Source organism: Enterobacter sp. RHBSTW-00593 (genome assembly GCF_013784105.1).
Classification (GTDB): Bacteria; Pseudomonadota; Gammaproteobacteria; order Enterobacterales; family Enterobacteriaceae; genus Enterobacter; species Enterobacter ludwigii.
Genome location: NZ_CP056393.1, coordinates 4,417,263 through 4,469,388, shown reverse-complemented (window position 1 = coordinate 4,469,388; position 52,126 = coordinate 4,417,263). Strand labels below are relative to the sequence as shown.

The window sequence follows — 52,126 nt, the reverse complement described above, 5'->3', positions numbered from 1 at the left end:
ATGAGCAGTCCCGATTTCTGGAAACGGTGGCCACCCTGGCTTATGAATCAGGGATGGGTCCGCGGGTCACGGCCAGCCATACCACGGCGATGCACTCCTATAACGGGGCATACACCTCGCGGCTTTTCCGCCTGCTGAAGATGTCAGGCATCAACTTTGTCGCCAATCCACTGGTGAATATCCATTTACAGGGACGCTTTGACGATTATCCCAAACGACGCGGGATTACCCGAGTGAAGGAGCTGCTGGAGGCGGGGATCAACGTCTGTTTCGGGCATGATGATGTCTTCGACCCGTGGTACCCGCTTGGCACCGGCAATATGCTGCAGGTACTGCATATGGGGCTGCATGTGTGTCAGATGATGGGGTATTCGCAAATCGACAACGGTTTGAACCTGATAACCCACAACAGCGCCCGAACCTTCGGCCTGACGGATTACGGTATCGAAACGGGAAATCTGGCTAACCTGATCGTGCTGCCTGCGGAGAGCGGGTTTGAGGCGGTGCGCTGCCAGGTGCCGGCGCGCTGGTCGATTCGGGAGGGGCGAGTGATTGCCACGACGCAGCTTGCGCAGACGTGGATCAAAATGGACGACGTTGCGGAAGAGCACATCTTCACGAAAAACAGCCCCTTCGCTGAGCGCAAAGGGGCGTAGGGGATCAGTGGGACGCCGCTGCCGTATTATGCTGGCGGTGGCGGGTCACAAAGCCCAGAACCAGGCACATCACAAACACCACCGCGTACAAACCGTTAGCGGTATGCAGCGCGGCCAGTGGGCCGCTGTGGGCGACGATCGGGCCGGTGACCACGAAGGTCAACATGGTGCCGATGGTGCCGCAGGTCAGCACGAAGTTCACCAGTTTCGGTGACGCCACTTTGGTCTGCAGAGAGCCCAGCGTAATGATAGAGGTGTAAATCGCGCTGGAGAAGAAGCCCAGGGTCAGGATGAACCACGGCATATGCTCCGGTGAACCGTTAATGAACAGGTACATCAGCACGGTTGCCATGCCCGCCAGCACGGTCAGAATGCGCTGCAGGTCGAAGAAGCGCAGGATGAAGCTAAACGCCCACATGCCGAACATGTAAGACATCCAGAAATCGCTCACCAGTTTACCCGCGTCGTTCAGGCTCATGCCCAGGCCTTTGGCGTATTCCGGTACCCAGGAGATAAAGCCCAGCTGACCGAGGATGTAGCACAGTGCGGCAACGGAGAGGAACAGTACGCCGATACCCCATTTCTCTTTCGCGACCGGCTCGTCCGTGGATTGCGCTTTTTTGCCCAGAACCGGGAATTCACAGCCGAAGGTCAGAATAAAGATTGCCACGTAGACCAGACCGATACAGGCATAAACCCAGTACCACTCAATGCTGCGTGCCAGCAGAACGGCCGCTACCATCGGGAAAATCATCCCCGCCATGCTGAAGAAGGAGTCGGTAAACAGCAGACGTGCGCCACGCTGACGACCTTCATACATATGGGTAATCAGGAACGTACCGATGGACATCGTGATACCGCTCACCAGACCCAGCACAAACATGGCGGCAGAGAACAGGGCGATGCTGTGGCTCACCATTAAACCCGCTACCGCGGCGACCATCAGCACGAAACCAAAACGCAGCTGCGTTTTCAGTGGAACAATTTCCATCAGCCAGGCATTCAGGAAAATGGAGATCAGGATCCCGGCGTTGAGGAAGGTAAAGGTGTTACTCATGCTGGAAACGGGCAGCTGGAAGTAGTCTGCGATATTACCCATCACCATCCCGGTGACGATCACCAACGCGCCGGTCAGGGCGTAGGAGAAGAAGCTGATCCATGTGAGCTTGATACGATTGCTGTTAGTCATGTCTGGCCTGTTCAGGAAAAGAAAAGCGCCCGAGGGGCGCTGAGAGCGGGCAGATTTTAGACATTAAAGTGATCCATTCATATCTTTTAAGAGAAATTCGATCGCTATTGCAGGTTTTTATGTGATTCAGATCACATTAATAGGCGTCATAACCAATCGTTTGCGTGGTTACAACTGTTTCAATTTCGTAAAATTAGGTAAAAGGCTGGTCTCCGTTCATACTGCTCTTTAGAATCAAGCCATTCGCTTTTTATACTGCGCTTTGTTAAGGAATTCTCATGCTCAAATCAACGCTGGCGGCTGTCGCAGCTGTGTTTGCTCTTTCTGCCGTTTCCCCTGCTGCGCTGGCAGCCAAAGGAGACCCTCACGTTCTGCTGACCACCTCCGCCGGGAATATTGAGCTGGAACTGAATAGCCAGAAAGCTCCGGTTTCTGTGAAAAACTTCCTCGACTACGTGAATAACGGTTTCTATAACGGCACCACATTCCACCGTGTGATCCCGGGCTTTATGGTGCAGGGCGGTGGTTTTAACGAGCAAATGCAGCAAAAGCAGCCTAACGCACCGATTAAAAACGAAGCGGATAACGGCCTGCGCAACACCCGCGGTACCATCTCTATGGCGCGTACGGCAGATAAAGACAGCGCCACCAGCCAGTTCTTTATCAACGTGGCGGATAACGCCTTCCTCGACCACGGCCAGCGCGACTTCGGTTACGCGGTCTTCGGTAAAGTGGTGAAAGGGATGGATGTGGCTGACAAGATTTCTCAGGTGCAGTCCCATGACGTTGGCCCATACCAGAATGTGCCGACAAAACCGGTTGTGATCCTCTCTGCAAAAGTTCTGCCGTAACCTTCTTTGACACGGGCGCTTCTCGCCCGTGTTTCGCTCCCCTCCCTGCGAAAGCGCGTTTTGCTGCTTATACTTGTGGCACACGGACATCTTCAGGGAGGCGTTAAGTGAAAAAACTCACCGATAAGCAAAAATCCCGTCTCTGGGAGCAGCAGCGAAACAGTAATTTCCAGGCCAGCCGCCGCCTTGAGGGGGTTGATAGCCCGCTCGTTACGCTAAACGCCCAGGATGCGCAAAGCCGTCTTGAAGAACTCAGGAGGCACTATGAGCGATAAAATCGGTGACGATCGTGACCCGTATCTCTACCCGGGTCTGAATGTGATGCGTAACCGTCTGAATATCCGTCAGGCTGACCGTCTTGCAAAGGCATCCTATGAGATCACCGCGCTGCGGGTGGCGACGCTCGGCTTAGGCCCGTCGGCGCCGGGGTTGCCGCATCTCTGTGCAATCCACCGCCACCTTTATCAGGATATTTTTGACTGGGCGGGCGATATCCGCGAAATCGATATTTATCAGGGCGACACCCGCTTCTGCCACTTCGCCTACATCGAGAAAGAGGGCAATGTCCTGATGCAGGATCTCGAGGAAGAGGGGTATCTCAACGGTCTGCAGAAAGAGGAGTTTGTGGCCCGCCTGAGTCACTACTACTGTGAGATCAACGTGCTCCATCCCTTCCGGATTGGCAACGGTATCGCTCAGCGGATCTTCTTCGAACAGCTCGCCATCCATGCAGGCTATCAGCTGAGCTGGAAAGATATCGACCCGGGCAAATGGGCAGCGGCCAACCAGAGTGGCGCAATGGGCGATTTAACGGCCCTGAACGCCATCTTTGCCAAAGTAGTGAGCGAAGCGCGGGAAACTGAGTAGAATAGGGCGGCACGTTTTTCTGGAGCCGCCATGATTCTGCTGATTGATAACTACGATTCCTTCACCTGGAACCTTTACCAGTATTTTTGTGAACTGGGTGCAGAGGTGGTGGTCCGCCGCAACGACGACATCAGCCTGGCCGAAATCGACGCGCTTGCCCCGCAGAAAATCGTTATCTCGCCGGGGCCCTGCACGCCGTCGGAATCGGGCATTTCGCTGGATGTCATTCATCACTACGCCGGTAAGTTGCCCATTCTTGGCGTCTGCCTGGGCCATCAGGCTATTGGGCAGGTGTTTGGTGCCACCATTGTGCGCGCCGCCAAAGTGATGCATGGCAAAACCGCGCCGGTGACCCATACCGGCACGGGCGTGTTTACGGGACTTAATAATCCGCTTACCGTGACGCGCTACCATTCGCTGGTCATTGACCCGTCAACGCTGCCGGAATGCTTTGAGATTACCGCCTGGAGCGATACCCGGGAGATCATGGGGATCCGACATCGTGAATGGGACCTCGAAGGGGTGCAATTCCACCCGGAGAGTATCCTCAGCGAGCAGGGACACCAGCTGCTGGCAAATTTCCTCAATCGTTGAATAGTGGTTGCCTTGCTGTGATTTTTTATGCATATTTTGTGATTATATTTTCACAATCACTGTGACATAAAATGGATGGTCATGACATGGCAACTGAACAATCTGCAATTACCCGCGCGACATTCGATGAAGTCATTCTGCCGATTTATGCACCGGCTGAGTTTATCCCGGTAAAAGGGAAAGGCAGCCGAGTCTGGGATCAGCAGGGGAAAGAGTATGTTGATTTCGCCGGTGGGATTGCGGTGACGGCGCTGGGTCATTGCCATCCTGCGCTGGTGGAGGCGCTGAAAACCCAGGGGGAAACCCTGTGGCATACCAGCAACGTCTTTACCAACGAACCGGCGCTGCGTCTGGGCCGCAAGTTAATCAGCGCGACTTTCGCCGAACGCGTGCTGTTTATGAACTCCGGTACCGAAGCGAACGAAACCGCCTTCAAACTGGCGCGCTACTATGCCTCCACGCGCCACAGCCCGTACAAAACCAAAATCATTGCTTTCCACAACGCCTTCCACGGTCGCTCGCTGTTTACCGTTTCCGTCGGCGGACAGCCAAAGTATTCCGACGGTTTTGGACCAAAACCGGCCGATATTATCCATGTGCCGTTTAACGATCTCCATGCGGTAAAAGCGGTAATGGATGATCACACCTGTGCGGTGGTGGTGGAGCCGATCCAGGGAGAAGGCGGCGTAACGGCTGCCACGCCTGAGTTCCTGAAAGGGCTGCGCGACCTGTGCGATGAGCATCAGGCGCTGCTGGTATTTGATGAAGTGCAGTGCGGGATGGGCCGTACCGGCTCCCTGTTTGCCTACATGCATTACGGCGTGACGCCGGATATTCTGACCAGCGCCAAAGCGCTCGGCGGCGGCTTCCCGGTCAGTGCGGTATTAACGACGCAGGAGATTGCCTCCGCGTTCCACGTGGGTTCCCACGGCTCCACATACGGCGGCAACCCGCTGGCGAGTGCCGTCGCGGGTGCCGCGTTCGACATTATCAACACCCCTGAGGTTCTGAGCGGCGTCAACGCGAAGCGTGAGCTTTTCGTGAAGCATTTGCAGCAGATTGATGACCAGTATGACGTCTTCAGCGAGATCCGCGGGATGGGGTTACTGATCGGCGCGGAGCTGAAGCCACAGTACAAAGGCCGCGCGCGCGATTTCCTGCACGCCGCCGCCCATGAAGGGGTGATGGTGCTCAATGCCGGACCGGACGTGATGCGCTTTGCGCCGTCGCTGGTGGTCGAAAATCAGAACATTGAAGACGGGTTAAACCGTTTTGCCGCGGCGGTCGCGAAGATCGTAAACGCTTAAGACTCCGTTCGCGTTAAGCGACGGGTTAACCATATCCCGTGGTGAGGGCGCTGACGCCATGCTACCGACGAAATGGTGTGCATGGTGTTCAGATGCCCGAGAACGCGCTGCAGATGCTGCTCCAGGGTGCTCATTGGCCCGTGGGTGAGCGTCTCTGGCGCCTCCAGAATGTTCGAATCCCCTGACTCGCCAGGCGCGTCATACTCGAGTCGCTGCTGACACCGCTGCAGGGCAATCTCACACGACTGCAGGTAGCGCTGCGCCAGATCGGGCGTCAGCATCGTATGTTCCCGCGCCAGCGTGGTCATGGCGTTGATATGCTCAACGATAAACTGGCTGTGCGTCACCCAGAGCTTCATGTCCGCCAGATAGTGCGAGTTAAAGCCGGGCTCCTGCATGGCCTGATTCAGCGAGTTAAACAGGGCGTTATGCGCCTGGTTGACCTTCATCCGCTGATACGCCAGCGGAGAGGGCTGCGGGTCGTCACTCAGGATCAGGCGAATGGCCTGCTGGTCGGCCTCCAGCGCATCATGGGCGTTCTGTCTGAGCAGCCCGCTTTGCCACTGAGGCCACAGCCAGACCATGCCGCCAAAGGCAATCAGGCAGCCGATCAGGGTATCGACCAGCCTGGCGATAATAAACTGCTCGCCGTTGAGCGTGAGCAACTGCAGGGTATACACCGCCGTTACCGTAAAGCCCACCATCGCCCAGCCGTAGTTTTTGCGGATGATCAGGTAGCTCACCATCGTGATCACCAGCATCCCTGCCAGCGTATAGCCTTCCGGCACGTGAAAGTGCAGCGTAACGCCCGCAATGATCAGCCCCGCCATCGTTCCGCCTGCCCGGTGCAGAATGCGCACCCGCGTCGCGCCATAGCCGTTCTGGGTGACAAACAGGATGGTCATTAAAATCCAGTACGGTTTGGGCAGATGCAGCGCCATGCCCATCAGGCTGGCAATGCTCAGCATCACGCTAATTCGCGCGGCGTTGCGCAGGGCAGATGATTTAAGGGAGAGGTAGCTTCTGAGCGCCGGCAGCAGCGGCAGGCGTTTTTGTTTGTCGGCCATCAGGTCGCGCGGATAAAGCGGACGCTGGGTTCGTAACACGCGGGCGATACGGCTGAAGTGCCAGGCGGCAAACTGACCCACTGGGTTGTCTTCATGCTGACGGGCAATCTTCTCCAGCGCGCCGAGCTGTTTGTCCATGTTAAAGCGCGTGGGGTAGCGGTGATACAGAATATCGTCAGCCAGCACCCGAAGGCGCGCGGAGACGGTTTGCGCGTTCCAGCGGATCACCGCTTCGGCATGGCTGCGCTCGACCAGTTTTTGCACCTCCTGCGGCTGGTGCAGGCTCACGGAGATATGCTCCTGTAAGTCCAGCCCCACCTGGAAGACGCGCAGCAGCCGCTTATATTCGTGGTTCTTATTGGCGGCGAGCATATGCAGCTGTTGATAACACTGGCTTATCAGGTCCACCACCTTTTGCTGACGCGTCAGCAGCGGCGGCAGTGATTTTTCTGGATCGGTATGCTGGGTGAGCAAGGTGTATTTGGCTTCACAGTAATCCGCCAGCTGCACGTAGAGCAGGCTCAGGGATTCCCGCAGCGGCTGTTCCCGCCACAGCCAGAACCAAAACCAGTTAAACAGCCCGTACCACAGCGTACCGAGGGCGTAGATCAGCAGCGGCTCCCACACCGGCATGTTGCCCGCAAGGCTCAGCGTGAAGATGGCGGCAATCAGCGACGCGGGAAGCAAACGCGCGTGCAGTGAGCTGATTTCAGCGGTTACGCCCAGGGTCATCGCCAGGACGGTGAGGATCAGCGGCAGCGGGATATCGCGGGCCAGCAAAAGCTGCACGGCGAGGCTACAACCCGCAAACAGCGAGCCGCCCACGATCAGCCGTTTGAAAAAGCGCTTATGCGGTGTATCCAGACCGGCAATGTTGCAGCAGGCGGGAACGAGAGAGAAGAGCAGACCTTGCTGAAGATGGCCCAGAATCAGGCCCACGGCCACAGGAAGGCACAACACCAGCGTTTGTCGCAGTGCGTAGTTAACTTCCGGGTGATAAATCAGCCTGCGCCACATGGGGAATAGAGACAAAAACGGCGTGACACCTTGCGATGGCACGCCGTTTTAGCGGAATTAACGCGTTCCGTAAACCACGATGGTTTTACCGTGTGCGGAGATCAGGTTCTGATCTTCCAGCATTTTCAGAATACGGCCCACTGTTTCACGGGAGCAACCGACAATCTGACCGATTTCCTGACGGGTAATTTTAATTTGCATGCCATCAGGGTGAGTCATCGCATCGGGTTGTTTCGCCAGATTCAGCAGGGTCTGAGCGATACGGCCGGTCACGTCCAGGAAGGCGAGGTTACCCACTTTCTCAGATGTCACCTGCAGACGGCGCGCCATCTGCGAAGAAAGACGCATCAGGATGTCAGGGTTAACCTGAATCAACTGACGGAATTTCTTGTAGGAAATTTCAGCCACTTCACATGCTGTCTTTGCACGAACCCAGGCGCTACGTTCCTGGCCTTCTTCAAACAGGCCCAGTTCACCGATGAAATCGCCCTGGTTCAGATAAGAAAGGATCATCTCTTTCCCTTCTTCATCTTTGATCAGCACTGCCACCGAGCCTTTGACGATGTAATACAACGTTTCCGCTTTTTCACCCTGGTGAATCAGCGTGCTCTTCGATGGGTACTTATGAATGTGGCAATGAGACAAGAACCATTCGAGAGTCGGGTCTGTTTGCGGTTTGCCAAGCACCATGCGCTGTTATCCTCTGTTATAAGCTGTCACCAGAGTCATAAGATGCATCCGGACTCTGGGGTTGCAATCGAATTCTTACCCATACCCTGGGAAGTCGGCTATCGTAACGTTTCGCAGCCAGTAAAGTTTGATGTCCTCTGCATACATGTGTAACGTCAATGTATTACTGTAGCATCCTGAGTGTTTTAGCATAGCTTTCGCCGCGTGTCTCCTGGTGTCTCGCTTCAGCATGACGCAGGTCGCCTTCCATTGCGAGAAATGTAACGCACGCGTAATCTGTCACCAAAAATGCAACGTTGGAGTGAGTGAATATGCAAGCGCGTGTGAAATGGGTTGAAGGTTTAACGTTCCTGGGCGAGTCCGCTTCAGGACACCAGATTTTGATGGATGGTAACTCCGGCGATAAAGCACCAAGCCCAATGGAAATGGTGCTGATGGCCGCAGGTGGATGCAGCGCAATTGATGTGGTGTCGATCCTGCAAAAAGGCCGGCACGATGTGACCGACTGCGAAGTAAAACTCACCTCAGAACGCCGCGAAGAGGCACCACGCCTGTTCACCCACATTAACCTGCATTTCATCGTCAGCGGGAAAGAACTGAAAGACGCGGCGGTCTCACGCGCGGTCGATCTTTCAGCGGAGAAATACTGCTCGGTCGCCTTAATGCTCGAGAAAGCGGTAAAAATTACGCATTCGTATGAAGTGATCGACGCCTGATATTGGGGGCATCGTTCACCCTGATGCCCTCACCGAAACCCTCTCCCACGCGGAGAGGGAAATCATCAGGCGATTTTCTTCCCTTCTATCAACCGCTGTACCAGCGGCATCATAATTAATTCCATTGCCAGCCCCATTTTTCCGCCCGGAACCACTAACGTATTCATGTGCGAAATAAACGAGCCCTGCAGCATCGCCAGCAGCCAGGGGTAATCAATGCCGTCGAGATTGCGGAAATGGATAACCACAAAGCTCTCATCCAGCGACGGGATACTTTTGGCCGCGAACGGGTTAGAGGTGTCCACTGTCGGTACGCGCTGGAAGTTGATATGCGTGCGGGAGAACTGCGGCGTCAGATAAGTTATGTAGTCTTCCATGGAGCGCACGACGGAATCCATCACCGCCTCGCGTGAATGGCCGCGCTCGCTGATGTCACGCGTCAGCTTCTGGATCCACTCAAGGTTCACGATGGGCACCACGCCAACCAGCAGATCCACGTGACGCGCCACGTCATGCTGCGGCGTCACCACGCCACCGTGCAACCCTTCGTAAAACAGGACGTCGGTCGGTTCCGGCAGCGGTTGCCAGGGGGTAAAGGTGCCGGGCACCTGGTTCCAGGGAACGGCTTCATCGTAGGTGTGCAGATATTTGCGTGACTGCCCCTTGCCGCTCTGGCCGTACTCCTGAAAGGTTTGCTCCAGCAGGCCGAAGTCATTGGCCTCCGGGCCGAAGTAGCTAATGTGTTTACCCAGATCGCGCGCCTTGCGGATAGCCATATCCATCTCCGGGCGCGTGTAGCGGTGAAAACTATCGCCTTCGACCTCCGCCGCACGGAGATTCAGTTGGGCGAAAATCTTACGAAAAGCGAGGCTGGTCGTGGTGGTTCCCGCACCACTCGAACCCGTAACGGCAATAACCGGATGTCTGGCAGACATAGCAACTCCCTGACTGGAAAGGTTTAAAGATCAGCCATGAAACGCGTTGCGGGGCATGATATTGACCGTCTCATGCAGTTCAGACCATACCAGCACCACGTCGCCGCTTTTGAGCTGGCGCTTCACATCGTTGACCTTTTGCTCAAGCGAACGTTCATGTTCACCATAATCGGTACCTTCGCGCAAGACAAAGCTTTCAATCAGATTATCGAGCGTTTCGGGGGAGAGGTCCTGCCACGGAATAATCATTTTGCACCGTCCAGATAAGGGGTAAGCCAGTCAGGAATACGCGACTCCAGCCACATTTTCGGGCGGCGCAACGTTCCACCGATGAACCCCACGTGACCACCATGCTCTGTCAGCTGGTAGTGAACGTTGGCAGGCAAAAATTCCTGCGCGGGGATAGAGTGATGATCCATAAACGGGTCATCTTTGGCATGAATGATAAGCGTCGGTTGCGTGATCTTGCTGAGCAGCGGCATGGCGCTGCACTGACGATAGTAATCAATCGCATCGGCAAAGCCGTGAATTTTGGCGGTGATCAGATCGTCGAATTCACGGATGCGACGGACCTTTTTCAACTGACGCAGGCTCACCGGCAGCGTATCCGGATAGGCCTTCAGCTTGCGCGCCGCGTTGGCTTTCAACAGGTTGAGCAGGTAACGCTGATAGACCCGGGAAAAGCCTTTCTCCATATGGTAGCTGCACTGCTCCAGCATAAAGGGCGCGGAGACAATGACGGCCGCATCCAGCGGCACGGTGTCGCCCTCTTTTGCCAGCAGGCACGCCAGCATATTGCCGCCCAGCGAGTAGCCCACGGCCGCTGTCGGGACGGTACCAAAGTTTTCCCGTAACCAGTGTAAAAACCAGGTGCCGTCTTCGGTTTCACCCGAGTGATAGATGCGCTTCTGGCGATTCGGTTCGCCGCTACAGCCGCGAAAGTGCATCACCACGCCGAGCCAGCCCCGCGCTTTGGCTGCCTGGATGAGCCCGTGTGCATAGGGGCTGTGCAGACTGCCTTCCAGACCGTGAAAGACCACCAGACGCGGCTTGTGGCGCGCCTGTTCTGGCTCTTCGCTCCATGCCAGGTCCAGAAAGTCACCGTCCGGTAAGTCCAGCCGTTGCCAGTGCGGCGTGAACTGAACCTTACGGCGGATGAGTCGCGGCAGCATGGTCTGCAGATGGCAATTGGCCACGCCGCGCATAGGCACGAACTCGGTGCTGTCTTCGGCGATGATGTCGAAGTCTGATGGAATGATTTGGCTCATAACGGCGATGCTAATTCTTGTCAGTTATTTTCTGTTCTTTCCGAATTGTACCCCGTTTAGCCTGGTTTTCCGAAACATGAACTGATCTCGATCACAAATATTTACCTTGATTATTACTCTCAGGCTAATGATTCCGCCCTGCGCTTAATTGATGACTTCCTCGCCACAGCGCACACTTTACTCAACGTTAAGCAAATCAGAATGATGTGCTGAATCAGGAGGTTAATAATGTTATCTGGGCAAACACCCACCCGGCAATGGAACACACGACGCACCGAGAAAGCGCGTCGTCTGGCCTCCGTACCGGTGCAGGGCAAGGTACTGCCAACCGGCGATCTTGTCGCCATGCTGGAAAAACTGATCGCGCCTGGCGACAAAGTCGTTCTGGAAGGTAATAACCAGAAGCAGGCCGATTTCCTTTCACGCTCGCTGGCTGAAGTGAACCCGCAAATCGTGCATGACCTGCACATGATTATGCCAAGCGTGGGCCGTAGCGAGCATCTGGATATCTTTGAGAAAGGTATCGCCCGCAAGCTGGACTTCTCCTTCTCCGGTACCCAGAGCCTGTGCATCTCGCAGCTGCTGGAAGATGGTCAGCTCGAAATTGGTGCTATCCATACCTACATAGAGCTCTATTCACGTCTGTACGTGGACCTCTCGCCAAACGTGGCGCTGATTGCCGGCTTTAAAGCAGACCGAAAAGGTAATCTTTATACCGGCGCAAGCACCGAAGATACCCCCGCGCTGGTGGAAGCGGCCGCGTTCCATGACGGCATTGTCATCGCACAGGTGAATGAGCTGGTGGACGACGAATGCGACCTTCCGCGCGTTGATATTCCCGGCTCCTGGATTGACTTCGTGGTGGTGGCCGACAAACCGTTCTTTATCGAACCGCTGTTTACCCGCGACCCGCGTCTCATCAAACAGGAACATATCCTGATGGCGATGATGGCCATTAAAGGCATTTATGCGGAACATCAGGTGCAATCCCTGAACCACGGGATTGGTTTTAATACCGCGGCGATTGAACTGCTGCTGCCGACCTACGGTGAACAGCTCGGCCTGAAAGGCAAAATCTGTAAACACTGGACCCTTAACCCGCACCCAACCCTGATCCCGGCGATTGAAAGCGGCTGGGTGGAAAGCGTGCACTGCTTCGGCGGCGAACTGGGGATGGAAGAGTACATTCGTGCACGTCCGGATATCTTCTTTACCGGTGCCGACGGCTCTATGCGTTCCAACCGCGCCTTCTGTCAGCTGGCAGGCCAGTACGCCGTTGATATGTTCATCGGCTCAACCCTGCAGGTTGACGGGTATGCCAACTCCTCAACCGTGACCCGTGGTCGTCTCTCTGGTTTCGGCGGTGCGCCAAACATGGGCCATGACCCGCATGGTCGTCGTCATGCCACCCCGGCTTGGCTGAACATGATCACCGAACCTGATCCGATGCAGCGCGGTAAAAAACTCGTCGTCCAGATGGTGGAAACCTTCCAGGCAGGCGTGAAACCGACCTTTGTGGAAAAACTCGATGCTGTTGACGTTGCGAAAGCGTCCGGGATGCCTCTGGCTCCGGTCATGATCTACGGCGACGACGTGACACATGTGCTGACGGAAGAGGGGATTGCTTACCTCTATCGCGCAGAAAGTCTTGAAGAGCGCCGGGCGATGGTTGCGGCCGTCGCGGGGATCACCGATATCGGTCTGGGCGTCGATGCCAGGCGTGTGGCGCAGTTGCGCCAGAGCGGCAAAGTGGTTTACCCGGAAGATATGGGGATTCGCCGCACCGATGCCACCCGTTCTCTGCTGGCAGCAGGCAGCGTGTCAGACCTGGTTGAATGGTCTGGCGGTCTTTACAACCCACCTGCGAAATTCCGGAGCTGGTAATGAAACTTCTGCCCCAGATTCAGGTTGAAGGCGGTGCCGAATGGCTGGCGCGAACCGCCACGCAGTGTCTGATTGACGAAGCACAGTTAAGCCCGAAACCCGGTCTGGTGGACAGTCGGGGGAACGGCGCGCACCACGATCTGTCGCTCGCGTTGATGGAGCGTTCCGCGCGCAGCCTGACCCCCACGTTTCAGGCGCTGGCGCAACACAGCTGGCAGCGTCCGGCGGATATTGCGCTCAGGCAAACCATAGGGCGACTCGGCCGTGAAGGTGAGCAGCAGATGATGGCGGCTACCGACGGTGTAAATACCCACCGCGGCGCGATTTGGGCGCTGGGGCTGCTGGTCAGTGCCGTGGCGATGCTCGGTGGCGATGCCAGCGCGCAGGCGGTAGCGAATACCGCGGCACAGCTGGCGAAACTGCCCGATGACGCGGCGCCGAAAGTGTTCAGCAAAGGGCTACGCGCCACGCGCCGCTACCGGGTTCCGGGCGCACGTGAAGAGGCTCAGCAGGCATTTCCACACGTGATGCAGCGTGCTCTGCCGCAGCTTCGTCTGAGCCGTCTTAACGGCAGCAGCGAAACGTACGCAAGGCTCGATGCGCTGATGGCCATCATGACGTCGCTTACCGACACCTGCGTGCTGTCGCGCGCCGGGATGGCGGGGCTGGAGGCCATGCAGAACGGTGCGCGTGCGGTGCTGAGCGCCGGAGGATGCGCGACATCCGCAGGCCAGATGGCGCTGGCGAGATTGGACCGTCACATGCTGGCACTCAATGCCTCACCGGGCGGAGCAGCCGACCTGCTTGCCGCCACGCTGTTTCTCGATCGCATCGAAACGCCTTATTCAAAGCATTAAGAGGATGTTATGGAAAAAATCACATTAACCATGCCAGCGAGCCGCGCGTTAAGCGGCAAAGCGCTCGCAGGGGTTGTTGGTTCCGGGGATATGGAGGTGCTGTTTGCCGCCGAACCGGGCCAGACGTTAACCATTGATATCACCACGTCCGTCGACAACAGCCGCGGTCGCTGGGAGGCGTTGTTCAACCGCCTGCACACCGTCAGCAGCCTGCCTGCAGGAAAACTGACGATCCACGACTTTGGCGCGACGCCGGGGGTGGCACGCATTCGTATCGAACAGGTTTTTGAAGGGGTGAGCCATGCGTGATGATCGGAGTTTTATTGAATTAAAAGCTCGCCAGCGTGCGCAGGCATTGCTGGACGACGGGAGCTATCGCGAACTGCTGGATCCTTTTGAAGGCATTATCTCCCCGTGGCTGGGGCCGCAGGGCATCGTTCCTCAGGCCGATGACGGCATGGTGGTCGCCAAAGGCACCCTCAACGGTCAGCCTGCGGTAGTGGTGGCGATCGAAGGTGCGTTCCAGGGCGGCAGCATGGGCGAAGTGTCCGGCGCCAAAATGGCGGCCGCGCTGGAGCTGGCGGCAGAAGATAACCGCAACGGGATCCCGACGCAGGCGGTACTGTGTCTCGAAACCGGCGGCGTGCGTCTGCAGGAAGCCAACCTGGGCCTGGCGGCCATTGCCGATATTCATGCGGCAATTGTTGACCTGCGCCGTTACACCCCGGTGGTCGGGATTGTGGCCGGGACCGTGGGCTGCTTCGGTGGGATGTCTATCGCTGCTGCACTGTGCAGTTACCTGATTGTCACCCGCGAAGCGCGTCTCGGTCTGAATGGTCCTCAGGTTATCGAGCAGGAAGCGGGGATTGACGAGTATGACTCCCGCGACCGTCCGTTTATCTGGAGCATGACCGGTGGCGAAGTCCGCTATGAAAGCGGCCTGGTGGATGCGCTGGTTGGCGATGGCGTGAACGCGGTGAAAGCGGCGATGAACGACGCGATAGCCAAAGGCGTGCCTGCGAAACATCGCACCGATAACTATGACGATTACCTGAACCGTCTGACGAATTTCGACACCCGCAAACAGGCCGATGCCGAACAGATTAAAGCGCTCTTTGCCCGGGAGGTGAAATGATGACTAACTCAGTAAGCCGTGGCGAACTCTGGCTGCAAACGCTCGCGCCGAACGCCAGACGCCTGGAAGGGTTATGCCCGTCCGTACAGGCGGCCGATGGTGAACTTAACGGTGAAACGGTACGTTTTGTTGCCGTGGTACCGGATGCCAACAACCACTTCCCGCGCGCGGCGAAAGGGGAAGTCGGTCTGCTGGAAGGCTGGACGCTGGCGAAAGTGGTGAGCGAAACCGTTGCCGCCGATGCCAACAGCGCCGTGAAGCGCCCGATCGTGGCGGTGATTGATGTGCCAAGTCAGGCCTATGGCCGTCGTGAAGAGGCATTTGGTATTCACCAGGCGTTGGCCGGCGCGGCGGCGGCCTATGCTAACGCGCGTCTGGCCGGTCATCCGGTGATTGGGCTTATCGTTGGTAAAGCGATGTCCGGCGCGTTTCTGGCGCACGGGTACCAGGCAAACCGCCTGATTGCCTTTAACGATAAAGGCGTGCTGATCCATGCCATGGGTAAAGAGTCTGCGGCGCGTATTACGCTACGTACCGTGGACGCGCTGGAAAAACTGGCGGCAACGATCCCGCCAATGGCCTATGACATCAGCAACTACGCCACACTGGGGCTGCTTTCCAACCTGCTGGATATCACCAACCCGGATGCCCCTTCTGAAAACGATCTGACGCAGGTGAAAACCACGCTGCAACAGGCCATCCATGACGCTCGTCAGGACAACACCCTGAAAAACCGTCTCGGTGCTGACAATCGCCGCAGCTCTGCCCTCGTACGCGAACGCATGCGGGCAAGCTGGTAAGTAAAAAGAGACCTGCCAGATGCACTCCCCGCGGACGTAACCGTTACGTCCGCGCGGGAACCTGCATCCTGAAAATAATAATCATCGCGCCAGTGCTTAAACTTTTTTACTACAGGTGAATTATGACTTACGTAATTGTTCATGCTCTTGCACCGATTTTCGTCATCATGCTGCTGGGATTCTGGGCCGGTAAGGCAAAGATGGTCGATAACAAAAATGTCTCCCTGCTCAATATTTTCGTCATGGATTTTGCTTTGCCTGCCGCGCTGTTCAGCGCTACGGTGCAAACCCCGTGGACTGGCATCGTAGCCCAGTCACCGCTGATTCTGGTGCTGACCCTGGCGATGTGGATAACCTACGCGGCCATTTACTTCCTCGCGACCAGCGTCTTTAAAAAATCCCCACAGGATGCCGCCGTGCTTACGCTGACGGTTGCGCTGCCAAACTATGCCGCGCTTGGCTTGCCGATTCTGGGCAGCGTGCTGGGTGAAAGCTCTTCAACCTCACTGTCCGTGGCGGTCTCTATCACCTGTGGTTCGGTACTGATGACGCCGTTCTGCCTGCTGATTCTGGAACGTGAAAAAGCGCGTGCCGAAGGCAATAACTCCGGTTCAACGCTCTCGATGCTGCCGGTGCTGATGTGGCGCTCGATTAAAAAACCGATTGTGATGGGACCCCTGCTGGGTGTGATTTTGTCTGCTATCGGCATCAAAATGCCTGAACTTGTTCTGGCCGCCATTAAGCCACTGGGGCTTTCTGCAACGGCTGCTGCGCTGTTCCTGACTGGGGTGATCCTCTCTGCGCGTAAGCTGCAGATCAACACCATGGTGATTACCTCAACCGTAGCCAAGCTGCTGATCCAGCCTGCGATTGCCTGGGGTATCGTTCTGATCTTCGGTCTGCACGGCTCCGTGGCGATCACCGCTATCCTGATGATTGCGCTCTCAGCCGGTTTCTTCGGCGTGGTGTTCGGTAACCGCTTTGGCGTGCAGTCTCCGGATGCGGAAGCGGTGCTGCTGTTAAGCTCGGTACTGTGTATCCTGTCGCTGCCACTGTTTATCTCGCTGACTTCAGGAATGTAATTATGACCACAACATTACGCCCTCACGACCTCATCTGGCTTAACGCGCGTGACGCGCTGGAAGGCATCACTGACGACTGGGTGGATGCGGTATGGCATACCGGTTTACCGGTGGTCGTGCGGCGTGATGTTGATAACGCTGGCCGTATTCCCGTTGGCGTACGCGGTTTACGCCGCGACCAGCGGGCGGCCGGTTGGGTGAAGCCAGACAACGTCGTGCGGGTGGTCTCACCCGAGGCGTTGAGTGTGACCGCCGATCTTCTGCGTTCACCGTTTGTGACTCAGCCACCGGTTCAGGTGGCATTGCAACTTTCTCAGCAGTCATGGCCGTGGACGTGGGGAATTACGGGCAGCACGGGCTACGCCCTGGCGACCGGTATCCCGGTCATTCATGCCGACAGCGATCTCGATCTGCTGGTGCGAGCCCCTCAGCCTCTGTCGGCTGACGCTTTGCGTGTCTGGGCGTCACAGCTCAGCCGCGCGTTATGTCGGGCAGACACCCAGGTCGACACCCCTGAAGGCGGCTTTGCGCTGACGGAGTGGCTGCGCGACGGCAAAACGTTGCTGAAGACCCGCCGTGGGCCACGTCTGGTGGCGGACCCGTGGCACAGGGAGGAGTGATGAAAATACTGTTTACCTTTCCAGGGCAGGGCACCCAGCATGTCGGTATGCTGCAAAACCTGCCTGGCACGACGCTGGAGCAGGCCCGCGAGGTATTGGGTGGCGAAGTCGATACGCTGGATACCGCGGCAGCGTTAACCCACACGCGAGCCGTTCAACTTTCGTTGTTAATTGCCGGTGTTGCCTGGGCGCGTGAGCTTGAACAACGCGGCGTGGCACCGGATATCGTCAGCGGTCTGTCTATTGGCGCGTATCCGGCCGCGGTCATTGCCGGTGCGCTGGAATTTTCCGACGCGCTGAAGCTGGTCGCGCTGCGTGGCGATCTCATGGAGCAAGCCTATCCGCACGGTTATGGCCTGACCGCGATAATGGGGCTGACCCTGCCTCAGGTTGAAGCGTTGCTGGAAGGCACCGGAACGTATATCGCCAATCTGAACGCGGAAACACAGATTGTGATCGCCGGCACCGATGAGGGGATGGCGCAGGTGGCGAAACGCGCGCTGGCAAAAGGGGCTAATAAGGCGCATCGGCTGACCGTCAGCGTGCCTTCCCATTGCGAACTGCTGGCGGAGCCGGCGCACAAGCTGGTGGAGGCGTTCACATCCGTCACGCTCACACGCCCGCGCTGTGCTTACCTGAGCGGCAGTACAGGACGCGTGCTCTGGACGCCTGAGAAAATCGCGGACGATCTGGCGATGAATATGGCGCGCACGGTGCGCTGGCAGGAAGCGGTGATTTCTGCCAACGAGCGTGAAGCTCGGCTGGCGATTGAAATGCCACCTGGCGGAGTACTGACCTGCCTGACGCGTCAGGCGGCCTGGGAAGGGGAGTCGGTTTCGCTGGAGCGCAGTGGTGTAGACGTGGCGGTACACCTCGCTAAGCGGCTACAGCGGTAGGGTCTGCGCAGGGTCGGTGGCGATACTGCGGGCATACATTCGCCCTTCGGCTGCCAGTGCCCGCAGGCTGGGGTCTTGCTCGCGGTTGCGGGCAAACACAATGGCAATCAACTGCTGCATTTGATACGGCTGGGCCAGCTTCAGTAGCTGTACTGAGTTCTCATACACTTTCTTCATTCTGCCGGGCATGAGCGTAAAGCCCACGCCCGCCTGCACCAGACTCAGCATCGAGAAAATGTCATTTACGCGGGTGACGATTTCCGGTTCGAAACCGGCAATATGAAACGCTTCCTGAAACCCGGCGTAGGTGGCAAACCCTTCCGACAGCGCGACAAACTTCTGGTCTTTGTAATCACGTAAGTCGGCAGGCCCGCTGGTGTTCAGCGTGGCAGAGGCTGGTGCGGCAAGAAAAATGTCGTCATGGAACAGGGGGAGCACTTCCAGACTGTTGCGGTCGATATCGCTTTCGGAAATAGAGATGAGGATGGCGTCGAGCAAACCGTCGTCCAGCATACGCAACAGGGTCTCGTTAGAGCCCATCGTCAGGTCCATCTCCAGGTCCGGACGGCGCAGTTTCATCCCCATAATCAGGCGTGGCACGGTTTCCAGCGTCAGCGAGTAGAGCGTGCCGACGCGCAGTCGTCCCTGGCCAACGCCGGCCGTTTTGCGCGCTTCTTCCAGCCCGCGCGCCATTACCTGCATCACTTCCTGACAATATTCCAGCAGCGTCCAGGCTGAAGGCAGCGCAATGAGATTGCGACCTTTGTGCGTAAAGAGCGGGCAGCGCACATTTTCTTCGAGAGTATGCAGCGCGCGGTGCACGCTAACGCCGCTCAGGCCAAGCGCTTCGGCGGTACGGGCGATATTGCCCTTCTCCATAAAGGTCATGAAGATGCTGAGTTTACGAAATGTAATGTCGCTCGTGATATCGAAACTCATAACCCTCCCGGGGATTTAGTCGGCCTGCAGCATGGCTTCCAGCTGTTCCTGGGCGTCCAGCCACGCCATCTCGCACGCTTCGAGGCTGGATTTCGTCTTCGCCTGTGTCTGCAGGCAGTCGGTCAGTTCCGCCTTACGGCTCTGGTCATACAGACCGCTGTCGCCCAGCTTCTCTTCAACGGTAGCCAGCAGAGCGTTAAGTTTCTCCATCTCCTTTTCGAGACGGGCAATCTCTTTACGCAGCGGCTGGGTCTGAGTACGCAGTTCCGCTTCACGGCGCTTCTGGTCTTTACGCGCCTGGGCGCTGTTGGCGTTATCTTTCGACGAGTCGTCCGGCTGGTTTTCCTGCTTCTGCACGTCCGTCAGCCACTGCTGGTAGTCTTCCAGATCGCCATCGAACGGCTCGACTTTGCCATCGTGCACTAAATAGAGATCGTCCGTTGTGGAGCGGATCAGGTGACGATCGTGCGAGACGACAACCAGCGCGCCTTCAAACTCAATTAACGCTTCGGTCAGCGCCTGACGCATGTCGAGATCGAGGTGGTTTGTAGGTTCATCGAGCAGCAGCAGGTTCGGACGCTGCCAGACGATAAGCGCCAGCACCAGACGCGCTTTCTCGCCGCCGGAGAAACGTTCGGTGTTTTCGGTGACTTTATCGCCCTGGAAGCCAAAGCCGCCAAGGTAATCGCGCAGCTTCTGCTCCATCTCCTGCGGCGCCAGTCGCGCGAGGTGCTGGATGGGCGATTCATCCGCGCGTAAGAATTCCAGCTGATGCTGGGCGAAGTAGCCAAGCTTAATGCCTTTTGCCAGGCCGATCTCGCCGCTGACCGGGTTAAGCTCGCCCGCCAGCAGTTTAATCAGCGTCGATTTACCGGCGCCGTTACGCCCCAGCAGACCAATACGTGAACCCGGCACCAGGTTGAGCTTGATGGAGTCGAGAATAATGCGATCGCCGTAGCCAGCGCTCACCTTTTCCATCTTCAGCAGTGGGTTCGGCAGGCTCTCGGGCTCGCGAAAACTGAAGTGGAACGGGTTATCGACGTGCGCCGGGGCGATCATCTCCATGCGTTCCAGCATCTTGATGCGGCTCTGGGCCTGCTTGGCTTTAGAGGCTTTTGCCTTGAAGCGGTCAACAAAGCTTTGCAGATGCGCCACGCGCTGCTGCTGGCTTTCGTACATCGCCTGCTGTTGAGCAAGGCGCGTCGCGCGCTGGCGCTCGAATGAGCTGTAGTTGCCAGTGTATTCAAACAGGCTTTGCTGTTCGATATGAATGATTTTATCCACCACCGGGTCGAGGAAGTCGCGGTCGTGGGAGATCAGAATCAGAGTGCCCTGATAGCTCTTGAGCCACTTCTCCAGCCAAATAACCGCATCGAGATCGAGGTGGTTAGTGGGTTCATCAAGCAGCAGCAGGTCGGAACGGCAAATCAGTGCCTGCGCCAGGTTAAGGCGCATACGCCAGCCGCCGGAGAAGTCGCTGACGGGGCGTTCAAGCTGTTCGTTGCTGAAACCCAGACCGTGCAGCAGGCTGGAGGCGCGGGAGCGAATGGTCCATGCGTCGATGGCGTCCAGCTTACCGTGGACGGTGGCGATAGCATGACCGTCATTACGCTCGTTGGCGGCGTTCAGTTCAGCTTCCAGCTTACGGTATTCACGATCGCCGTCGATAACATAGTCGAGAGCGGGTTCGCTCAGGGCAGGCGTCTCCTGATTTACCCAGGCAAGCTGCCAGTTGCCCGGATAGGTAAAGTTACCGCCGTCAGCGCTAATCTCGTTTTTCAGCAGCGCAAGCAGGGTCGATTTTCCGCAGCCGTTTTTGCCGACCAGACCCACTTTTTGACCGGGATTGATGGTGGCGGAGGCGTTATCCAGCAGGACGCGCACGCCGCGGCGAATTTGTAACGAGGAGAAAACAATCATAGAAGCGCCGTATGTTCCGACTATGTTAATTTGTCATTATGATAATGTAAGGTGTGGGCCATTTTCCGCACCGGGCCGCCATGGTAGCCCAAAACAACGACGATACACAAAAACAGAAACAGAACCGGGAGGGGAGTGATGTCTCAGACAGCGAAAGTGCTGCTGCTGTATGCCCATCCGGAATCTCAGGACTCGGTGGCAAACCGGGTTCTGCTTAAGCCGGCTACTCAGCTCAGCAATGTGACGGTGCACGATCTCTACGCGCACTATCCTGATTTCTTTATTGATATTCCTTACGAGCAGGAACTGCTGCGTCAGCATGACGTGATTGTGTTCCAGCATCCGCTTTATACCTATAGCTGTCCGGCACTGCTGAAAGAGTGGCTGGACCGTGTGCTGAGCCGGGGGTTCTCCAGCGGGGTGGGGGGCAACCAGCTGGCGGGAAAGTACTGGCGCAGTGTCATTACGACCGGTGAGCCAGAGAGCGCTTATCGCCACGACGGTCTTAACCGTTATCCCATGAGCGATATCCTGCGGCCGTTTGAGCTGACGGCCGCGATGTGCCGCATGCACTGGATGAGCCCGATTATTGTCTACTGGGCGCGTCGCCAGAAGCCTGAAGCGCTGGCGAGCCACGCCAGAGCGTATGGCGATTGGCTTGCATCACCGATATCGGCGGGAGGTCGCTAATGGAAGGATCGAATTTACTCCTGGCCGGCGTGCTGTTTTTATTTGCCGCAGTGGTGGCGGTTCCGCTGGCCGCCCGGCTGGGCATTGGCGCGGTGCTGGGCTACCTGCTGGCCGGGATCGCCATTGGCCCCTGGGGGCTGGGATTCATCAGCGATGTGGATGAAATTCTCCACTTCTCTGAACTGGGCGTAGTGTTCCTGATGTTCATCATTGGCCTCGAACTGAACCCGTCAAAACTGTGGCAGCTCCGGCGATCGATATTTGGCGTGGGGGCGGCGCAGGTCTTGTTCAGTGCCGCGATTCTGGCCGGGCTGTTAATGCTGACCAACTTCTCGTGGCAGGCGGCGGTGATCGGCGGAATAGGTCTTGCGATGTCGTCGACAGCGATGGCGCTGCAGTTAATGCGTGACAAAGGGATGAACCGCAACGAGGCAGGACAGCTGGGCTTTTCGGTACTGCTGTTTCAGGACCTGGCCGTGATCCCGGCGCTGGCACTGGTGCCGTTACTGGCAGGCTCTGGTGACGATCATTTTGACTGGGTCAAAATCTCCATGAAGGTGCTGGCCTTCGCCGGCATGCTGATTGGCGGACGTTTCCTGTTGCGGCCGGTGTTTCGTTTTATTGCCGCCTCTGGCGTGCGCGAGGTGTTTACTGCCGCGACGCTGCTGCTGGTGCTGGGCTCGGCATTGTTTATGGACGCGCTGGGGCTGTCGATGGCGCTCGGTACGTTTATCGCCGGGGTGCTCCTTGCTGAAAGCGAATATCGTCACGAACTGGAAACGGCTATCGATCCGTTTAAAGGGCTGTTGTTAGGGTTGTTCTTTATTTCGGTGGGAATGGCGCTCAATCTGGGCGTGCTCTATACCCATCTGCTATGGGTGGTGATGAGCGTTGTTGTGCTGGTGGCGGTAAAAACGCTGGTGCTGTATGTCATGGCACGGATATACGGGCTGCGCAGTTCCGAGCGCATGCAGTTTGCCAGTGTCTTAAGTCAGGGCGGAGAGTTCGCGTTCGTGCTGTTCTCCACCGCCTCCTCCCAGAAGCTGTTTAAAGACGATCAGATGGCGCTGTTACTGGTGACGGTCACGCTGTCGATGATGACCACCCCGCTGCTCATCAGGCTGGTGGATAAGCTGCTCTCACGGCGCTTAAATCCGACAGAGGATGAAGATGAGATGCCATGGGTGGAGGATGATAAGCCGCAGGTGATTGTGGTGGGCTTTGGCCGCTTTGGGCAGGTGATTGGACGTCTGCTGATGGCAAACAAAATGCGCATCACGGTGCTGGAGCGCGATATCAGCGCGGTGAACCTGATGCGTAAATACGGCTACAAGGTTTACTACGGCGACGCGACCCAGCTCGAACTGTTGCGTTCAGCGGGAGCAGAAGCGGCAGAATCCATCGTGATTACCTGCAACGATCCGGAAGATACGATGAAGCTGGTGGAACTGTGCCAGCAGCATTTCCCGCATCTGCATATTCTGGCGCGTGCGCGTGGACGTGTTGAAGCGCACGAACTGCTGCAGGCAGGTGTGAAACACTTCTCCCGAGAGACATTTTCCAGTGCGCTGGAGTTGGGGCGTAAAGCGCTGATTTCGCTGGGCATGCATCCCCATCAGGCTCAGCGGGCCCAGATGCATTTTCGCCGGCTGGACATGCGAATGCTGCGCGAATTAATGCCGGTACACTCTGATACGGCGCAGATCTCGCGCGTGCGGGAAGCGCGTCGCGAGCTGGAAGAGATTTTCCAGCGAGAGATGCAACAGGAACGACGCCAGCTCGATGGCTGGGATGAATTTGAATAAAGGGTAACGAAAGATGGCTGTACGTAAACGCTTTATTGCGGGCGCAAAATGCCCGAGCTGCCAGGCGCAAGATACGCTGGCGATGTGGCGGGAAAATAATATTGATGTCGTAGAGTGTGTTAAGTGCGGCCATCAGATGCGCGAGGCGGATAAAGAAGCCCGCGATCATGTTCGCAAAGAAGAGCAAGTTATCGGGATTTTTCATCCGGACTAGCGATATGCCCTGAGTTTTTTTAAGCTAAAGGGTACACGGGTGCAGATTTCCGCTACAATCTGCGCCAGCAATTTTCCCTTGCTCAGGAGATATCATGAAAGTAGCAAAAGACCTGGTGGTCAGCCTGGCCTATCAGGTACGTACAGAAGACGGTGTGTTGGTTGATGAGTCTCCGGTGAGTGCGCCGCTTGACTACCTGCATGGTCACGGTTCCCTGATTTCCGGCCTGGAAAACGCGCTGGAAGGTCACGACGTTGGCGACAAATTCGACGTTGCTGTTGGCGCGAACGACGCTTACGGTCAGTACGACGACAACCTGGTGCAGCGCGTTCCTAAAGACGTGTTCATGGGCGTTGACGAACTGCAGGTTGGCATGCGCTTCCTGGCTGAAACTGACCAGGGTCCGGTTCCTGTTGAAATCACTGAAGTGGAAGACGACCACGTTGTGGTTGACGGCAACCACATGCTGGCTGGCCAGAACCTGAAATTCAACGTAGAAGTTGTTGCGATCCGTGAAGCGACCGAAGAAGAGCTGGCTCATGGCCACGTTCACGGTGCGCACGGTCACGACCATGACCACGATCACGGCCACGACGGCTGCTGCGGTGGTCACGGCCACGATCACGACCATGGTCACGACCACGGTAAAGGTGGTTGCGGTAACGGCGGCTGCGGTTGCCACTAATTCCGTTATGCGGAAAATAAAAAAGCGGGATAATAATCCCGCTTTTTTTACGCCTCAATAATGAGGTGGTGGCGTCTCTTCTGACTGAGAGGCAATATGTGACGGCTGTGTGGCCTTCAGTTTGTCCGTCAGCAGGCGCATGAGATCCCGCAGTTTCGCCATTTCCAGTTCATGTGCGGTCACGGTCTGGTTTAGCTCTTCGATGGTGATGTCCTGAAAAGCCAGGCGGCTTTCCAGCTCAGCCATTCTCGCTTCTAACATTGTGTCCTTCATCATTCACCTCGTTGTATCTCATTAACCACAATCGGCCAGCGGCGGCGAAGTTTAACTGAGTTTATCCTTAAGTTCAGTATCTATCCCCTTGGCAAGAAACTTATTTAAACAAAAATAGTCTGAAAAGTGGCGAGAATCGGGAGAGTCTGTCTGTAGATTTCTTCCGCAACGTTTTATAGTACGTAACTCATTTACGTTTAACGCTGGGGTGAGAGTCCCCAGGCCCTGGAGATATGGATGAAATCACTGTTTAAAGTAACGCTGCTGGCGACGACGATGGCTGTTGCGCTGAACGCGCCGCTGTCCTTCGCTGCTGATACTGCTGCGAAGCCTGCTGCAACTGCAGACAGCAAAGCGGCGTTCAAAAATGACGACCAGAAATCCGCCTACGCACTTGGCGCATCTCTGGGTCGTTACATGGAAAACTCTCTGAAAGAACAAGAGAAACTGGGCATTAAACTGGACAAAGCTCAGCTGATCGCGGGCGTTCAGGACGCATTTGCAGATAAGAGCAAACTGTCTGACCAGGAAATTGAACAGACTCTGCAGGCGTTCGAAGCACGTGTGAAAGGTGCCGCTCAGACTAAGATGGAAGCGGATGCAAAAGACAACGAAGCGAAAGGCAAAGCCTACCGCGATACCTTTGCTAAAGAGAAGGGCGTGAAAACCTCCTCTACGGGTCTGGTGTACAAAGTTGAGAAAGAAGGTACCGGTGATGCCCCTAAAGACAGCGATACTGTCGTGGTTAACTACAAAGGTACGCTGATCGACGGTAAAGAGTTCGATAACTCTTACACCCGTGGTGAGCCTCTCTCCTTCCGTCTGGATGGTGTGATCCCAGGCTGGACTGAAGGTCTGAAAAACATCAAGAAAGGTGGCAAGATCAAACTGGTTATTCCACCGGATCTGGCATATGGCAAAACCGGCGTTCCAGGTATCCCTGCTAACTCTACCCTGGTCTTTGACGTAGAGCTGCTGGATATCAAGCCAGCGCCGAAAGCTGATGCGAAACCAGAAGCGCAGGCAGAACAGAAAGCTGCGACAGACGCGAAGAAGTAATGGAATGAAAACCGCCGCCTTTAAGGCGGCGGTTTTTTTTATTGTGGGGCAGATATAATTAACACTGGAAAGCGTTATGCACGCTGTATTAATTTAGTTGTCCGTGTAGATAATGAGCCTGCCCTGAAAACCTAACGACAGGCTCCTGAAAAGGAGTGTTTTTTTCATGTCCAGGTCGCTTTTAACCAACGAAACCAGTGAACTTGATTTACTGGATCAATGTCCTTTCGACCAGACCGATTTCGATATTCTGAAATCCTACGAGGCGGTAGTGGACGGGTTAGCGATGCTCATTGGGTCCCACTGCGAAATCGTATTGCACTCCCTGCAAGATCTTAAGTGTTCCGCCATCCGCATTGCTAATGGTGAGCATACTGGCCGTAAAATTGGTTCGCCAATCACCGACCTTGCATTGCGTATGCTGCATGACATGACCGGCGCGGACAGCAGCGTCTCCAAATGTTATTTCACCCGCGCCAAAAGCGGCGTACTGATGAAATCAGAAACCATCGCGATTCGTAATCGCGAGCATCGCGTGATCGGTCTGTTGTGCATCAACATGAACCTTGATGTGCCGTTCTCGCAAATCATGAGCACTTTCATACCGCCTGAAACGCCGGACGTTGGCTCCTCAGTTAACTTTGCCTCCTCGGTTGAAGATCTGGTGACGCAGACGCTTGAGTTCACTATCGAAGAGGTGAATGCCGATCGCAACGTATCGAACAACGCCAAGAATCGTCAGATCGTGCTGAATCTCTATGAGAAAGGGATTTTTGACATCAAAGACGCCATTAACCAGGTGGCCGATCGCCTGAACATTTCCAAGCATACGGTCTACCTCTACATCCGCCAGTTCAAAAGCGGTGATTTCCAGGGGCAAGACAAGTAATGCGTTTTTCGCTGATGGTGACAGGCCCGGCGTATGGTACTCAGCAGGCCAGCAGCGCGCTGCAGTTTGCGCATGCGTTACTGGCTGCCGGACATGAGCTGGTGAGCGTCTTCTTTTATCGGGAAGGGGTGTATAACGCCAACCAGTTTACCTCACCGGCCAGCGATGAATTTGATCTGGTGCGCGCCTGGCAGACGTTGAACGAGACAAGGGGGGTTGCCCTGCATATCTGCGTGGCGGCAGCCCTGCGTCGCGGCGTGACCGATGCCACCGAAGCTGAACGTCTTGGCTTGCCAGGGGCCAACCTGCAGCCGGGGTTTTCGTTGAGCGGTCTGGGCGCACTGGCACAGGCTGCGTTAACCTGCGACAGAGTGGTGCAATTCTGATGAAACGCGTGGCGTTTGTTTTTTCATCTGCTCCGCACGGTAGTGCGTCCGGCAGAGAAGGGCTGGATGCGTTGCTCGCAACATCAGCACTGACCGAAGACATCGGTGTCTTCTTTTTAGGGGATGGCGTGTTTCAGCTTCTGGCAGGCCAGCAGCCGCAGGCTATTCTGGCGCGGGATTACATCGCGACCTTTAAAGTGCTGCCGCTTTACGACATTGAAACCTTTTTTGTCTGCGCTGATTCTCTTGCTGCGCGCGGTCTGAGCGATAAGACGTCTTTCGTGCTGGATGTCACACTCCTTCCGGCCGACGCGCTGCGCGACCAACTTTCCCATTACGACACTGTTCTGAATTTCTGAGGCTGACATGCTCCATACCCTGAGCCGTTCACCGTGGCATTGTGATATCGACGCATTACTGAGCATGCTGCGCGAAGGTGATGACCTGCTGCTGATTCAGGATGGCGTACTGGCTGCGCTTGAAGGGAGTCGTTTCGTTGAAATTCTCAGCAATGCCCCCATATCCGTCTCTGCGCTGAAAGACGATCTTGAGGCGCGAGGTCTTTCTGGTCAAATTTCAGCCAAAATTGACGTGGTTGGCTATACTGATTTCGTCAATCTTACTGTGACGCACGCCAGTCAAATGAACTGGTGAACCGAGATCGCTGTATATTTCTTGACACCTTTTCGACGTAGCCCTAAAATTTCGCGTCCTCATATTGTATGAGGTCGTTTTATTACGTGTTTACGAAGCAAAAGCTAAAACCAGGAGCTATTTAATGGCAACAGTTAACCAGCTGGTACGCAAACCACGTGCGCGCAAAGTTGCAAAAAGCAACGTGCCTGCACTGGAAGCCTGCCCGCAGAAACGTGGCGTATGTACTCGTGTATATACCACCACTCCTAAAAAACCAAACTCCGCACTGCGTAAAGTATGCCGTGTGCGTTTGACTAACGGTTTCGAAGTGACTTCCTACATCGGTGGTGAAGGTCACAACCTGCAGGAGCACTCCGTGATCCTGATCCGTGGCGGTCGTGTTAAAGACCTTCCGGGTGTTCGTTACCACACCGTTCGTGGTGCGCTGGACTGCTCAGGTGTTAAAGACCGTAAGCAGGCTCGCTCCAAGTACGGCGTGAAGCGTCCTAAGGCTTAATGGTTCTCCGTTAAGTAAGGCCAAACTGATTTATCTTAATGTCAAACTAAACTCGTAGAGTTTTGGACAATCCTGAATTAACAACGGAGTATTCCCATGCCACGTCGTCGCGTCATTGGTCAGCGTAAAATTCTTCCAGATCCGAAATTCGGATCAGAACTGCTGGCAAAATTTGTAAATATCCTGATGGTAGATGGTAAAAAATCTACTGCAGAAGCAATCGTATACAGCGCGCTGGAGACCCTGGCTCAGCGCTCTGGTAAAAATGAACTGGAAGCTTTCGAAGTCGCTCTCGACAACGTGCGCCCGACTGTAGAAGTTAAGTCTCGCCGCGTTGGTGGTTCTACTTATCAGGTTCCAGTTGAAGTTCGTCCGGTTCGTCGTAATGCTCTGGCAATGCGTTGGATCGTTGAAGCTGCTCGTAAACGCGGTGATAAATCCATGGCTCTGCGTCTGGCGAACGAACTTTCTGATGCTGCAGAAAACAAAGGTACTGCAGTTAAGAAACGTGAAGACGTTCACCGTATGGCAGAAGCCAACAAGGCGTTCGCACACTACCGTTGGTAATCCCTTCGGAGTATTAGTCACCAGGCGGGCGCTTCAGCGAAGCTGCCCGTCCTGGGTTACTTAACTGAACGCCTAAAGAAACAAACGAGGAATCAAATGGCTCGTACAACACCCATCGCACGTTACCGTAACATTGGTATCAGTGCGCACATCGACGCCGGTAAGACCACTACTACCGAACGTATTCTGTTCTACACCGGTGTAAACCATAAAATCGGTGAAGTTCATGACGGCGCAGCCACCATGGACTGGATGGAACAGGAGCAGGAGCGTGGTATTACTATCACCTCCGCAGCGACTACTGCATTCTGGTCAGGTATGGCTAAGCAGTACGAACCGCATCGCGTTAACATCATCGACACCCCAGGGCACGTTGACTTCACCATCGAAGTAGAACGTTCCATGCGTGTTCTTGACGGCGCGGTAATGGTTTATTGCGCAGTTGGTGGTGTTCAGCCACAGTCTGAGACCGTATGGCGTCAGGCGAACAAATATAAAGTTCCACGCATCGCGTTCGTTAACAAAATGGACCGTATGGGTGCTAACTTCCTGAAAGTTGTTGGTCAGATCAAATCCCGTCTGGGCGCGAACCCTGTTCCGCTGCAGCTGGCAATTGGTGCTGAAGAAGGCTTCACCGGCGTTATCGACCTGGTGAAAATGAAAGCCATCAACTGGAACGATGCAGACCAGGGCGTTACCTTCGAATACGAAGATATCCCAGCTGAGATGCAGGACCTGGCTGACGAATGGCACCAGAACCTGATCGAATCCGCTGCTGAAGCTTCTGAAGAGCTGATGGAGAAATACCTGGGTGGTGAAGAACTGACTGAAGAAGAGATCAAAAAAGCTCTGCGTCAGCGTGTTCTGAACAACGAAATCATCCTGGTAACCTGTGGTTCTGCATTCAAGAACAAAGGTGTTCAGGCGATGCTGGATGCGGTAATTGATTACCTGCCATCCCCGGTTGACGTTCCTGCGATCAACGGCATCCTGGACGACGGTAAAGATACTCCGGCTGAACGTCACGCAAGCGACGAAGAGCCGTTCTCTGCACTGGCGTTCAAAATTGCTACCGACCCATTCGTGGGTAACCTGACCTTCTTCCGCGTTTACTCTGGTGTGGTTAACTCCGGTGACACCATCCTGAACTCCGTGAAAACGGCGCGTGAACGTTTTGGCCGTATCGTACAGATGCACGCTAACAAACGTGAAGAGATCAAAGAAGTTCGTGCGGGCGACATCGCTGCAGCAATCGGTCTGAAAGACGTGACTACTGGTGACACCCTGTGTGACCCGGATCACCCGATCATTCTGGAGCGTATGGAATTCCCTGAGCCGGTAATCTCCATCGCGGTTGAACCAAAAACCAAAGCTGACCAGGAAAAAATGGGTCTGGCTCTGGGCCGTCTGGCGAAAGAAGACCCATCATTCCGCGTATGGACTGATGAAGAATCTAACCAGACCATCATCGCTGGTATGGGTGAACTGCACCTGGACATCATCGTTGACCGTATGAAGCGTGAATTCAACGTTGAAGCGAACGTGGGTAAACCTCAGGTTGCTTACCGCGAAGCGATTCGTGCGAAAGTTACCGATGTTGAAGGTAAACACGCTAAGCAGTCTGGTGGTCGCGGTCAGTACGGTCACGTTGTGATCGACATGTACCCACTGGAGCCGGGCTCTAACCCTAAAGGTTACGAGTTCATCAACGACATCAAAGGTGGTGTAATTCCTGGCGAATACATCCCAGCCGTTGATAAAGGTATCCAGGAACAGCTGAAAGCGGGCCCTCTGGCTGGCTATCCGGTTGTTGACATGGGTGTCCGTCTGCACTTCGGTTCTTACCACGACGTTGACTCCTCTGAACTGGCGTTTAAACTGGCTGCGTCTATTGCCTTTAAAGAAGGCTTTAAGAAAGCAAAACCAGTTCTGCTTGAGCCAATCATGAAGGTTGAAGTAGAGACTCCTGAAGAGAACACCGGTGACGTTATCGGTGACTTGAGCCGTCGTCGCGGTATGCTGCGCGGTCAGGAATCCGAAGTAACTGGCGTTAAGATCCATGCTGAAGTTCCGCTGTCTGAAATGTTCGGATATGCAACTCAGCTGCGTTCTCTGACCAAAGGTCGTGCATCATACACCATGGAATTCCTGAAGTATGATGATGCGCCTAACAACGTTGCTCAGGCCGTTATCGAAGCCCGTGGTAAGTAATCCACAGGATTAAAACCTAAGTCCCGTGCTCTCTCCGAAGGGGAGAGCACTATAGTAAGGAATATAGCCGTGTCTAAAGAAAAATTTGAACGTACAAAACCGCACGTCAACGTTGGTACTATCGGCCACGTTGACCATGGTAAAACTACCCTGACCGCTGCAATCACTACCGTTCTGGCTAAAACCTACGGTGGTTCTGCTCGTGCATTCGACCAGATCGATAACGCACCAGAAGAAAAAGCGCGTGGTATCACCATCAACACCTCTCACGTTGAATATGACACCCCGACTCGCCACTACGCACACGTAGACTGCCCAGGCCACGCCGACTATGTTAAAAACATGATCACCGGTGCTGCGCAGATGGACGGCGCGATCCTGGTTGTTGCTGCGACTGACGGCCCAATGCCTCAGACCCGTGAGCACATCCTGCTGGGTCGTCAGGTAGGCGTTCCTTACATCATCGTGTTCCTGAACAAATGTGACATGGTTGATGACGAAGAGCTGCTGGAACTGGTAGAGATGGAAGTTCGTGAACTGCTGTCTCAGTACGATTTCCCAGGCGACGACACCCCAATCGTTCGTGGTTCCGCGCTGAAAGCGCTGGAAGGCGAAGCAGAGTGGGAAGCGAAAATCATCGAACTGGCTGGCTTCCTGGATTCTTACATCCCAGAACCAGAGCGTGCGATTGACAAGCCGTTCCTGCTGCCAATCGAAGACGTATTCTCCATCTCCGGTCGTGGTACCGTTGTTACCGGTCGTGTTGAGCGCGGTATCATCAAAGTTGGCGAAGAAGTTGAAATCGTTGGTATCAAAGAGACTGCTAAGTCTACCTGTACTGGCGTTGAAATGTTCCGCAAACTGCTGGACGAAGGCCGTGCTGGTGAGAACGTAGGTGTTCTGCTGCGTGGTATCAAACGTGAAGAAATCGAACGTGGTCAGGTACTGGCTAAGCCAGGCTCAATCAAGCCACACACCAAGTTCGAATCTGAAGTGTATATCCTGTCCAAAGACGAAGGCGGCCGTCATACTCCGTTCTTCAAAGGCTACCGTCCACAGTTCTACTTCCGTACAACTGACGTGACCGGTACCATCGAACTGCCAGAAGGCGTTGAGATGGTAATGCCAGGCGACAACATCAAGATGGTTGTGACGCTGATCCACCCAATCGCGATGGACGACGGTCTGCGTTTCGCAATCCGTGAAGGCGGCCGTACCGTTGGCGCGGGCGTTGTTGCTAAAGTTCTGGGCTAATTACTTATCCCTGAATTAAAAAAGGACGCTTCGGCGTCCTTTTTTGTTTTCTGCCGTTATGTGTCTGTCACAAATTTTCGCATTTTTCGTCCTCTCCCGCCCCGTATACGGGTGTTTGTGCTATTGTAATCATAACCATTCTCACTTACACTTTGCGCATATTTTGAACGGGAGTCTTTATGTACGTTTGTTTATGTAATGGTGTAAGCGACAAAAAAATACGTCAGGCCGTTCGCCAGTTTCAGCCACAATCTTTTCAGCAGCTTCGCAAATTTGTTCCAGTGGGAAATCAATGCGGTAAATGTGTACGTGCTGCACGTGAGATCATGCAGGACGAATTGATGCAGATCCCGGAATACAAAGAGATTGCGTAAGCGCCCATCTTTTTTTTGACATCCCTGTAGCCCGATCTACGCTTCAATGAGTGTAAGCGGAGGGACTATATAATGAAAGGTGATGTTAAAATCATAAGTTATCTCAATAAATTATTGGGAAATGAGCTTGTCGCGATCAATCAGTATTTTCTCCATGCGAGAATGTTCAAAAACTGGGGCCTGATGCGCCTCAACGATGTTGAATACCACGAATCCATCGATGAGATGAAACATGCCGATAAATACATCGAGCGTATTTTATTCCTTGAAGGCATTCCTAACCTGCAGGATCTCGGCAAACTCGGCATCGGTGAAGATGTTGAAGAGATGCTACGGTCCGACCTCAGGCTCGAGCTTGAAGGCGCAAAAGATCTCCGCGAAGCCATTGCCTATGCGGACAGTGTTCATGACTACGTCAGCCGCGATATGATGATCCAGATTCTGGCCGATGAAGAAGGGCACATTGACTGGCTTGAAACTGAGCTGGATCTCATCAGTAAAATTGGTCTGCAGAATTATCTTCAATCCCAGATTAAAGTGGCTGACTAAACAGCGTCTGCCAGCCAACGCTTAAACCCGCTGCCGCCAGAAATGGCCCAAAAGGCAGTGGGTTTTTTAATGCCTGTTTATCAGGAGCCGGTAAAGCGAGAATGAGCTGGTAAAGAAGCGCCACCAATGCGGCGGTTAACACCAGTGCGGGCAATATGTGCCAACCGTGCCACGCCCCCAGTGCCGAAAGATATTTCACGTCGCCATAGCCCATCCCTTCACGTCCAGTCAGAAGCCGGTAGCCCCAGTAGATAATCGCAAAGCTCACATACCCTGCCATCGCGCCAGTCACTGCGTTCGAAAGAAAGTCAGGATGAAGGCAACGCTGGAAGAGCAGGCCGGTCCATAAGAGGGGACAGAGGTATTTATCCGGGAGAAGGCCGGCACGAATATCTTCACGTACCAGTAAACCGGAGAGTGTGAAGTAAACGAGCAGAAAGGGGAGGGGGGTCAGCATACGCAAAGCCTCAAAGATGTTTGGTGCATACTCTTCTCATGATGCAAGGCCAGCAACGTCCGAACACAGGAATTGCGTGAGGGGTTCATAAGAAGAGATGAAAGCAGACAGGTTGCTGCAAATAATGGAATGCCCTACGCATCGCATGTCTTTGGCGCTTAATTTCTAAACGGCACTTGCGTCTTGCTCAGATTTACGTATAATGCGCGGGCTTGTCGTAGTTGACGGCGGGTTCAATCTGAACCGGAGTAGCTAATTTTGTTACTCAACAATGCTCCCAATCGGGGAGCTACGTAAGAACGGTTACACTCTCCCATCAATCGTAATGGGTTTGAGGAGTAATCATTTTCGTTTATAAAATAATTGGAGCTCTGGTCTCATGCAGAACCAAAGAATCCGTATCCGCCTTAAAGCGTTTGATCATCGTCTGATCGATCAATCAACCGCGGAAATCGTCGAGACTGCTAAGCGCACTGGTGCGCAAGTCCGTGGTCCGATCCCGCTGCCGACCCGCAAAGAGCGCTTTACCGTTCTGATCTCTCCGCACGTTAACAAAGATGCGCGTGATCAGTACGAAATCCGCACTCACAAGCGTCTGGTTGACATCGTTGAGCCAACTGAGAAAACCGTTGATGCTCTGATGCGTCTGGATCTGGCTGCCGGTGTAGACGTGCAGATCAGCCTGGGTTAATCAGGTCATCGAGCGATTGAGAGGTTGAAACAATGATTGGTTTAGTCGGTAAAAAAGTGGGAATGACCCGCATCTTCACTGAAGATGGCGTTTCTATCCCAGTAACCGTAATCGAAGTTGAAGCAAACCGCGTTACTCAGGTTAAAGATCTGGCTAACGATGGCTACCGCGCTGTTCAGGTTACCACCGGTGCTAAAAAAGCTAACCGTGTAACCAAACCAGAAGCGGGTCACTTCGCTAAAGCTGGCGTTGAAGCTGGCCGTGGTCTGTGGGAATTCCGTCTTGCTGAAGGCGAAGAGTTCACCGTAGGTCAAGACATTAGCGTTGAGCTGTTTGCTGACGTTAAAAAAGTTGACGTAACCGGTACCTCTAAAGGTAAAGGTTTTGCTGGTACCGTTAAGCGCTGGAACTTCCGTACCCAGGACGCTACTCACGGTAACTCCTTGTCTCACCGCGTTCCGGGTTCTATCGGTCAGAACCAGACTCCGGGCAAAGTGTTCAAAGGCAAGAAAATGGCAGGTCAGCTGGGTAACGAACGTGTAACCGTTCAGAGCCTGGACGTAGTACGTGTTGACGCTGAGCGCAACCTGCTGCTGGTTAAGGGTGCTGTTCCGGGTGCTACCGGTAGCGACCTGATCGTTAAACCAGCTGTGAAGGCGTAAGGGGATAGCAATGGAATTAGTATTGAAAGACGCGCAGAGCGCGCTGACTGTTTCCGAAACTACCTTCGGTCGTGATTTCAACGAAGCGCTGGTTCACCAGGTTGTTGTTGCTTATGCAGCTGGTGCTCGTCAGGGTACTCGTGCTCAGAAGACTCGTGCTGAAGTAACTGGTTCTGGCAAAAAGCCATGGCGCCAGAAAGGTACCGGCCGTGCGCGTTCAGGTTCTATCAAGAGCCCGATCTGGCGTTCAGGTGGCGTGACCTTCGCTGCGCGTCCACAGGACCACAGTCAAAAAGTTAACAAAAAGATGTACCGCGGCGCGCTGAAAAGCATTCTGTCCGAACTGGTACGTCAGGATCGTCTGATCGTTGTCGAGAAGTTCTCTGTAGAAGCGCCTAAAACTAAGCTGCTGGCACAGAAACTGAAAGACATGGCTCTGGAAGATGTGCTGATCATCACCGGTGAGCTGGACGAGAACCTGTTCCTGGCCGCACGTAACCTGCACAAGGTTGACGTACGCGATGCGACTGGTATCGACCCGGTTAGCCTGATCGCCTTCGACAAAGTCGTAATGACTGCTGATGCTGTTAAGCAAGTTGAGGAGATGCTGGCATGATTCGTGAAGAACGTCTGCTGAAGGTGCTTCGCGCACCGCACGTTTCTGAAAAAGCGTCTACTGCGATGGAAAAAACAAACACCATCGTTCTCAAAGTTGCTAAAGACGCGACCAAAGCAGAGATCAAAGCTGCTGTGCAGAAACTGTTTGAAGTCGAAGTCGAAGTCGTTAACACCCTGGTTGTTAAAGGGAAAGTTAAACGTCACGGACAGCGTATCGGTCGTCGTAGCGACTGGAAAAAAGCTTACGTCACCCTTAAAGAAGGCCAGAACCTGGACTTCGTTGGCGGCGCTGAGTAAGTCGGAGGAGTAATACAATGGCAGTTGTTAAATGTAAACCGACATCTCCGGGTCGTCGCCACGTAGTTAAAGTGGTTAACCCTGAGCTGCACAAGGGCAAACCTTTTGCTCCGTTGCTGGAAAAAAACAGCAAATCCGGTGGTCGTAACAACAATGGCCGTATCACCACTCGTCACATCGGTGGTGGCCACAAGCAGGCTTATCGTATTGTTGACTTCAAACGCAACAAAGACGGTATCCCAGCAGTTGTTGAACGTCTTGAGTACGATCCGAACCGTTCCGCGAACATCGCGCTGGTTCTGTACAAAGACGGTGAACGCCGTTACATCCTGGCCCCTAAAGGCCTGAAAGCTGGCGACCAGATTCAGTCTGGCGTTGATGCTGCAATCAAAGCAGGCAACACCCTGCCGATGCGCAATATCCCGGTTGGTTCTACCGTTCATAACGTAGAAATGAAACCAGGTAAAGGCGGTCAGCTGGCGCGTTCCGCGGGTACTTACGTTCAGATCGTTGCTCGTGACGGTGCTTATGTCACCCTGCGTCTGCGTTCTGGTGAAATGCGTAAAGTCGAAGCAGATTGCCGCGCTACTCTGGGCGAAGTTGGCAATGCTGAGCATATGCTGCGCGTTCTGGGTAAAGCTGGTGCTGCACGCTGGCGTGGTGTTCGTCCTACCGTTCGCGGTACTGCGATGAACCCAGTAGACCACCCACATGGTGGTGGTGAAGGTCGTAACTTTGGTAAGCACCCGGTAACTCCGTGGGGCGTTCAGACCAAAGGTAAGAAGACCCGCAGCAACAAGCGTACTGATAAATTTATCGTACGTCGCCGTAGCAAATAATTTTAGAGGATAAGCCATGCCACGTTCTCTCAAGAAAGGTCCTTTTATTGACCTGCACTTGCTGAAGAAGGTAGAGAAAGCGGTGGAAAGCGGAGACAAGAAGCCCCTGCGCACTTGGTCCCGTCGTTCAACGATCTTTCCTAACATGATCGGTTTGACCATCGCTGTCCATAATGGTCGTCAGCACGTTCCAGTCTTTGTTACCGACGAAATGGTTGGTCACAAACTGGGTGAATTCGCACCGACTCGTACTTATCGCGGCCACGCTGCTGATAAAAAAGCGAAGAAGAAATAAGGTAGGAGGAAGAGATGGAAACTTTAGCTCAACATCGCCATGCTCGTTCTTCTGCTCAGAAGGTTCGCCTTGTTGCTGACCTGATTCGCGGTAAGAAAGTGTCGCAGGCCCTGGACATCCTGACCTATACCAACAAGAAAGCTGCGGTATTGGTCAAGAAAGTACTGGAATCTGCCATTGCTAACGCTGAACACAACGATGGCGCTGACATCGACGATCTGAAAGTCGCGAAAATTTTCGTAGATGAAGGCCCAAGCATGAAGCGCATTATGCCGCGTGCGAAAGGTCGTGCAGATCGCATCCTGAAGCGCACCAGCCACATTACTGTGGTTGTGTCCGATCGCTGAGACTCTGGAGACTAGCAATGGGTCAGAAAGTACATCCTAATGGTATTCGCCTGGGTATTGTAAAACCATGGAACTCTACCTGGTTTGCGAACACCAAAGAATTCGCTGACAACCTGGACAGCGATTTTAAAGTACGTCAGTACCTGACTAAGGAACTGGCTAAAGCGTCTGTATCTCGTATCGTTATCGAGCGTCCAGCTAAGAGCATTCGTGTAACCATTCACACTGCTCGTCCTGGCATCGTTATCGGTAAGAAAGGCGAAGACGTAGAAAAACTGCGCAAGGTCGTAGCGGATATCGCTGGCGTTCCTGCACAGATCAATATCGCTGAAGTTCGTAAGCCTGAACTGGACGCTAAATTGGTTGCTGACAGCATCACTTCACAGCTGGAACGTCGTGTTATGTTCCGTCGTGCTATGAAGCGTGCTGTACAGAACGCAATGCGTCTGGGCGCTAAGGGTATCAAAGTTGAAGTTAGCGGCCGTCTGGGCGGCGCGGAAATCGCACGTACCGAATGGTACCGCGAAGGTCGCGTACCGCTGCACACTCTGCGTGCTGACATCGACTACAACACCTCTGAAGCGCACACCACTTACGGTGTAATCGGCGTTAAGGTATGGATCTTCAAAGGTGAGATCCTGGGTGGTATGGCTGCTGTTGAACAACCGGAAAAACCGGCTGCTCAACCTAAAAAGCAGCAGCGTAAAGGCCGTAAATAAGGAGCGTCGCTGATGTTACAACCAAAGCGTACAAAATTCCGTAAAGTGCACAAAGGCCGCAACCGTGGTCTGGCGCAGGGTACGGATGTTAGCTTCGGCACTTTCGGTCTGAAAGCTGTTGGCCGTGGTCGTCTGACTGCACGTCAGATCGAAGCAGCACGTCGTGCAATGACCCGTGCAGTTAAGCGTCAAGGTAAGATCTGGATCCGTGTATTCCCGGACAAACCGATCACCGAGAAGCCGCTGGAAGTTCGTATGGGTAAAGGTAAAGGTAACGTGGAGTACTGGGTTGCCTTGATCCAACCGGGCAAAGTCCTTTATGAAATGGACGGCGTTCCGGAAGAGCTGGCCCGTGAAGCCTTCGGCCTGGCAGCAGCGAAACTGCCTATCAAAACCACCTTTGTAACTAAGACGGTGATGTAATGAAAGCAAAAGAGCTGCGTGAAAAAAGCGTTGAAGAGCTGAACGCTGAGCTGCTGAACCTGCTGCGTGAGCAGTTCAACCTGCGTATGCAGGCTGCAAGTGGCCAGCTGCAACAGACTCACCTGCTGAAGCAAGTGCGTCGCAATGTTGCGCGCGTTAAGACTTTACTGACTCAGAAGGCGGGTGCGTAATGACCGATAAAATCCGTACTCTGCAAGGTCGTGTTGTTAGCGACAAAATGGAGAAATCCATCGTTGTAGCTATCGAACGTATTGTGAAACACCCGATCTACGGTAAATTCATCAAACGTACGACCAAACTGCACGTACATGACGAGAACAACGAATGTGGTATCGGCGACAAGGTTGAAATCCGTGAATGCCGTCCACTGTCCAAGACTAAGTCCTGGACGCTGGTTCGCGTTGTAGAGAAAGCGGTTCTGTAATAGAGTACGCATTCTCAATACGAATAAACGGCTCAGTGATGAGCCGTTTATTTTTTCTACCCATATTGTAGAAGCGGTGTTATAATGCCGCGCCCTCGATATGGGGCTTTTTAACGGCTCTGATTTTAGAGTCTCAGGTAGTAGTTGACATTAGCGGAGCACTAAAATGATCCAAGAACAGACTATGCTGAACGTCGCCGACAACTCCGGTGCACGTCGCGTAATGTGTATCAAGGTTCTGGGTGGCTCGCACCGTCGCTACGCAGGCGTAGGCGACATCATCAAGATCACCATCAAAGAAGCAATTCCACGTGGTAAGGTCAAAAAAGGTGATGTGCTGAAAGCGGTAGTGGTGCGCACCAAGAAGGGTGTTCGTCGCCCTGACGGTTCTGTCATTCGCTTCGATGGTAATGCATGCGTTATTTTGAACAATAACAGTGAGCAGCCAATCGGCACGCGTATCTTTGGGCCGGTAACTCGTGAACTTCGTACTGAAAAGTTCATGAAAATTATCTCTCTGGCACCAGAAGTACTCTAAGGAGCGAATCATGGCAGCGAAAATCCGTCGTGATGACGAAGTTATCGTGTTAACCGGTAAAGATAAAGGTAAACGCGGTAAAGTAAAAAATGTCCTGTCTTCCGGCAAGGTCATTGTTGAAGGTATCAACCTGGTTAAGAAACATCAGAAGCCGGTTCCGGCCCTGAACCAACCAGGCGGCATCGTTGAAAAAGAAGCTGCTATTCAGGTTTCTAACGTTGCAATCTTCAATGCGGCAACCGGCAAGGCTGACCGTGTAGGCTTTAGATTCGAAGACGGGAAAAAAGTCCGTTTCTTCAAGTCTAACAGCGAAACTATCAAGTAATTTGGAGTAGTACGATGGCGAAACTGCATGATTACTACAAAGACGAAGTAGTTAACAAACTCATGACTGAGTTTAACTACAATTCTGTCATGCAAGTCCCTCGGGTCGAGAAGATCACCCTGAACATGGGTGTTGGTGAAGCGATCGCTGACAAGAAACTGCTGGATAACGCAGCAGCTGACCTGACAGCAATCTCCGGTCAAAAACCGCTGATCACCAAAGCACGCAAATCTGTTGCAGGCTTCAAAATCCGTCAGGGCTATCCGATCGGCTGTAAAGTAACTCTGCGTGGCGAACGCATGTGGGAGTTCTTTGAGCGCCTGATCACTATTGCTGTACCACGTATCCGTGACTTCCGTGGCTTGTCCGCTAAGTCTTTCGACGGTCGTGGTAACTACAGCATGGGTGTCCGTGAGCAGATCATCTTCCCAGAGATCGACTACGATAAAGTCGACCGCGTGCGTGGTTTGGATATTACCATTACCACTACTGCGAAATCTGATGAAGAAGGCCGTGCTCTGCTGGCTGCCTTTGACTTCCCGTTCCGCAAGTAAGGTAGGGTTACTGAATGGCTAAGCAATCAATGAAAGCACGCGAAGTAAAACGCGTAGCTTTAGCTGATAAATTCTTCGCTAAACGCGCTGAACTGAAAGCGATCATTTCTGATGTGAACGCTTCCGACGAAGATCGTTGGAATGCGGTTCTCAAGCTGCAGTCTCTGCCGCGTGATTCCAGCCCGTCTCGTCAGCGTAACCGCTGTCGTCAAACAGGTCGTCCACATGGTTATGTGGGCAAGTTTGGGTTGAGCCGTATCAAACTGCGTGAAGCCGCCATGCGCGGTGAAGTACCAGGCTTGAAAAAGGCTAGCTGGTAATTACCAATTGAATCACGGGAGTAAAGACAGATGAGCATGCAAGATCCGATCGCGGATATGCTGACCCGTATCCGTAACGGTCAGGCCGCGAACAAAGTTGCGGTCACCATGCCTTCCGCCAAGCTGAAAGTGGCAATTGCCAACGTGCTGAAGGAAGAAGGTTTTATCGAAGATTTTAAAGTTGAAGGCGACACCAAGCCGGAACTGGAACTTACTCTCAAGTATTTCCAGGGTAAAGCTGTTGTAGAAAGCATTCAGCGTGTCAGCCGCCCAGGTCTGCGCATCTATAAGAAAAAAGATGAGCTGCCTAAAGTTATGGCTGGTCTTGGTATCGCAGTTGTTTCTACCTCTAAAGGTGTTATGACTGATCGTGCAGCGCGCCAGGCTGGTCTTGGTGGCGAAATTATCTGCTACGTAGCCTAATCGGAGGAAAGAATGTCTCGTGTTGCTAAAGCACCGGTCGTTATTCCTGCCGGCGTTGATGTAAAAATCGACGGTCAGGTTATTACGATCAAAGGTAAAAACGGCGAGCTGACTCGTACCCTCAACAAAGCTGTTGAAGTTAAACATGCAGATAATGCTCTGACCTTCGGTCCACGTGATGGTTTCGTGGATGGATGGGCTCAGGCTGGTACCGCGCGTGCCCTGCTGAACTCAATGGTTGTTGGTGTTACCGAAGGCTTCACTAAAAAGCTTCAACTGGTTGGTGTAGGTTATCGTGCAGCTATCAAAGGGAATGCAGTAGGCCTGTCTCTGGGCTTCTCACACCCTGTTGAGCATCCGCTGCCGGCCGGTATCACTGCAGAATGTCCGACCCAGACTGAAATCGTGCTGAAAGGCGCTGATAAACAGCTGATCGGTCAGGTTGCAGCAGATCTGCGCGCCTACCGTCGTCCTGAGCCTTATAAAGGCAAGGGTGTTCGTTACGCCGACGAAGTCGTGCGTACCAAAGAGGCTAAGAAGAAGTAAGGTAACACTATGGATAAGAAATCTGCTCGTATCCGTCGTGCGACCCGCGCACGCCGCAAGCTCAAAGAGCTGGGTGCAACTCGCCTGGTGGTACATCGTACCCCGCGTCATATTTACGCACAGGTCATTGCACCAAACGGTTCTGAAGTTCTGGTAGCTGCTTCTACTGTAGAAAAAGCTATTGCAGAGCAATTGAAGTACACCGGTAACAAAGACGCCGCTGCAGCTGTAGGTAAAGCTGTTGCAGAACGCGCTCTGGAAAAAGGCATCAGCAATGTTTCCTTTGACCGTTCCGGGTTCCAATATCATGGTCGTGTCCAGGCACTGGCAGATGCTGCCCGTGAAGCTGGCCTTCAGTTCTAAGGTAGAGGTGTAAGATGGCTCACATCGAAAAACAGGCTGGCGAACTGCAGGAAAAGCTGATCGCGGTTAACCGCGTATCTAAAACCGTTAAAGGTGGTCGTATTTTCTCCTTCACAGCTCTGACTGTAGTTGGCGATGGTAACGGTCGCGTTGGTTTTGGTTACGGTAAAGCGCGTGAAGTTCCAGCAGCGATCCAGAAAGCGATGGAAAAAGCCCGTCGCAATATGATTAACGTCGCGCTGAACAACGGTACCCTGCAGCACCCAGTTAAAGGTGTTCACACGGGTTCTCGTGTATTCATGCAGCCAGCTTCAGAAGGTACCGGTATCATCGCCGGTGGTGCAATGCGCGCCGTTCTGGAAGTTGCTGGGGTTCATAACGTTCTGGCTAAAGCATACGGTTCCACCAACCCGATTAACGTGGTTCGTGCAACTATTGATGGCCTGGAAAATATGAATTCTCCAGAAATGGTCGCTGCCAAGCGTGGTAAATCCGTTGAAGAAATTCTGGGGTAATTGACCATGGCAAAGACTATTAAAATCACTCAAACCCGCAGTGCAATCGGTCGTCTGCCGAAACACAAGGCAACGCTGCTTGGCCTGGGTCTGCGTCGTATTGGTCATACCGTTGAGCGCGAGGATACTCCCGCTGTTCGTGGTATGGTCAACGCGGTTTACTTCATGGTTAAAGTTGAGGAGTAAGAGATGCGTTTAAATACTCTGTCTCCGGCCGAAGGCTCTAAAAAGGCGGGTAAACGCCTGGGTCGTGGTATCGGTTCTGGCCTCGGCAAAACCGGTGGTCGTGGTCACAAAGGTCAGAACTCTCGTTCTGGCGGTGGCGTACGTCGCGGTTTCGAGGGTGGCCAGATGCCACTGTACCGTCGTCTGCCGAAGTTCGGCTTCACTTCTCGCAAAGCAGCGATTACAGCGGAAATCCGTCTGTCTGACCTGGCGAAAGTTGAAGGCGGCGTTGTAGACCTGAACACGCTGAAAGCGGCAAACATTATCGGTATCCAGATCGAGTTCGCGAAAGTGATCCTGGCTGGTGAAGTTTCTACTCCGGTAACTGTTCGTGGCCTGCGTGTTACTAAAGGTGCTCGTGCTGCTATCGAAGCCGCTGGCGGTAAAATTGAGGAATAAGTAGCAGATGGCTAAGCAACCGGGATTAGATTTTCAAAGTGCCAAAGGTGGATTTGGCGAGCTGAAACGCAGACTGCTGTTTGTTATCGGCGCGCTGATTGTGTTCCGTGTTGGCTCTTTTATTCCGATCCCTGGTATCGATGCCGCTGTACTTGCCAAACTGCTTGAGCAACAGCGAGGCACCATCATTGAAATGTTTAACATGTTCTCTGGTGGTGCTCTCAGCCGTGCTTCTATCTTCGCTCTGGGTATCATGCCGTATATTTCGGCATCGATTATTATCCAGCTGCTGACGGTCGTTCATCCGGCCCTGGCAGAACTGAAGAAAGAAGGGGAGTCTGGACGTCGTAAGATAAGCCAGTACACCCGTTACGGCACTCTGGTGCTGGCAATATTCCAGTCGATCGGTATTGCTACCGGTCTGCCGAATATGCCTGGTATGCAGGGCCTGGTATTAAACCCAGGCTTTGCATTCTATTTCACCGCTGTTGTAAGTCTGGTCACAGGAACAATGTTCCTGATGTGGCTCGGCGAACAGATTACTGAGCGTGGTATCGGTAACGGTATCTCAATCATTATCTTCGCTGGTATCGTTGCGGGTCTCCCGCCAGCCATTGCCCACACTATCGAGCAAGCGCGTCAAGGCGACCTGCACTTCCTCCTGTTGCTGTTGGTTGCAGTATTAGTATTTGCAGTGACGTTCTTTGTTGTCTTCGTTGAACGTGGTCAACGCCGCATTGTGGTGAACTACGCTAAGCGTCAACAAGGTCGTCGTGTCTATGCTGCACAGAGCACACATTTACCGCTGAAAGTGAACATGGCGGGGGTTATCCCGGCTATCTTCGCTTCCAGTATTATTCTGTTCCCGGCAACCATCGCGTCATGGTTCGGGGGCGGTACTGGTTGGAACTGGCTGACAACAATTTCGCTGTATTTGCAGCCTGGGCAACCACTTTATGTGTTACTCTATGCGTCTGCGATCATCTTCTTCTGTTTCTTCTACACGGCGTTGGTTTTCAACCCGCGTGAAACAGCAGATAACCTGAAGAAGTCCGGTGCATTTGTACCAGGAATTCGTCCGGGAGAGCAAACGGCGAAGTATATCGATAAAGTAATGACTCGCCTGACTTTGGTTGGTGCGCTTTATATTACTTTTATCTGCCTGATCCCGGAGTTCATGCGTGATGCAATGAAGGTACCGTTCTACTTCGGTGGGACCTCACTGCTTATCGTTGTTGTCGTGATTATGGACTTTATGGCTCAAGTGCAAACTCTGATGATGTCCAGTCAGTATGAGTCTGCATTGAAGAAGGCGAACCTGAAAGGCTACGGCCGCTAAATGGTCGCCTGAGAAGTTACGGAGAGTAAAAATGAAAGTTCGTGCTTCCGTCAAGAAATTATGCCGTAACTGCAAAATCGTTAAGCGTGATGGTGTCATCCGTGTGATTTGCAGTGCCGAGCCGAAGCATAAACAGCGCCAAGGCTGATTATTTCGCATATTTTTCTTGCAAAGTTGGGTTGAGCTGGCTAGATTAGCCAGCCAATCTTTTGTATGTCTGTACGTTTCCATTTGAGTATCCTGAAAACGGGCTTTTCAGCATGGTGCGTACATATTAAATAGTAGGAGTGCATAGTGGCCCGTATAGCAGGCATTAACATTCCTGATCAAAAACATGCTGTGATCGCATTAACTTCGATCTATGGCGTCGGCAAGACCCGTTCCAAAGCCATTCTGGCTGCAGCGGGTATCGCTGAAGATGTTAAGATCAGTGAGCTGTCTGAAGAACAAATCGACACGCTGCGTGACGAAGTTGCCAAATTTGTCGTTGAAGGTGATCTGCGCCGTGAAATCAGCATGAGCATCAAGCGCCTGATGGATCTTGGTTGCTATCGCGGTTTGCGTCATCGTCGTGGTCTGCCAGTGCGCGGTCAGCGTACTAAGACCAACGCACGTACCCGTAAGGGTCCGCGCAAACCGATCAAGAAATAATCGGGGTGATTGAATAATGGCAAAGGCACCAGTTCGTGCACGTAAACGTGTAAGAAAACAAGTCTCTGACGGCGTGGCTCATATCCATGCTTCTTTCAACAACACCATCGTTACTATTACTGATCGTCAGGGTAACGCTTTGGGTTGGGCAACAGCCGGTGGTTCCGGTTTCCGTGGTTCTCGCAAATCCACTCCGTTTGCAGCTCAGGTTGCAGCAGAGCGTTGCGCAGAAGCCGTAAAAGAATACGGCATCAAGAATCTGGAAGTTATGGTTAAAGGTCCGGGTCCGGGTCGTGAATCTACTGTTCGCGCTCTGAACGCCGCTGGTTTCCGCATCACGAATATTACTGATGTGACTCCGATCCCTCATAACGGTTGTCGTCCGCCGAAAAAACGTCGCGTATAACGCTCGTTTTTTAGGTTAGTTGGAGATAGAAAATGGCAAGATATTTGGGTCCTAAGCTCAAGCTGAGCCGTCGTGAGGGCACCGACTTATTCCTTAAGTCTGGCGTTCGCGCGATCGATACCAAGTGTAAAATTGAACAAGCTCCTGGCCAGCACGGTGCGCGTAAACCGCGTCTGTCTGACTATGGTGTGCAGTTGCGTGAAAAGCAAAAAGTTCGCCGTATGTACGGTGTGCTGGAGCGTCAGTTCCGTAACTACTATAAAGAAGCAGCACGTCTGAAAGGCAACACAGGTGAAAACCTGCTGGCTCTGCTGGAAGGTCGTCTGGACAACGTTGTTTACCGTATGGGCTTCGGCGCGACTCGTGCTGAATCACGCCAGTTGGTTAGCCATAAAGCAATCATGGTAAACGGTCGTGTTGTTAACATCGCTTCTTATCAGGTTAAAGCGAATGACGTTGTTAGCATTCGTGAGAAAGCGAAAAAGCAATCTCGCGTGAAAGCCGCTCTGGAGCTGGCTGAGCAGCGTGAAAAGCCAACCTGGCTGGAAGTTGATGCTGGCAAGATGGAAGGTACGTTCAAGCGTCAGCCAGAACGTTCTGATCTGTCTGCGGACATTAACGAACACCTGATCGTCGAGCTTTACTCCAAGTAAAGCTTAGTACCAAAGAGAGGACACAATGCAGGGTTCTGTGACAGAGTTTCTAAAACCGCGCCTGGTAGATATCGAGCAAGTGAGTTCGACGCACGCCAAGGTGACCCTTGAGCCTTTAGAGCGTGGCTTTGGCCATACTCTGGGTAACGCACTGCGCCGTATTCTGCTCTCATCGATGCCGGGTTGCGCGGTGACCGAGGTTGAGATTGATGGTGTACTTCATGAGTACAGCACCAAAGAAGGCGTTCAGGAAGATATCCTTGAAATCCTGCTCAACCTGAAAGGGCTGGCGGTGAGAGTTCAGGGTAAAGATGAAGTTATTCTTACTCTGAATAAATCTGGCATTGGCCCTGTGACTGCAGCCGACATCACCCACGACGGTGATGTTGAAATCGTCAAGCCGCAGCACGTGATCTGCCACCTGACCGATGAGAACGCAGCGATTAGCATGCGTATCAAAGTTCAGCGCGGTCGTGGTTATGTGCCGGCTTCTGCCCGAATTCATTCGGAAGAAGATGAGCGCCCAATCGGCCGTCTGCTGGTCGACGCATGCTACAGCCCTGTAGAGCGTATTGCCTACAATGTTGAAGCAGCGCGTGTAGAACAGCGTACCGACCTGGACAAGCTGGTCATCGAAATGGAAACCAACGGCACAATCGATCCTGAAGAGGCGATTCGTCGTGCGGCAACCATCCTGGCAGAACAACTGGAAGCTTTCGTTGACTTACGTGATGTTCGTCAGCCGGAAGTGAAAGAAGAGAAACCAGAATTCGATCCGATCCTGCTGCGCCCTGTTGACGATCTCGAATTGACTGTCCGCTCTGCTAACTGCCTCAAGGCAGAAGCTATCCACTATATCGGTGATCTGGTACAGCGTACCGAGGTTGAGTTGCTGAAAACGCCGAACCTGGGTAAAAAATCTCTTACCGAGATTAAAGACGTGCTGGCTTCACGTGGTCTGTCTCTGGGCATGCGCCTGGAAAACTGGCCACCAGCAAGCATTGCTGACGAGTAACCGGATCACAGGTTAAGGTTTTACTGAGAAGGATAAGGTCATGCGCCATCGTAAGAGTGGTCGTCAACTGAACCGCAACAGCAGCCATCGCCAGGCTATGTTCCGCAACATGGCAGGTTCACTGGTTCGTCATGAAATCATCAAGACGACCCTGCCTAAAGCGAAAGAGCTGCGTCGCGTAGTTGAGCCGCTGATTACTCTTGCCAAGACTGACAGCGTTGCAAATCGTCGTCTGGCATTCGCCCGTACTCGTGATAACGAGATCGTGGCAAAACTGTTTAACGAACTGGGTCCGCGTTTCGCGAGCCGTGCCGGTGGTTACACTCGTATTCTGAAGTGTGGCTTCCGTGCAGGCGACAACGCTCCGATGGCTTACATCGAGCTGGTTGATCGTTCAGAATCTAAAGCAGAAGCTGCTGCAGAGTAATCTGTAGTAACGTAAAAAAACCCGCCTCGGCGGGTTTTTTTATATCCGCTGAATCCCCACTTCTCTACAATATCTGTATCTTTTCTGTTCATCTTCTGGAGTTATTCATGTGGTTGCTCGACCAGTGGGCAGAACGCCATATCAGCGATGCTCAGCGAAAAGGCGAATTTGATAACCTTGCGGGACGCGGCGAGCCGTTAGTGCTTGATGATGATTCGCATGTTGCCCCTGAATTACGGGCCGGATATCGCTTACTCAAAAATGCCGGTTGTTTACCACCGGAACTGGAGCAGCGTAAAGAGGCCATGCAACTGGCTGACCTGCTGAAAGGGATTCGCAAGGATGATCCCAGCCACCGTGAAATTAGCCGTCGACTGGCTCTCATCGAACTCAAAATGCGTCAGGCCGGAATGAGCACAGACTTTTTGCACGGTGAGTACAGTGACAGGCTAATGCAGAAAATAAATGAGGAATAACCATGTATCGTATCGGTGAACTTGCCAGGCTTGCTAACGTAACGCCGGACACTATCCGCTATTACGAAAAGCAGCAGATGATTGATCACGAGGTTCGTACTGAAGGTGGATTTCGACTCTATACCGATCATGACCTGCAGCGCTTACGGTTTATCCGCTACGCTCGCCAGCTTGGTTTCACGCTGGACTCGATCCGCGAGTTACTTTCGATCCGCATCGATCCTGAACATCATACTTGCCAGGAATCGAAGAGCATCGTACAGGCAAGGCTTGATGAAGTTGAAGCGCGTATACAGGAACTGCAGACCATGCAGCGTTCTCTGCAACGGTTGAATGACGCCTGCTGCGGTACAGCTCATAGCAGTATTTATTGTTCAATTCTTGAAGCCCTTGAACAGGGGGCCAGTGGAACCCAGGGCTGTTGATTTTTACTTCATCCGGGACTAGACTCCCGTCGACATACACCATGCTCAGGAGAAATTATGAGCCGCTATCAGCATACGAAAGGGCAAATTCAGGACAATGCCATTGAGGCACTGCTCCACGACCCGCTTTTCAGGCAGCGTATTGAGAAGAATAAAAAAGGAAAAGGGAGTTATTTACGAAAAGGGAAACATGCAAAACGGGGTAACTGGGAGGCCAGTGGCAAGCAAGCGAATCGCTTTTTTACCACTGGCCTTCCTTTTTTCAACGTCTGATTAAGAGCGGTTATTTTGCTCTTTCAACAGATCGCGAATTTCAGTCAATAACACTTCTTCTTTTGTTGGCGCAGGCGGCGCAGCCGGTTCTTCAGCCTTTTTACGGTTAAGCTTATTGATAAGCTTGATAGCCATAAAAATGGCGAACGCCACGATCACGAAATCAAATATGTTCTGAATGAAAACGCCATAATGCATAACAACGGCAGGGACATCACCCTGTGCATCACGAAGCGTCACGGCAAACTGTTTAAAATCAATGCCCCCGATTAACAGCCCGAGGGGAGGCATAATAATGTCGGCTACCAGTGATGAAACGATCTTACCGAACGCTGCACCGATAATGACACCCACTGCCAGATCCACCACATTCCCGCGCATCGCAAATTCGCGAAATTCTTTAACTAAACTCATTTTCTTCTCCTTGAGCCAACTGACGATTATAAGTTTAACAAATGATTAGTTAATTTCCATTGGGGATAATTAATCGTTATGAAAAATAAAAGGCATGGGAATAAGAGGGTTAATAATCAGGTGCTCTTTTATAAGCACCTGATTGATTACAGGAAGAATGGACTTGGCTGGAATAAACGTTCAACGTCGGTAATAAACTTTTTATCGGTAAGGAACATAATGACGTGGTCGCCTTGCTCGATACGTAAATTATCATTCGCAATCATCACGTCGTTTCCACGCACCACGGCACCAATAATTGTTCCCGGTGGCAGTTTAATTTCATCGATAGCGCGGCCCACAACGCGTGATGTGGTTTCATCACCATGAGCAACGGCCTCAATGGCTTCAGCCACACCGCGGCGAAGGGAGGATACGCCAACAATATCCGCCTTACGAACATGGCTCAGCAGGGCAGAAATGGTTGCTTGCTGTGGTGATATCGCGATATCAATAACGCTTCCCTGCACGAGGTCAACGTAGGCGCGGCGTTGAATAAGCACCATGACCTTTTTTGCCCCCATACGTTTGGCGAGCATGGCGGACATAATGTTCGCCTCGTCGTCGTTAGTGACGGCAATAAACAGATCAACTTGATCAATATGCTCTTCTGCCAGCAGCTCTTGATCAGAGGCATCGCCATAAAACACGATGGTGTTTTGCAGCTTTTCAGCCAGCTCAGCCGCGCGCTGTTGATCGCGCTCGATCAGCTTCACGCTGTAGTCTTTTTCCAGCCTGTGCGCCAGACCCGCGCCGATATTACCACCGCCAACGAGCATAATGCGTTTATACGGTTTTTCGAGACGCTGCAGTTCGCTCATTACCGCGCGAATATGCTGCGATGCCGCGATGAAGAAGACTTCATCACCTGCCTCGACTATGGTTGAACCCTGTGGGCGAATTGGCCTGTCGTGGCGGAAAATGGCTGCAACGCGGGTATCAATATGCGGCATATGCTCACGCATGGTGGAGAGCGCATTACCGATCAATGGACCGCCGTAATAGGCCTTAACGACCGCCAGGCTCACTTTACCTTCGGCGAAGTTCACCACCTGCAGCGCACCAGGATATTCGATCAGGCGGTAGATATTGTCGATAACCAGCTGTTCTGGAGCGATAAGATGGTCGATAGGGACCGCTTCGGAATTAAACAGCTTCTCTGCATCCCGGACATAGTCCGGGGAGCGGATGCGCGCGATCCGGTTCGGCGTGTTGAACAGCGAATAGGCCACCTGACATGCCACCATGTTGGTTTCGTCAGAACTGGTCACCGCAACCAGCATGTCAGCATCGTCGGCGCCCGCTTCACGCAGGACACGCGGGTGCGAGCCATGACCTTGCACGACGCGAAGGTCAAATTTGTCCTGTAAAACACGCAGCCGATCGCCATTGGTATCGACAATCGTGATGTCATTATTTTCGCCAACAAGGTTTTCAGCCAGCGTCCCACCAACCTGTCCGGCACCCAGAATGATTATCTTCATATCTCGTGACCTGTTCTCAACATCACTCTTTGATTAGCTTAGCGTAAAAGAAGCCATCACCTTCTTCAGCGGCCGGCAGATTCTGCAGGCCTGGGCATTCAGGCGTGCCCGTGTCGTGTAGCACTGCATCCGGGGTACGTTTAAGGAAGGCTGCAATCTGCTGACTGTTTTCTTCCGGAAGGACCGAACAGGTCGCATAGACCAGCGTGCCTCCTGGCTTCAGGTGTGGCCAAATGGCATCAAGAATGTCGGATTGCAGTTGGGTCAGTTCCTTGATATCGCGATCGCGACGCAACCACTTGATATCCGGGTGGCGACGAATAACGCCGGTTGCCGAGCAGGGAGCATCCAGCAAGATGCGATCGAATTGCGTTTCACCACACCATTCTGCGGGTTTGCGGCCATCGCCTTGCTTAACCTGCGCTTTCATTCCCAGGCGCTTAAGGTTGTCATAGACGCGTGAAAGACGCTGCTCATCGACATCCACGGCCATGACGTTTGCCTGAGGAGCCACTTCCAGAATATGCGTCGTCTTACCGCCTGGCGCGGCGCAGAGATCGAGGATGTGCTCGCCGTTTTTAGGTTCCAGCCAGGCCATGCAGCCCTGCGCGGAAGCATCTTGTACGGTCACCCAGCCTTCATCAAAACCAGGTAAAGCATGTACCGGAGCAGGAGAGGCTAAACGCACAGCGTCAGGATATGCTTCATGTGTGAAGCCGCTCATTCCAGCCTCTTCCAGTAAAGCCAGCCAGGCGTCGCGCGTATGGTGATTACGGTTGACGCGTAACCACATCGGCGGACGCTGATTATTCGCGTCGGCAATTGCCTGCCACTGCTCTGGCCAGGCTTTTTTAAGGCGATTCAGGAGCCAGTCAGGATGCAGATAACGTGCTTCACTTTGCCCGAACTCAGCCAGAAGCTCTTCCTGCTGTCGCTGGAACTGGCGCAAAACGCCATTAATCAACCCTTTCAGCATAGGACGTTTAATCACAACGGCACCTTCCACTGTCTCAGCCAGTGCGGCATGAGGCGGGATACGCGTGTGAAGAAGCTGATAGAAGCCAACCATAATCAAATAATGCACGGTGCGCTGCTTGCCGGTCATTGGACGTGACATCAGCTTA

The 52,126-nt window shown here is 53.6% G+C and carries 74 protein-coding genes (2 of these 74 only partly in view); 61 read left to right on the top strand and 13 right to left on the bottom strand.

Annotated elements, in window-relative coordinates:
- Positions 1-656, top strand: partial view of a cytosine deaminase gene (locus tag HV242_RS21555; protein ID WP_050737684.1) — the 3' portion only. It extends 661 nt beyond the left edge of the window; only the last 656 of its 1,317 coding nucleotides appear in the window; its start codon lies off the left edge, out of view; it ends in the stop codon at positions 654-656.
- Between the two features lie 4 nt (positions 657-660).
- On the opposite strand, the gene tsgA is transcribed toward HV242_RS21555, so the two are convergent.
- A complete protein-coding gene (gene tsgA / locus HV242_RS21550) occupies positions 661-1,845 on the bottom strand; it encodes an MFS transporter TsgA (protein WP_020884588.1) in 1,185 nt (394 codons plus the stop codon).
- Positions 1,846-2,123: 278 nt separating this feature from the next.
- Between tsgA and ppiA the strand changes: the two genes are divergently transcribed.
- The 5 genes from ppiA (at position 2,124) to argD (ending at position 5,464) form a co-directional block, all read left to right on the top strand.
- Complete coding sequence (gene ppiA, locus HV242_RS21545; RefSeq protein ID WP_014171936.1) at positions 2,124-2,696, top strand: peptidylprolyl isomerase A; 573 nt, start codon at positions 2,124-2,126, stop codon at positions 2,694-2,696.
- Between the two features lie 107 nt (positions 2,697-2,803).
- Entirely contained in the window at positions 2,804-2,971 is a 168-nt protein-coding gene (locus HV242_RS21540) for a YhfG family protein (protein ID WP_014171935.1), read from the top strand.
- Entirely contained in the window at positions 2,961-3,563 is a 603-nt protein-coding gene (locus HV242_RS21535) for a putative adenosine monophosphate-protein transferase Fic (protein ID WP_025202869.1), read from the top strand. The genes HV242_RS21540 and HV242_RS21535 overlap by 11 nt, the downstream gene beginning before the upstream one ends.
- 30 nt (positions 3,564-3,593) lie before the next feature.
- Positions 3,594-4,157, top strand: a complete 564-nt coding sequence (gene pabA, locus HV242_RS21530) for an aminodeoxychorismate synthase component 2 (protein WP_020884590.1) — start codon at positions 3,594-3,596, stop codon at positions 4,155-4,157.
- 86 nt (positions 4,158-4,243) lie between these two features.
- Positions 4,244-5,464 carry a bifunctional acetylornithine/succinyldiaminopimelate transaminase gene (argD, locus tag HV242_RS21525; protein ID WP_181012657.1) on the top strand — a complete coding sequence of 407 codons (1,221 nt, stop codon included), beginning with the start codon at positions 4,244-4,246 and terminating at the stop codon, positions 5,462-5,464.
- On the opposite strand, the gene HV242_RS21520 is transcribed toward argD, so the two are convergent.
- A complete protein-coding gene (locus tag HV242_RS21520; RefSeq protein WP_020884592.1) occupies positions 5,461-7,548 on the bottom strand; it encodes a YccS/YhfK family putative transporter in 2,088 nt (695 codons plus the stop codon). The genes argD and HV242_RS21520 overlap by 4 nt on opposite strands.
- Before the next feature lie 57 nt (positions 7,549-7,605).
- Positions 7,606-8,238, bottom strand: a complete 633-nt coding sequence (gene crp / locus HV242_RS21515) for a cAMP-activated global transcriptional regulator CRP (RefSeq protein WP_000242758.1) — start codon at positions 8,236-8,238, stop codon at positions 7,606-7,608.
- A 311-nt stretch (positions 8,239-8,549) separates the two neighbouring features.
- Here crp and HV242_RS21510 point away from each other — a divergent pair, with 311 nt between their 5' ends.
- Positions 8,550-8,954, top strand: coding sequence for an OsmC family protein (locus tag HV242_RS21510; protein ID WP_025202873.1), 405 nt, complete (start codon positions 8,550-8,552; stop codon positions 8,952-8,954).
- Between the two features lie 65 nt (positions 8,955-9,019).
- Here the strand turns inward: HV242_RS21510 and HV242_RS21505 are convergent, their stop codons facing one another.
- Genes HV242_RS21505 through HV242_RS21495 form a run of 3 tightly spaced genes read right to left on the bottom strand, consistent with a single transcriptional unit; the run spans position 9,020 to position 11,157 of the window.
- On the bottom strand, positions 9,020-9,889 hold the full coding sequence (locus HV242_RS21505) for a phosphoribulokinase (protein ID WP_014171927.1): 870 nt from the start codon (positions 9,887-9,889) through the stop codon (positions 9,020-9,022).
- A gap of 30 nt (positions 9,890-9,919) precedes the next feature.
- Entirely contained in the window at positions 9,920-10,138 is a 219-nt protein-coding gene (locus tag HV242_RS21500; protein WP_003861664.1) for a YheU family protein, read from the bottom strand.
- Positions 10,135-11,157, bottom strand: a complete 1,023-nt coding sequence (locus HV242_RS21495) for a hydrolase (protein WP_014171925.1) — start codon at positions 11,155-11,157, stop codon at positions 10,135-10,137. Before HV242_RS21495 ends, HV242_RS21500 begins: the two co-directional genes overlap by 4 nt.
- Before the next feature lie 228 nt (positions 11,158-11,385).
- Between HV242_RS21495 and mdcA the strand changes: the two genes are divergently transcribed.
- The 8 genes from mdcA (at position 11,386) to mdcH (ending at position 18,431) form a co-directional block, all read left to right on the top strand.
- Positions 11,386-13,041 carry a malonate decarboxylase subunit alpha gene (gene mdcA / locus HV242_RS21490; RefSeq protein WP_181616868.1) on the top strand — a complete coding sequence of 552 codons (1,656 nt, stop codon included), beginning with the start codon at positions 11,386-11,388 and terminating at the stop codon, positions 13,039-13,041.
- Positions 13,041-13,898 carry a triphosphoribosyl-dephospho-CoA synthase gene (locus HV242_RS21485; protein ID WP_020884594.1) on the top strand — a complete coding sequence of 286 codons (858 nt, stop codon included), beginning with the start codon at positions 13,041-13,043 and terminating at the stop codon, positions 13,896-13,898. The genes mdcA and HV242_RS21485 overlap by 1 nt, the downstream gene beginning before the upstream one ends.
- 9 nt (positions 13,899-13,907) lie before the next feature.
- Positions 13,908-14,207, top strand: coding sequence for a malonate decarboxylase acyl carrier protein (gene mdcC, locus HV242_RS21480; RefSeq protein ID WP_020884595.1), 300 nt, complete (start codon positions 13,908-13,910; stop codon positions 14,205-14,207).
- Positions 14,200-15,033 (top strand): biotin-independent malonate decarboxylase subunit beta, encoded by an 834-nt coding sequence (locus tag HV242_RS21475; RefSeq protein ID WP_047954760.1) that lies wholly within the window; start codon positions 14,200-14,202, stop codon positions 15,031-15,033. The genes mdcC and HV242_RS21475 overlap by 8 nt, the downstream gene beginning before the upstream one ends.
- Positions 15,033-15,833, top strand: a complete 801-nt coding sequence (mdcE, locus tag HV242_RS21470; protein WP_040019062.1) for a biotin-independent malonate decarboxylase subunit gamma — start codon at positions 15,033-15,035, stop codon at positions 15,831-15,833. The genes HV242_RS21475 and mdcE overlap by 1 nt, the downstream gene beginning before the upstream one ends.
- Before the next feature lie 122 nt (positions 15,834-15,955).
- Positions 15,956-16,915 carry an AEC family transporter gene (locus HV242_RS21465; RefSeq protein ID WP_050737682.1) on the top strand — a complete coding sequence of 320 codons (960 nt, stop codon included), beginning with the start codon at positions 15,956-15,958 and terminating at the stop codon, positions 16,913-16,915.
- A gap of 2 nt (positions 16,916-16,917) precedes the next feature.
- Positions 16,918-17,535, top strand: a complete 618-nt coding sequence (locus HV242_RS21460) for a malonate decarboxylase holo-ACP synthase (protein ID WP_047742562.1) — start codon at positions 16,918-16,920, stop codon at positions 17,533-17,535.
- Complete coding sequence (gene mdcH / locus HV242_RS21455) at positions 17,535-18,431, top strand: malonate decarboxylase subunit epsilon (protein ID WP_050737681.1); 897 nt, start codon at positions 17,535-17,537, stop codon at positions 18,429-18,431. The genes HV242_RS21460 and mdcH overlap by 1 nt, the downstream gene beginning before the upstream one ends.
- Here mdcH and HV242_RS21450 read toward each other — a convergent pair.
- Together HV242_RS21450 and HV242_RS21445 are read right to left on the bottom strand one after the other, a co-directional pair.
- The gene (locus tag HV242_RS21450; RefSeq protein ID WP_014171916.1) at positions 18,420-19,370 is read right to left on the bottom strand and encodes a LysR family transcriptional regulator; all 951 of its coding nucleotides are present in this window, start codon (positions 19,368-19,370) and stop codon (positions 18,420-18,422) included. The genes mdcH and HV242_RS21450 overlap by 12 nt on opposite strands.
- Before the next feature lie 15 nt (positions 19,371-19,385).
- Complete coding sequence (locus tag HV242_RS21445; RefSeq protein WP_020884600.1) at positions 19,386-21,290, bottom strand: ABC transporter ATP-binding protein; 1,905 nt, start codon at positions 21,288-21,290, stop codon at positions 19,386-19,388.
- Between the two features lie 138 nt (positions 21,291-21,428).
- Between HV242_RS21445 and kefG the strand changes: the two genes are divergently transcribed.
- The 4 genes from kefG (at position 21,429) to slyD (ending at position 24,684) form a co-directional block, all read left to right on the top strand.
- The gene (kefG, locus tag HV242_RS21440; RefSeq protein WP_020884601.1) at positions 21,429-21,980 is read left to right on the top strand and encodes a glutathione-regulated potassium-efflux system ancillary protein KefG; all 552 of its coding nucleotides are present in this window, start codon (positions 21,429-21,431) and stop codon (positions 21,978-21,980) included.
- Positions 21,980-23,785, top strand: coding sequence for a glutathione-regulated potassium-efflux system protein KefB (kefB, locus tag HV242_RS21435; RefSeq protein ID WP_020884602.1), 1,806 nt, complete (start codon positions 21,980-21,982; stop codon positions 23,783-23,785). The genes kefG and kefB overlap by 1 nt, the downstream gene beginning before the upstream one ends.
- Before the next feature lie 13 nt (positions 23,786-23,798).
- Positions 23,799-23,999, top strand: coding sequence for a YheV family putative zinc ribbon protein (locus HV242_RS21430; protein ID WP_013099038.1), 201 nt, complete (start codon positions 23,799-23,801; stop codon positions 23,997-23,999).
- A 94-nt stretch (positions 24,000-24,093) separates the two neighbouring features.
- A complete protein-coding gene (gene slyD / locus HV242_RS21425; protein WP_014171912.1) occupies positions 24,094-24,684 on the top strand; it encodes a peptidylprolyl isomerase in 591 nt (196 codons plus the stop codon).
- Between the two features lie 54 nt (positions 24,685-24,738).
- On the opposite strand, the gene HV242_RS21420 is transcribed toward slyD, so the two are convergent.
- The gene (locus HV242_RS21420) at positions 24,739-24,957 is read right to left on the bottom strand and encodes a protein SlyX (protein ID WP_020884603.1); all 219 of its coding nucleotides are present in this window, start codon (positions 24,955-24,957) and stop codon (positions 24,739-24,741) included.
- A 237-nt stretch (positions 24,958-25,194) separates the two neighbouring features.
- Between HV242_RS21420 and fkpA the strand changes: the two genes are divergently transcribed.
- The 11 genes from fkpA (at position 25,195) to bfr (ending at position 33,399) form a co-directional block, all read left to right on the top strand.
- Complete coding sequence (gene fkpA, locus HV242_RS21415) at positions 25,195-26,016, top strand: FKBP-type peptidyl-prolyl cis-trans isomerase (protein WP_014171910.1); 822 nt, start codon at positions 25,195-25,197, stop codon at positions 26,014-26,016.
- Positions 26,017-26,182: 166 nt separating this feature from the next.
- Positions 26,183-26,905 carry a helix-turn-helix transcriptional regulator gene (locus HV242_RS21410; RefSeq protein ID WP_181616867.1) on the top strand — a complete coding sequence of 241 codons (723 nt, stop codon included), beginning with the start codon at positions 26,183-26,185 and terminating at the stop codon, positions 26,903-26,905.
- The gene (gene tusD, locus HV242_RS21405) at positions 26,905-27,291 is read left to right on the top strand and encodes a sulfurtransferase complex subunit TusD (protein WP_014171908.1); all 387 of its coding nucleotides are present in this window, start codon (positions 26,905-26,907) and stop codon (positions 27,289-27,291) included. Before HV242_RS21410 ends, tusD begins: the two co-directional genes overlap by 1 nt.
- Entirely contained in the window at positions 27,291-27,650 is a 360-nt protein-coding gene (gene tusC / locus HV242_RS21400; RefSeq protein WP_014171907.1) for a sulfurtransferase complex subunit TusC, read from the top strand. Before tusD ends, tusC begins: the two co-directional genes overlap by 1 nt.
- 7 nt (positions 27,651-27,657) lie before the next feature.
- Positions 27,658-27,945: a sulfurtransferase complex subunit TusB gene (gene tusB, locus HV242_RS21395; protein ID WP_014171906.1), complete on the top strand. Its 288-nt coding sequence runs from the start codon at positions 27,658-27,660 to the stop codon at positions 27,943-27,945.
- 124 nt (positions 27,946-28,069) lie between these two features.
- The gene (gene rpsL / locus HV242_RS21390; protein ID WP_000246815.1) at positions 28,070-28,444 is read left to right on the top strand and encodes a 30S ribosomal protein S12; all 375 of its coding nucleotides are present in this window, start codon (positions 28,070-28,072) and stop codon (positions 28,442-28,444) included.
- Between the two features lie 96 nt (positions 28,445-28,540).
- Positions 28,541-29,011 carry a 30S ribosomal protein S7 gene (rpsG, locus tag HV242_RS21385; protein WP_003861706.1) on the top strand — a complete coding sequence of 157 codons (471 nt, stop codon included), beginning with the start codon at positions 28,541-28,543 and terminating at the stop codon, positions 29,009-29,011.
- Between the two features lie 96 nt (positions 29,012-29,107).
- Complete coding sequence (gene fusA, locus HV242_RS21380; RefSeq protein ID WP_014171904.1) at positions 29,108-31,222, top strand: elongation factor G; 2,115 nt, start codon at positions 29,108-29,110, stop codon at positions 31,220-31,222.
- Between the two features lie 69 nt (positions 31,223-31,291).
- Positions 31,292-32,476, top strand: a complete 1,185-nt coding sequence (gene tuf / locus HV242_RS21375) for an elongation factor Tu (RefSeq protein WP_023326212.1) — start codon at positions 31,292-31,294, stop codon at positions 32,474-32,476.
- A 179-nt stretch (positions 32,477-32,655) separates the two neighbouring features.
- Positions 32,656-32,850, top strand: coding sequence for a bacterioferritin-associated ferredoxin (gene bfd / locus HV242_RS21370; RefSeq protein ID WP_008503493.1), 195 nt, complete (start codon positions 32,656-32,658; stop codon positions 32,848-32,850).
- Between the two features lie 72 nt (positions 32,851-32,922).
- The gene (gene bfr / locus HV242_RS21365) at positions 32,923-33,399 is read left to right on the top strand and encodes a bacterioferritin (RefSeq protein ID WP_014171902.1); all 477 of its coding nucleotides are present in this window, start codon (positions 32,923-32,925) and stop codon (positions 33,397-33,399) included.
- Here bfr and HV242_RS21360 read toward each other — a convergent pair.
- A complete protein-coding gene (locus HV242_RS21360; protein WP_025202881.1) occupies positions 33,383-33,856 on the bottom strand; it encodes a prepilin peptidase in 474 nt (157 codons plus the stop codon). The two genes, bfr and HV242_RS21360, sit on opposite strands and share 17 nt — an antisense overlap.
- 379 nt (positions 33,857-34,235) lie before the next feature.
- On the opposite strand from HV242_RS21360, the gene rpsJ reads away from it, so the two are divergent.
- From rpsJ to HV242_RS21205, 31 genes are all read left to right on the top strand, one after another.
- Positions 34,236-34,547, top strand: a complete 312-nt coding sequence (gene rpsJ, locus HV242_RS21355) for a 30S ribosomal protein S10 (protein ID WP_001181005.1) — start codon at positions 34,236-34,238, stop codon at positions 34,545-34,547.
- Positions 34,548-34,579: 32 nt separating this feature from the next.
- Complete coding sequence (gene rplC, locus HV242_RS21350) at positions 34,580-35,209, top strand: 50S ribosomal protein L3 (protein ID WP_006178923.1); 630 nt, start codon at positions 34,580-34,582, stop codon at positions 35,207-35,209.
- Between the two features lie 10 nt (positions 35,210-35,219).
- Positions 35,220-35,825: a 50S ribosomal protein L4 gene (gene rplD / locus HV242_RS21345; RefSeq protein ID WP_000424395.1), complete on the top strand. Its 606-nt coding sequence runs from the start codon at positions 35,220-35,222 to the stop codon at positions 35,823-35,825.
- Complete coding sequence (gene rplW, locus HV242_RS21340) at positions 35,822-36,124, top strand: 50S ribosomal protein L23 (protein ID WP_000617546.1); 303 nt, start codon at positions 35,822-35,824, stop codon at positions 36,122-36,124. The genes rplD and rplW overlap by 4 nt, the downstream gene beginning before the upstream one ends.
- Before the next feature lie 17 nt (positions 36,125-36,141).
- Positions 36,142-36,963 (top strand): 50S ribosomal protein L2, encoded by an 822-nt coding sequence (gene rplB, locus HV242_RS21335; RefSeq protein ID WP_000301859.1) that lies wholly within the window; start codon positions 36,142-36,144, stop codon positions 36,961-36,963.
- A 16-nt stretch (positions 36,964-36,979) separates the two neighbouring features.
- Positions 36,980-37,258 (top strand): 30S ribosomal protein S19, encoded by a 279-nt coding sequence (gene rpsS / locus HV242_RS21330; RefSeq protein WP_001138117.1) that lies wholly within the window; start codon positions 36,980-36,982, stop codon positions 37,256-37,258.
- A gap of 14 nt (positions 37,259-37,272) precedes the next feature.
- Positions 37,273-37,605 carry a 50S ribosomal protein L22 gene (rplV, locus tag HV242_RS21325; RefSeq protein ID WP_002919773.1) on the top strand — a complete coding sequence of 111 codons (333 nt, stop codon included), beginning with the start codon at positions 37,273-37,275 and terminating at the stop codon, positions 37,603-37,605.
- 17 nt (positions 37,606-37,622) lie between these two features.
- Positions 37,623-38,324: a 30S ribosomal protein S3 gene (gene rpsC / locus HV242_RS21320; RefSeq protein WP_000529945.1), complete on the top strand. Its 702-nt coding sequence runs from the start codon at positions 37,623-37,625 to the stop codon at positions 38,322-38,324.
- A gap of 12 nt (positions 38,325-38,336) precedes the next feature.
- On the top strand, positions 38,337-38,747 hold the full coding sequence (gene rplP / locus HV242_RS21315) for a 50S ribosomal protein L16 (RefSeq protein ID WP_002919759.1): 411 nt from the start codon (positions 38,337-38,339) through the stop codon (positions 38,745-38,747).
- Positions 38,747-38,938 (top strand): 50S ribosomal protein L29, encoded by a 192-nt coding sequence (gene rpmC, locus HV242_RS21310; protein WP_003863282.1) that lies wholly within the window; start codon positions 38,747-38,749, stop codon positions 38,936-38,938. The genes rplP and rpmC overlap by 1 nt, the downstream gene beginning before the upstream one ends.
- Positions 38,938-39,192, top strand: coding sequence for a 30S ribosomal protein S17 (gene rpsQ / locus HV242_RS21305; RefSeq protein ID WP_008503489.1), 255 nt, complete (start codon positions 38,938-38,940; stop codon positions 39,190-39,192). The genes rpmC and rpsQ overlap by 1 nt, the downstream gene beginning before the upstream one ends.
- A gap of 166 nt (positions 39,193-39,358) precedes the next feature.
- A complete protein-coding gene (gene rplN, locus HV242_RS21300; protein ID WP_002919748.1) occupies positions 39,359-39,730 on the top strand; it encodes a 50S ribosomal protein L14 in 372 nt (123 codons plus the stop codon).
- A 10-nt stretch (positions 39,731-39,740) separates the two neighbouring features.
- Positions 39,741-40,055, top strand: a complete 315-nt coding sequence (rplX, locus tag HV242_RS21295) for a 50S ribosomal protein L24 (protein ID WP_000729185.1) — start codon at positions 39,741-39,743, stop codon at positions 40,053-40,055.
- 14 nt (positions 40,056-40,069) lie between these two features.
- A complete protein-coding gene (gene rplE, locus HV242_RS21290; protein WP_001096206.1) occupies positions 40,070-40,609 on the top strand; it encodes a 50S ribosomal protein L5 in 540 nt (179 codons plus the stop codon).
- A 14-nt stretch (positions 40,610-40,623) separates the two neighbouring features.
- Complete coding sequence (gene rpsN, locus HV242_RS21285) at positions 40,624-40,929, top strand: 30S ribosomal protein S14 (RefSeq protein WP_003863291.1); 306 nt, start codon at positions 40,624-40,626, stop codon at positions 40,927-40,929.
- Between the two features lie 30 nt (positions 40,930-40,959).
- Entirely contained in the window at positions 40,960-41,352 is a 393-nt protein-coding gene (rpsH, locus tag HV242_RS21280) for a 30S ribosomal protein S8 (RefSeq protein WP_006178918.1), read from the top strand.
- Between the two features lie 12 nt (positions 41,353-41,364).
- A complete protein-coding gene (gene rplF, locus HV242_RS21275; RefSeq protein WP_003863296.1) occupies positions 41,365-41,898 on the top strand; it encodes a 50S ribosomal protein L6 in 534 nt (177 codons plus the stop codon).
- Between the two features lie 9 nt (positions 41,899-41,907).
- Complete coding sequence (gene rplR, locus HV242_RS21270; protein ID WP_013099023.1) at positions 41,908-42,261, top strand: 50S ribosomal protein L18; 354 nt, start codon at positions 41,908-41,910, stop codon at positions 42,259-42,261.
- Positions 42,262-42,275: 14 nt separating this feature from the next.
- The gene (gene rpsE, locus HV242_RS21265; protein ID WP_003863299.1) at positions 42,276-42,776 is read left to right on the top strand and encodes a 30S ribosomal protein S5; all 501 of its coding nucleotides are present in this window, start codon (positions 42,276-42,278) and stop codon (positions 42,774-42,776) included.
- Between the two features lie 6 nt (positions 42,777-42,782).
- A complete protein-coding gene (gene rpmD, locus HV242_RS21260; protein WP_003863301.1) occupies positions 42,783-42,962 on the top strand; it encodes a 50S ribosomal protein L30 in 180 nt (59 codons plus the stop codon).
- Positions 42,963-42,965: 3 nt separating this feature from the next.
- Positions 42,966-43,400: a 50S ribosomal protein L15 gene (gene rplO / locus HV242_RS21255; protein ID WP_003863304.1), complete on the top strand. Its 435-nt coding sequence runs from the start codon at positions 42,966-42,968 to the stop codon at positions 43,398-43,400.
- Positions 43,401-43,407: 7 nt separating this feature from the next.
- The gene (secY, locus tag HV242_RS21250) at positions 43,408-44,739 is read left to right on the top strand and encodes a preprotein translocase subunit SecY (RefSeq protein ID WP_014171896.1); all 1,332 of its coding nucleotides are present in this window, start codon (positions 43,408-43,410) and stop codon (positions 44,737-44,739) included.
- Positions 44,740-44,770: 31 nt separating this feature from the next.
- Entirely contained in the window at positions 44,771-44,887 is a 117-nt protein-coding gene (gene rpmJ, locus HV242_RS21245; protein ID WP_000868187.1) for a 50S ribosomal protein L36, read from the top strand.
- Between the two features lie 146 nt (positions 44,888-45,033).
- Positions 45,034-45,390, top strand: a complete 357-nt coding sequence (gene rpsM / locus HV242_RS21240; RefSeq protein ID WP_003863308.1) for a 30S ribosomal protein S13 — start codon at positions 45,034-45,036, stop codon at positions 45,388-45,390.
- A 16-nt stretch (positions 45,391-45,406) separates the two neighbouring features.
- Complete coding sequence (gene rpsK, locus HV242_RS21235; RefSeq protein ID WP_003863312.1) at positions 45,407-45,796, top strand: 30S ribosomal protein S11; 390 nt, start codon at positions 45,407-45,409, stop codon at positions 45,794-45,796.
- 32 nt (positions 45,797-45,828) lie between these two features.
- Positions 45,829-46,449, top strand: a complete 621-nt coding sequence (gene rpsD, locus HV242_RS21230; protein WP_004868345.1) for a 30S ribosomal protein S4 — start codon at positions 45,829-45,831, stop codon at positions 46,447-46,449.
- Positions 46,450-46,474: 25 nt separating this feature from the next.
- Positions 46,475-47,464: a DNA-directed RNA polymerase subunit alpha gene (locus HV242_RS21225; protein ID WP_002919219.1), complete on the top strand. Its 990-nt coding sequence runs from the start codon at positions 46,475-46,477 to the stop codon at positions 47,462-47,464.
- A 40-nt stretch (positions 47,465-47,504) separates the two neighbouring features.
- Entirely contained in the window at positions 47,505-47,891 is a 387-nt protein-coding gene (gene rplQ, locus HV242_RS21220) for a 50S ribosomal protein L17 (RefSeq protein WP_001216372.1), read from the top strand.
- A 107-nt stretch (positions 47,892-47,998) separates the two neighbouring features.
- On the top strand, positions 47,999-48,367 hold the full coding sequence (locus HV242_RS21215) for a DnaJ family domain-containing protein (RefSeq protein WP_014171895.1): 369 nt from the start codon (positions 47,999-48,001) through the stop codon (positions 48,365-48,367).
- Between the two features lie 2 nt (positions 48,368-48,369).
- Positions 48,370-48,792, top strand: coding sequence for a Zn(2+)-responsive transcriptional regulator (gene zntR, locus HV242_RS21210; protein ID WP_014171894.1), 423 nt, complete (start codon positions 48,370-48,372; stop codon positions 48,790-48,792).
- A gap of 57 nt (positions 48,793-48,849) precedes the next feature.
- Positions 48,850-49,065: an alternative ribosome-rescue factor A gene (locus tag HV242_RS21205; protein WP_014171893.1), complete on the top strand. Its 216-nt coding sequence runs from the start codon at positions 48,850-48,852 to the stop codon at positions 49,063-49,065.
- Here HV242_RS21205 and mscL read toward each other — a convergent pair whose 3' ends face one another.
- From mscL to rsmB, 3 genes are all read right to left on the bottom strand, one after another.
- Positions 49,066-49,479, bottom strand: a complete 414-nt coding sequence (gene mscL / locus HV242_RS21200; RefSeq protein ID WP_014171892.1) for a large-conductance mechanosensitive channel protein MscL — start codon at positions 49,477-49,479, stop codon at positions 49,066-49,068.
- 146 nt (positions 49,480-49,625) lie between these two features.
- On the bottom strand, positions 49,626-51,002 hold the full coding sequence (gene trkA, locus HV242_RS21195; protein ID WP_014171891.1) for a Trk system potassium transporter TrkA: 1,377 nt from the start codon (positions 51,000-51,002) through the stop codon (positions 49,626-49,628).
- A 22-nt stretch (positions 51,003-51,024) separates the two neighbouring features.
- Positions 51,025-52,126 carry the 3' portion of a 16S rRNA (cytosine(967)-C(5))-methyltransferase RsmB gene (gene rsmB, locus HV242_RS21190; protein WP_047742161.1) on the bottom strand. The gene runs 185 nt beyond the window's last position, so only the last 1,102 of its 1,287 coding nucleotides appear in the window; its start codon lies beyond the right edge, outside the window; it ends in the stop codon at positions 51,025-51,027.

What these genes read in the sequence shown, in the direction of transcription:
- rplR (WP_013099023.1), top strand. Translation starts at nt 41,908, where the DNA reads ATGGATAAGAAATCTGCTCGTATCCGTCGTGCGACCCGCGCACGCCGC.
- HV242_RS21360 (WP_025202881.1), bottom strand. Translation starts at nt 33,856, where the DNA reads ATGCTGACCCCCCTCCCCTTTCTGCTCGTTTACTTCACACTCTCCGGT.
- rpsE (WP_003863299.1), top strand. Translation starts at nt 42,276, where the DNA reads ATGGCTCACATCGAAAAACAGGCTGGCGAACTGCAGGAAAAGCTGATC.
- rplO (WP_003863304.1), top strand. Translation starts at nt 42,966, where the DNA reads ATGCGTTTAAATACTCTGTCTCCGGCCGAAGGCTCTAAAAAGGCGGGT.
- HV242_RS21410 (WP_181616867.1), top strand. Translation starts at nt 26,183, where the DNA reads ATGTCCAGGTCGCTTTTAACCAACGAAACCAGTGAACTTGATTTACTG.
- HV242_RS21460 (WP_047742562.1), top strand. Translation starts at nt 16,918, where the DNA reads ATGACCACAACATTACGCCCTCACGACCTCATCTGGCTTAACGCGCGT.
- HV242_RS21205 (WP_014171893.1), top strand. Translation starts at nt 48,850, where the DNA reads ATGAGCCGCTATCAGCATACGAAAGGGCAAATTCAGGACAATGCCATT.
- HV242_RS21520 (WP_020884592.1), bottom strand. Translation starts at nt 7,548, where the DNA reads ATGTGGCGCAGGCTGATTTATCACCCGGAAGTTAACTACGCACTGCGA.
- rpsK (WP_003863312.1), top strand. Translation starts at nt 45,407, where the DNA reads ATGGCAAAGGCACCAGTTCGTGCACGTAAACGTGTAAGAAAACAAGTC.
- bfr (WP_014171902.1), top strand. Translation starts at nt 32,923, where the DNA reads ATGAAAGGTGATGTTAAAATCATAAGTTATCTCAATAAATTATTGGGA.
- HV242_RS21500 (WP_003861664.1), bottom strand. Translation starts at nt 10,138, where the DNA reads ATGATTATTCCGTGGCAGGACCTCTCCCCCGAAACGCTCGATAATCTG.
- HV242_RS21475 (WP_047954760.1), top strand. Translation starts at nt 14,200, where the DNA reads ATGCGTGATGATCGGAGTTTTATTGAATTAAAAGCTCGCCAGCGTGCG.
- rpmC (WP_003863282.1), top strand. Translation starts at nt 38,747, where the DNA reads ATGAAAGCAAAAGAGCTGCGTGAAAAAAGCGTTGAAGAGCTGAACGCT.
- HV242_RS21225 (WP_002919219.1), top strand. Translation starts at nt 46,475, where the DNA reads ATGCAGGGTTCTGTGACAGAGTTTCTAAAACCGCGCCTGGTAGATATC.
- HV242_RS21215 (WP_014171895.1), top strand. Translation starts at nt 47,999, where the DNA reads ATGTGGTTGCTCGACCAGTGGGCAGAACGCCATATCAGCGATGCTCAG.
- rplW (WP_000617546.1), top strand. Translation starts at nt 35,822, where the DNA reads ATGATTCGTGAAGAACGTCTGCTGAAGGTGCTTCGCGCACCGCACGTT.
- tsgA (WP_020884588.1), bottom strand. Translation starts at nt 1,845, where the DNA reads ATGACTAACAGCAATCGTATCAAGCTCACATGGATCAGCTTCTTCTCC.
- slyD (WP_014171912.1), top strand. Translation starts at nt 24,094, where the DNA reads ATGAAAGTAGCAAAAGACCTGGTGGTCAGCCTGGCCTATCAGGTACGT.
- secY (WP_014171896.1), top strand. Translation starts at nt 43,408, where the DNA reads ATGGCTAAGCAACCGGGATTAGATTTTCAAAGTGCCAAAGGTGGATTT.
- bfd (WP_008503493.1), top strand. Translation starts at nt 32,656, where the DNA reads ATGTACGTTTGTTTATGTAATGGTGTAAGCGACAAAAAAATACGTCAG.
- crp (WP_000242758.1), bottom strand. Translation starts at nt 8,238, where the DNA reads ATGGTGCTTGGCAAACCGCAAACAGACCCGACTCTCGAATGGTTCTTG.
- ppiA (WP_014171936.1), top strand. Translation starts at nt 2,124, where the DNA reads ATGCTCAAATCAACGCTGGCGGCTGTCGCAGCTGTGTTTGCTCTTTCT.
- rpsC (WP_000529945.1), top strand. Translation starts at nt 37,623, where the DNA reads ATGGGTCAGAAAGTACATCCTAATGGTATTCGCCTGGGTATTGTAAAA.
- mdcE (WP_040019062.1), top strand. Translation starts at nt 15,033, where the DNA reads ATGACTAACTCAGTAAGCCGTGGCGAACTCTGGCTGCAAACGCTCGCG.
- HV242_RS21430 (WP_013099038.1), top strand. Translation starts at nt 23,799, where the DNA reads ATGGCTGTACGTAAACGCTTTATTGCGGGCGCAAAATGCCCGAGCTGC.
- tusB (WP_014171906.1), top strand. Translation starts at nt 27,658, where the DNA reads ATGCTCCATACCCTGAGCCGTTCACCGTGGCATTGTGATATCGACGCA.
- HV242_RS21450 (WP_014171916.1), bottom strand. Translation starts at nt 19,370, where the DNA reads ATGAGTTTCGATATCACGAGCGACATTACATTTCGTAAACTCAGCATC.
- HV242_RS21495 (WP_014171925.1), bottom strand. Translation starts at nt 11,157, where the DNA reads ATGAGCCAAATCATTCCATCAGACTTCGACATCATCGCCGAAGACAGC.
- rpsH (WP_006178918.1), top strand. Translation starts at nt 40,960, where the DNA reads ATGAGCATGCAAGATCCGATCGCGGATATGCTGACCCGTATCCGTAAC.
- zntR (WP_014171894.1), top strand. Translation starts at nt 48,370, where the DNA reads ATGTATCGTATCGGTGAACTTGCCAGGCTTGCTAACGTAACGCCGGAC.
- rpsL (WP_000246815.1), top strand. Translation starts at nt 28,070, where the DNA reads ATGGCAACAGTTAACCAGCTGGTACGCAAACCACGTGCGCGCAAAGTT.
- HV242_RS21445 (WP_020884600.1), bottom strand. Translation starts at nt 21,290, where the DNA reads ATGATTGTTTTCTCCTCGTTACAAATTCGCCGCGGCGTGCGCGTCCTG.
- HV242_RS21535 (WP_025202869.1), top strand. Translation starts at nt 2,961, where the DNA reads ATGAGCGATAAAATCGGTGACGATCGTGACCCGTATCTCTACCCGGGT.
- pabA (WP_020884590.1), top strand. Translation starts at nt 3,594, where the DNA reads ATGATTCTGCTGATTGATAACTACGATTCCTTCACCTGGAACCTTTAC.
- rpsQ (WP_008503489.1), top strand. Translation starts at nt 38,938, where the DNA reads ATGACCGATAAAATCCGTACTCTGCAAGGTCGTGTTGTTAGCGACAAA.
- rplB (WP_000301859.1), top strand. Translation starts at nt 36,142, where the DNA reads ATGGCAGTTGTTAAATGTAAACCGACATCTCCGGGTCGTCGCCACGTA.
- fusA (WP_014171904.1), top strand. Translation starts at nt 29,108, where the DNA reads ATGGCTCGTACAACACCCATCGCACGTTACCGTAACATTGGTATCAGT.
- HV242_RS21505 (WP_014171927.1), bottom strand. Translation starts at nt 9,889, where the DNA reads ATGTCTGCCAGACATCCGGTTATTGCCGTTACGGGTTCGAGTGGTGCG.
- argD (WP_181012657.1), top strand. Translation starts at nt 4,244, where the DNA reads ATGGCAACTGAACAATCTGCAATTACCCGCGCGACATTCGATGAAGTC.
- mdcC (WP_020884595.1), top strand. Translation starts at nt 13,908, where the DNA reads ATGGAAAAAATCACATTAACCATGCCAGCGAGCCGCGCGTTAAGCGGC.
- rpmD (WP_003863301.1), top strand. Translation starts at nt 42,783, where the DNA reads ATGGCAAAGACTATTAAAATCACTCAAACCCGCAGTGCAATCGGTCGT.
- HV242_RS21420 (WP_020884603.1), bottom strand. Translation starts at nt 24,957, where the DNA reads ATGAAGGACACAATGTTAGAAGCGAGAATGGCTGAGCTGGAAAGCCGC.
- rplP (WP_002919759.1), top strand. Translation starts at nt 38,337, where the DNA reads ATGTTACAACCAAAGCGTACAAAATTCCGTAAAGTGCACAAAGGCCGC.
- rplF (WP_003863296.1), top strand. Translation starts at nt 41,365, where the DNA reads ATGTCTCGTGTTGCTAAAGCACCGGTCGTTATTCCTGCCGGCGTTGAT.
- rplX (WP_000729185.1), top strand. Translation starts at nt 39,741, where the DNA reads ATGGCAGCGAAAATCCGTCGTGATGACGAAGTTATCGTGTTAACCGGT.
- trkA (WP_014171891.1), bottom strand. Translation starts at nt 51,002, where the DNA reads ATGAAGATAATCATTCTGGGTGCCGGACAGGTTGGTGGGACGCTGGCT.
- rplC (WP_006178923.1), top strand. Translation starts at nt 34,580, where the DNA reads ATGATTGGTTTAGTCGGTAAAAAAGTGGGAATGACCCGCATCTTCACT.
- kefB (WP_020884602.1), top strand. Translation starts at nt 21,980, where the DNA reads ATGGAAGGATCGAATTTACTCCTGGCCGGCGTGCTGTTTTTATTTGCC.
- mscL (WP_014171892.1), bottom strand. Translation starts at nt 49,479, where the DNA reads ATGAGTTTAGTTAAAGAATTTCGCGAATTTGCGATGCGCGGGAATGTG.
- rpmJ (WP_000868187.1), top strand. Translation starts at nt 44,771, where the DNA reads ATGAAAGTTCGTGCTTCCGTCAAGAAATTATGCCGTAACTGCAAAATC.
- rplV (WP_002919773.1), top strand. Translation starts at nt 37,273, where the DNA reads ATGGAAACTTTAGCTCAACATCGCCATGCTCGTTCTTCTGCTCAGAAG.
- HV242_RS21510 (WP_025202873.1), top strand. Translation starts at nt 8,550, where the DNA reads ATGCAAGCGCGTGTGAAATGGGTTGAAGGTTTAACGTTCCTGGGCGAG.
- rplE (WP_001096206.1), top strand. Translation starts at nt 40,070, where the DNA reads ATGGCGAAACTGCATGATTACTACAAAGACGAAGTAGTTAACAAACTC.
- rpsG (WP_003861706.1), top strand. Translation starts at nt 28,541, where the DNA reads ATGCCACGTCGTCGCGTCATTGGTCAGCGTAAAATTCTTCCAGATCCG.
- tusC (WP_014171907.1), top strand. Translation starts at nt 27,291, where the DNA reads ATGAAACGCGTGGCGTTTGTTTTTTCATCTGCTCCGCACGGTAGTGCG.
- fkpA (WP_014171910.1), top strand. Translation starts at nt 25,195, where the DNA reads ATGAAATCACTGTTTAAAGTAACGCTGCTGGCGACGACGATGGCTGTT.
- rplD (WP_000424395.1), top strand. Translation starts at nt 35,220, where the DNA reads ATGGAATTAGTATTGAAAGACGCGCAGAGCGCGCTGACTGTTTCCGAA.
- rplN (WP_002919748.1), top strand. Translation starts at nt 39,359, where the DNA reads ATGATCCAAGAACAGACTATGCTGAACGTCGCCGACAACTCCGGTGCA.
- rpsN (WP_003863291.1), top strand. Translation starts at nt 40,624, where the DNA reads ATGGCTAAGCAATCAATGAAAGCACGCGAAGTAAAACGCGTAGCTTTA.
- mdcH (WP_050737681.1), top strand. Translation starts at nt 17,535, where the DNA reads ATGAAAATACTGTTTACCTTTCCAGGGCAGGGCACCCAGCATGTCGGT.
- tusD (WP_014171908.1), top strand. Translation starts at nt 26,905, where the DNA reads ATGCGTTTTTCGCTGATGGTGACAGGCCCGGCGTATGGTACTCAGCAG.
- HV242_RS21465 (WP_050737682.1), top strand. Translation starts at nt 15,956, where the DNA reads ATGACTTACGTAATTGTTCATGCTCTTGCACCGATTTTCGTCATCATG.
- HV242_RS21485 (WP_020884594.1), top strand. Translation starts at nt 13,041, where the DNA reads ATGAAACTTCTGCCCCAGATTCAGGTTGAAGGCGGTGCCGAATGGCTG.
- kefG (WP_020884601.1), top strand. Translation starts at nt 21,429, where the DNA reads ATGTCTCAGACAGCGAAAGTGCTGCTGCTGTATGCCCATCCGGAATCT.
- rplQ (WP_001216372.1), top strand. Translation starts at nt 47,505, where the DNA reads ATGCGCCATCGTAAGAGTGGTCGTCAACTGAACCGCAACAGCAGCCAT.
- rpsJ (WP_001181005.1), top strand. Translation starts at nt 34,236, where the DNA reads ATGCAGAACCAAAGAATCCGTATCCGCCTTAAAGCGTTTGATCATCGT.
- rpsS (WP_001138117.1), top strand. Translation starts at nt 36,980, where the DNA reads ATGCCACGTTCTCTCAAGAAAGGTCCTTTTATTGACCTGCACTTGCTG.
- mdcA (WP_181616868.1), top strand. Translation starts at nt 11,386, where the DNA reads ATGTTATCTGGGCAAACACCCACCCGGCAATGGAACACACGACGCACC.
- rpsD (WP_004868345.1), top strand. Translation starts at nt 45,829, where the DNA reads ATGGCAAGATATTTGGGTCCTAAGCTCAAGCTGAGCCGTCGTGAGGGC.